This is a genomic window from Bradyrhizobium hereditatis, assembly GCF_020329435.1.
GTDB lineage: Bacteria > Pseudomonadota > Alphaproteobacteria > Rhizobiales > Xanthobacteraceae > Bradyrhizobium > Bradyrhizobium hereditatis.
Window position 1 is genome coordinate 57,672 of record NZ_JAGKJK010000019.1, and the last position, 57,671, is coordinate 115,342.

Below are 57,671 nucleotides of genomic sequence, written 5' to 3' on the forward strand. Positions count from 1 at the left end.
TTGCGACGCAAGTCAGCACGCCCTGCAATAACTCAGGACCAACGGTCTGCAGCATGTCGGGCTCGGCGATCGCGATGCCGAACGAGATGGTCGGGACCTTGCCCTGGCCGAGGCCGAACTCGTTCATCTTTTCCAGCAGCAATTTTGCGTCGGAGATCACCGTCGGTAGGAAGAACAGCAAGTCGGGCTTAGCGGAACGGATCTTCTGCACCAGCGGCGTCGCGTCCGCCAGCGGCGGTGTGAAGGTCTCGTCGACGATCAGTTGGAACTGGTTCTCCGCCAGCAGGCCTTCGCGCATCGACTTGGCCGAAGCAATGGAGGCGGCGGTGTTGTCGGTTAGGATCGCGACCGTCTTCGGCCGCTTGCCGGACGCGGATTCGGCAAGCTTGACGATCTGCGGCAAGGCTTGCCTGGCCTGCGAGCCGGCGGTCGCCGAGGTCTGAAAGACGTATTTGAAGCCACGGTCGGTGATCAGGTCGGAATAGGAGAGGGTGAGGACGGGCAGATTCGCCCGTTCCGTCACTTCGGTGACTGCGAGCGTGAAGGAAGAGAGATAGGCGCCGCTCGCCGCGACCAGATCCGTCTCCTGCGCCACCATGCGCTGCGCGGCGTTCTTGGCCTTTTCGGTGCTGTCGCCGGAGTCGAGCACGACGAGCTTCATCTTGGTGCCGCCGAGCGCCTTGATGCCGCCCTGCGCGTTGATGTGATCAATCGCCATCTCCGCGCCGTGGCGCATCACCGCTCCGGGACGCGCATACATCCCGGAGATCGGCACCAGCAGGCCGACCTTCACCTCCGAAGGCTGCTGCGCGCGGACGGCGGATGCGATCAGCACGCTGGAAGCACCGGCGAGCAACGTTCGCCGGGTCACTTTGGTCGCGGTATTACCACTCATGACGATCCTCCTCCCTCGTTGGTGATTGAGCCTTCTGTCAGGATTTCTTCGGCCAGAACGGCGCGGCTTGTGCCAGCTCGGGCGGATAGACGGTAACCGGCACGCCATTCTGCCACTGCACGATGACGACGCCGGCACCGACGCGGCGGCCCTTCTCGTCAAATTTGAGCTGGCCGCCCGGATAGTATTTTGAGGGGCCTGCATCCATGGTGCGGAAGGCCTGCGCTACGGCCTGGCGGTCGGCCTTGCCGGCCTTCTCCAGCGCGTCCCTCATCAACCACATATCGCCATAGGTGGAGACGACGTTCTGCGTCGCCCAGGGTTCCTTGTACCTGGACTTCAGCTCCGAGATCAGCTCTTCCTGACCCTTCGAGCCCCAGTTGGCGACGATGGTCATGATGCCCTGCACGGCCTCCGTGCTCACGCTTTGCAGCATGTCGGGCTCGGCGATCGTGATGCTGAAGGAGACAGTCGGAATTTTACCCTGGCCGAGGCCGAACTCGTTGATCTTCTCCAGCCCGAGCTTGGCATCCGATACTGCGTTGGGCATGAAGAGCAGGAGGTCGGGACGCGCGGAGCGGACTTTCTGGATCAATGGGGTGGCGTCCGACAGCGGCGGCGTCCAGATCTCTTCCACGACAAGCTGCAGGCCTTCCTGCGCGAACAGCTTTTCCTTCAGTGCCTTTGCGGTCGCGATTGAGGTTGCCGTGTTGTCCATAAGCATCGCGACCGTCTTCGGCCGCTTGCCGGATGCGGATTCGGCAAGCTTCATCAGGGTCGGCAATCCGAGTTCGGATTGCCGGCTGGCGGGCGCAGCGGTCTGGAAGATGTATTTGAAGCCGCGTTCGGTCAGCAGGTCCGAATAGGACAGCGTGAGGACGGGCAATTCGGCCCGCTCGGTTACTTCGGTCACCGCAAGGGTAAAGGACGAAAGATAGGCGCCGGTTGCGGCGACGAGGTCCGTCTCCTGCGCGACCATCCGCTGCGCCGCATTCTTGGCCTTCTCGGTGGTATCACCGCAGTCGATCACCACCAGCTTCATCTTGGCGCCGCCGAGGGCCTTGATGCCGCCCTGCTTGTTGATGTGGTCGATGCCCATCTCGGCGCCCATCTTCATCACCTGGCCAGGTCGGGTGTAGATGCCGGATAGCGGAACGATCAGGCCAACCTTTACCTCGGCCGGTTGCCGCGCGTGCGCCAACCTTGAGAGTCCGACGGCCGCAGCTCCGGAAAGCACCGTGCGGCGCGTCAATCCTCTGGTAGTCTTGTTCATCTTGTTGTTCTCCCTACTTTCTTGTCACATGCCCAGATAAGCCTTGCGCACCCGGTCGTCGGCACGCAGTGCTTCGTTGCTGCCTTCGAGCACGACCCGTCCGGCTTCGAGGACATAGCCGTGATCGGCGGATTCCAATGCTTCCGCCACGCGTTGCTCGACCAGCAGCATGGTCAGCCCGGACTGCCTGCGGATATCGATCAGTCGGTCGAAAATGAAATCTGCGGTCGAGGGCGCGAGGCCCATCGATGGCTCATCCAGCATCAGAAGCTTGGGTGAGGAGGCGAGGCCGCGGCCGATCGCCAGCATCTGCTGCTGACCGCCCGACAGCGTGCCCGCGAACTGGGCTCGGCGCTCGGCAAGAACCGGCAGCCATTCGAAGATGCGCTCGATGTTCTGCTTCCAGTCGCGCCGGCCGCTTTCGGTCAAAGCGCCCATTTCCAGGTTTTCCATTACCGTGAGCGACGGAAAGACCTGACGGCCTTCGGGCACATGGGCGATGCCGAGATGAGGGCGCTGGGCCGGCGGCACCGCCAGCAGGTCGGCATCGCCGAACATGATCCGGCCGCCATTCGGCTGCAGGATGCCGGAAATAGTCTTGAACAGCGTCGTCTTGCCGGCGCCGTTCGGGCCGACGATTGCAACGAACTGGCCTGCGTCGACCCGGATCGACACGTCGTTAAGAACGGGCTTGGCCGAATAGCCTGCGCTCAATCCTTCAATGCGGAGCATGGGCCACCCATTTCTTGCCGAGATAGGCCTCGATCACGCGATTGTCGCGCGTGACGGCTTCCGGCTCGCCCTCGGTGATGACGGCGCCATGGTCGAGGACGACGAAGCGGTCGACCAGACGGACCATCGCCTGCATCGTGTGTTCGATGATTGCGATCGTGATGCCGTCGCGAGCGAGTTGCTGGATGACGGCGACGACTTCGTCCGCTTCGCCATGGCCAAGGCCGGCCAGCGTCTCATCGAGCAGCAAAATTCGCGGCTGGCCAGCAAGCGCACGGGCGAGCTCCATCAGCCGCAACTCCTTGGTCGAGAGCTCACCGGCGACTTGATCGGCGGCGTGCGACAGGCCGACTCGTGCGACGGCGTCGGCCGCGAGTCTTCTCGCTTCGTCCTCGGTCTTGGCGCGCACATAGGCGCCGACAACGACGTTGTCGAGAATCGACATCCGTAGAAACGGCCGCATGACCTGGAAGGTTCGGCCGATCCCGGCCTCGCAGATCGTGTGCGGCCGCTCGCCAGACATATCGCGGCCGTCGATCAGCACTTCACCCTGATTAGGACGCAGAAACCCGTTGAGAAGGTTGAACAGTGTGGTCTTGCCAGCACCGTTCGGGCCAATGATGCCGAGGATCTCGTTTTTGTGCAGCTTGAAGCTGACGTTCTGCACCGCCTTCAAGCCACCGAACGATCGCGAGAGATCGCTTACCTCGAGCACGACTTCGGAGGTGGCAGCGTGCTTTCGAGCCGTAGGCAAGGGTGTCACAGTGGCTGCCGGCCGTGATACGTCCGGCGCCTCCGTCGTCTTTGCCGTAGACCTAGCAAATCGCTTGCGCAGGAGATCGCGTAGCTTCCAGAACAGCCCTTCCGGTGCGAGCAGAATCACACAGATGATGGCGAAGCCGAAGATGACGCCCTGGATACCCGGGAAGCGGTCGCCGGCTTCCGCGTGCAGGATCTCGGCCAGCGGGATCAGGATCACCGATCCGATCACGGGTCCCCAGACCGTGCCGACGCCGCCGAACATCGCAACCGTCAGGGCCTGCGCCGATACCAGCATGCCGAACACGGATTGCGGGGTCACGACCAGCAGCACCTGCGCGTAGAATGCGCCGATCGCGGCGGCGATGGCCCCGCTCAGTGTGATGGCGCGCAGCTTCCAGGCCAGCGTATTGATGCCGGCAGCTTCGGCCGCAGCTTCGTTCTGCTTTATCGCAAGCAGCGCCATGCCGAAGCGGGATTGCTCGATGATCCTGGTCAGCACGATCGTGGCCAGCATGATGGCCAGCGCCAGCAGCGTGTAAACTCTGGGATCGCTGAACTGCATGTAGTAGATCGGCGCGTCGCGCTTCATCGGCAGCGTGACTTCCTGGAAGCCGAGCCACTCGAACACGTAGAGGATGGCGAGCGGATAAGCGAGCATGGCCAGCGCGAAATAGTGGCCTTGCAGGCGGAACGTCGGAAAGCCGATCAGAAGGCCGGCAATGCCGCCAAGCATCGCGGCGATCGGGATCAGTACCCACGGCGAGAGGCCGAAATAGATCTGGCCGAGCGCGGTCGTATAGGCGCCGATGCCGAAGAACGCGGCGTGACCGAACGAGATCAGGCCGGTGTAGCCGCTGAGCAGGTTCCACGACAGGCCGAACACCGCCCACACCGGCACGAGCGTCAGCATCAGCTGATAATAGGAGTTGGTGACGCCGATCGAAACCAGCGCGTAGGCGATAGTGAAGATGATGGCGGGCAGCAGCGAACGCATGGTCATGTCCTCTCGACCATGCGCCCGAAGAAGCCTTGCGGACGGAAGAAGATGATGAGGAGGAAGACCACGAAGATCGCGGCGTTCTGCAACTGCGTCGGCAGGATCAGCGTTGACATCTGCTGGACGAGGCCGATCGTCATGCCTCCCCAGAACGCGCCGATAATGCTGCCCATGCCGCCGAGCACGACGCCGGCATACATCACGATCACATATTCGAGCCCGACGAACGGATGGAACGGATAGTTCGTTGCAAGCAGCCCGCCGGCGATGGCGGTGATGCCGGAGCCGAGCGCAAATGCGACGCGATGCGCGCGGTCGACGTCGATGCCCATATAGGTGGCGGCGGTCGGATTGTCGGCGGCGGCGCGCAGCGATTTTCCGATCCGCGAACGCGTAATCAAGAGACTAAGCAGCGTCATGATCACCAGCGACACGATGGCATCGATGCCACGCGCCTTGTTGAGGAATACGCTGATGTCCTGGGACAGCGCGAGTTCCCAGGCCGAGCTGGAGAGCGGCGTGCGAATGGAGGCCAGCACCGATCCGAAGATGAGGAGCCCGCCGTTTTGCAGGATCAGCGCGATGCCGAGCGTGAGGATGAGCTGGGCATAGTGGCCTTCGCCTTCGAGCGAGGCGGTGCGCGTGCCCGACACGTGCGAGATCAAGGTCAGGTGGACGAAATAGCCGAAGATCGCTAGCATGGGACCTGCGAGCAGGATGGCAACGAACGGTCCGACCGCGTTGCCGAATAGCGCCTGAATGCCAGCCGCGGTGAAGAGATAGAAGGCGGTATACATGCCGAGCATCATGAAATCGCCATGGGCGAAGTTGATGACGCGCATCACGCCGAAAATCAGGCCAAGGCCGACGCACATCAGGCCGTAGACAGCGCCGATTAGCAGGCCGGCGGCGAGCGCTTGCAGAAAGGCCTCCATCAGCGGCCGCTCCCGGTCATTGCAATGCTGGTTTGCTGATTCACGATTCCCTCGACGTTCCTACGATGCTGTTCGAAAAATTTGTCCCTGCGGCGCCAGCCGGCATGAAGCGGCGATCAAGCTGGCATCGGCAAGTTGCTCGCAGCCATCGATAGTCTGTTCGAGCCTGCGCGTACGATCCTCGCCGATCACGCGGCCAGCGGCGATCCGAAAGCGGCTGCGAATTTGCTCCGGCGTCGCAGGGACCACGTCGGGCAGGCTGTGCCGGATCGTTTTGCCGTCGCGCAGGTGCACGGTGACTTCAGCGCCTTGTCGGGCAGGGAAGGCAGCACTGAAGCCGTCGTCGTTCTGCAGGTCGGTGACGTCGACCAGATGGAGAATCTTGGGGTCGTCGAGCGAAGCGTAGTTCTCTTCGGCGATCTCGCCGCGCGCGAGCGTGGCCGCCACGCTGAACGGGATGCTCATCTTGGCTTGCAGTGCGTTCCGGTACGGCCCGATGGCATCGCAGCCGGGATAACGAACCGCCGCCTGGGGTGCGCGAATGACGACGCGCTCAATGGCGTCCGTTCCTGCAAGCTCCGTCCAGACGCGCAGCGCGGCTTGCGATGCGGTCTGCGCGAAATTGCAGGCGGGCGCCGGCTTGTTGTAGACGGCCATGATCTCGGCCTCGCCGCCGGGGAACAACTGGATGTCGTCAGGCGCGGCTTGCCGCCTGCAAGCCGCGAATAGGCCGGCCTCGCCTTCGAGGATCGTCTCCGAAGCGAGGGCGCCAGTCGAAGCCAGCGCGATCGCCCGCAACGCATTGGATGCAGCGAAGCCCGGATGAAAATACATTTCCGAGCCGCCGCCATGCGGCCATTCGTTCAGGCCGCTCGACGTGTTGGCGGCGATCGCCATCGCGCTGCTCGCGGCTTGCTCGGACAGGCCGAGTGCGAAGCTGCCGGCGAGCGCGGCGCCGAGCGGCGCCACTATGCCGGTCGGCCGGTATAGGCGGGCGAGGTCGGAGTTGAATAAGGCACGGCCGATCCGTGCGCCGGTCTCGTAGCCGATGACGGCAGCGGTCAGGAACGTGGTGCCGTGCAAGGCCGCTTGTTCGGACAGCGCCAGCAGGGCCGGCCAGATCACGACGCCATGGTGCGCGATGCTGGCCGCATGCATGTCTTCACGCACCAGTCCGTGGCCCATCACGGCATTGGCGAAGGCCGCGTCCGCTGCGGATGCGAGCTGCGACGTTCCGATGATGGTTGCGCCGGTTTCAGCCGGATGAGCCGCGGCGATGGCCTGCCGGCTCCAGGGATGTCCGCCGGCCTCGAAGGCGCAGGAGAGGAAATCGATCAGGCAGAGTTTTGCTTTCGCGACGACGTCCGGACCGAAATCCGAAAGCTCGACGGCGAGCGCCGACTGCGCCATGCGCCGCGCCAGCGGTTCGGTCTCCGATCCGGTCGCGCCTGATGCCATCGCCCGCGCCACTCCGTAAACCAACGGTCAGCCGCGCATCTGTACGCCGGCCCATTCCTCCACGACCTTGGCGATCGACGTGAAATCGGATGCAGCACCGAACTTGGCCTGGGTGATCGCCAGCATCTGCCGCACCGACGCACCGCACACCATCGGCACGCCCATCGCTTCGGCCTCGTCGATGCAGAGCCGCACGTCCTTGTAGGAAAGGCCGGTGGCGAATCCGAAATCGAACGTGCCGGGCAATACCGCACGCGGAAACTTGTCTTCAGATGCGCTGTTGCGGCCGCTGCTGGCATTGATGATGTCGATCAGGACTTTTGCGTTGACGCCTCCCTTGACGCCCATCGCTACCGCTTCCGACGTAATGACCAGCGCCGCAGCTGCCATCAGATTGTTGGCGAGCTTGGCCGTCTGCGCCACGCCCGGCTGGTCACCGGTATAAAACAGCTTGCCGAAATTCTTCAGGATCGGCTGCACCGTGTCATAGATCGCTTGCGGGCATGACACCATCACGGCGAGCGTGCCGTTCACGGCGCCGTTGATGCCGCCGCTGACGGGAGCATCGACCAGTGTCATGCCCTTGGTCTTCAGGCCTTCCGCCACCAGCTTGGCCGCGCCCGGGCCGGTGGTTGACAGGTCCACCACGATACGCGCCTTGTTGCCGCTGTTGATGCCGTCGGCACCGAGCGCAACAGCCTTGACGATGTCAGGCGTCGGCAGGCTGGCGAGCACGATCTCCGCGAGGGAAGCGACATCGGCGGGCGATTTGGCCTGTTGCGCACCGCGCTTGAGCAGCGGCTGCATCGCCTCGCTCTGGGTATCGTAGATGACGAGCGAATAGCCGGCGTCCATCAACCGCCCCGCCATAGGTCCGCCCATGCGGCCCGTGCCGATTACGCCGAGCGTCTCTCCCGCCATCGTCTGCTCCCTGTCGCGCGCGTCTCGGAGGCGAGCGCGCTGTTATTGTTGAAGTGCCGTCGGGCGCGGTTCCGCGCCCGGTTTCCATATCTGTTCAGATTGTCAGTCAATCTGTCAAGCTGAACATTTTGAGGTCGACAGTTGGCCGCAGGTCGGCTTAAGGTCCGAGAAAACGAGGAAAGCGTTTAAGGTGCCGCAAAGCGAAGTTTCGAGTGTCAGCCGCTCGCTGGCTGATCTGGTTGCCGCCACCTCATGGGCGGATGTCACCGCGCAACAGCACGAGGCCAAGCGCTCTTTGCTCAATTTTTTCGCCACCGCCCTGGGCTCGGCCCATGATCCGGCGGTCAGCGTCGCCTTGCGAACACTGTTGCCGTTCAGCGCCGCCGCGACCTCAGCCATTATCGGTCGCACCGAGCGGCTCGACGCGATGGGAGCAGCGTTCGTCAACGCCATTTCGGCCAACCTGCTCGATTTCGACGACACCCATCCGGAAACGATCATCCATCCGGCGGCGCCGGTCGCGGCGCCCGTGCTCGCGCTGGCGGAAGCGCGCAAGTTTCGGGGGCGCGACGTCCTGACGGCGTTCATCCTCGGGGTGGAAGTCGAATGCCGCATCGGCAACGCGGTCTCGCCGCGCCATTATGCGCGGGGCTGGCACATCACCTCGACTTGCGGGATTTTCGGCGCGGCGGCGGCCTGCGCCAAACTGCTCGGCTTGTCAGCGGAAGGCATTGCCGATGCGATCGGCATTGCAGCGAGCCAATCGGCCGGCAATGTCGAGAACCTTCCGACCGCTGCCAAGAATGTGAGCGTCGGCAACGCGGCACGAAACGGCCTGTTCGCCGCACTGCTTGCCCAGCAGGGATATGAAGCCGCACCGCGGGCGATCGAGGGGCCGCTCGGCTGGGCACGCGCCATGGGCGATGATCCCGATCTTGAACGCTTGCTCGGCGGGCTTGGCCGGACCTGGGAGATTTCGAAAAACACCTACAAGCCATATCCTGCGGGCATCGTGTTGCATGCCGTCCTCGACGCCTGCTTCGGGCTGCGCGAAACGCTCGGAGAACAAATCGAGGCGATCGATTCGGTGAGCGTGCAGGGGTCTGCATTATTGCTTGCCCGAGGCGACCGGCCGGTCAGAAACGAGCGCGATGCGCGCGTCAGCATCCATCATTGCGTCGCCTGCGCCCTGCTGGTCGGCGCGGCCGGCGTTGCGGAATTCCAGCGCGACGCCGTCTTCAGGCCCGACATCGCAGGATTTCGCGAGAAGGTGCGGGCCGAACTCGACAGCGCCATGCCTGACGGTGCCGCGCGCGTCAGCATCCGGCTCGCATCGGGTCAGACCCTGACCAAAACCGTGATGTCGCCACGCGGCAGCCTTGCTGATCCGTTGGGAGATCGTGATATCGAAGCCAAACTGCGCGAAGGCTCGCGCACCGGCGGCAGCGACTGGGATGCGGAACGGATCATCGAAGCGGTCTGGCAGATCGACACCTGCGACGAGATCGGCACTCTGATGCAGGGCGCGCGCACGCCGGCGGCCAGGAATCATTCACCCGACAGAAATGCTCTACAAACCTGAAAGGACGATCCATGAGCAAAAGCGAACTGTTCGAAAAAGGTCTCAAGGTCCGCAAGGAAGTTCTCGGCGAGGACTACGTCAACAAGTCAATCGCGGGCGCCGACGAGTTCACCCGCACCATGGCCGAATGGTCAACCGAGTTTTGCTGGGGCGCGCTGTGGACCCGGCCCGGAATGGACAAGCGCACCCGCAGCATCGTCAACCTGGCAATGCTCGGCGCGCTGAACCGGCCGCATGAACTGAAGCTTCACGTCAAGGGCGCGCTGAAGAACGGGCTTACCAAGGACGAGATCAAGGAAATCCTGCTCCAGGTGGCGGTCTATTGCGGCGTGCCTGCCGGTATCGACGCCTTCCGCAACGCGCGCGAGGCGTTCAGCGAGGTCGAGGCGAAATGATCAACCATTCGATCATCAGGAGATCGCATGGCTGAGCAGGAGTACGAACTCTTCGCCATCCGCTATGCGACCCGCGATGCGCGGCGCAGCGATCATTTCATCGGCGGCGACCCACATGATGGACCGATGCCGATGGACTATTTCATGTGGGTGGCGAGGGGAGGAGGACGCACCTTTGCCATCGATACCGGGTTCAACGCGGAGGTGGCGGCGAAGCGAAAGCGGACGTTCCTGCGCTGCCCGGTGGAGACGCTCAAGGCGTTCGGCATCGATGCCAACGCGGTCGAGGATGTCATCCTCACGCACCTGCATTACGATCATGCAGGGAATTTCGACCGGTTCCCGAAAGCGCGCTTTCATCTGCAGGAGCGGGAGCTGGCCTATGCCACCGGCCGCTTCATGCGCTATCCGAGGCTGTCGCATTCGTTCGAGGTCGAGGACGTCTGCGGGATCGTGCGGCTCAACTACGCGCGCCGGGTCCTGTTCTATAATGGCGATGCCGAGCTCGCTCCCGGTCTTTCGATCCATGCGGCGGGAGGTCATTCTGCCGGACTTCAGTTCGTTCGCGTCAGGACGCGCCGTGGCTTTGTCGTGCTGGCCTCCGACGTCAGCCATTTCTACGAGAACATGGCGAGCGAGCGGCCGTTCACCACCGCTCTGCACATCGGTGAAATGCTGGAGGGTTTCGAAAAGTTGCTCGCGCTTGCACCGGATGAACGCCATATCGTTCCCGGGCACGACCCGCTGGTGATGGAGATTTATCCGGCGCCGACTCCCGAACTGGAAGGCATTGCGGTACGCCTCGATGTGCTGCCATCAGGGGACGCGCCCGCTCGAGCGGATTATCTGCCGGGGCATTAGCCCACGTCGAGGTGGGCTGACGTAGGTGGATGTGTTCCAGAGCGGCGTATGCGCGGTTCATTTTTCTGCCGCGGCCTTGAGGATCGGCATCAGCCGTGCGGATTCGCTTTTGACGAGATCGGCGAGCGCCTTTGGCCCGCGGCGGCTTTGCTCCACGCTTTCGGCGCCGAGATCAGCCAACCGCTTTTGTACGGCTTCCTCGTTCAGCCCTTTGTTGAGGGCGTCCGCAAGCTTGTCGACCACTGCTTGCGGCGTGCCGCTCGGTACGAACACTCCGTAGAACGGGGCAATATCGAATTGAGGCAAGCCTTGTTCGTGGGACGTTGGTACGTCCGGCAGCAGCGGGCTGCGCTTTTGGGCAGCGACCGCCAGCGCCTTGACGTTGCCTGCCTGCACCTGGCTTAACGTTCCGAGCACGGGATCGCATTCATAGTCGACTTGCCCCGCTAGCATGGCATTCAACACCGGGGCTGTGCCGGTAAATGGAATCATGGTTGGCTTGATGCCGATTGCCGAATGGAGCAGCAGACAGCCGATATAGGACACTGAGCCAAGCCCGGCGTGCCCGACATTGAGCTTGTCCGGATTGGATTTCGCGTAGGCGACAAACTCCTTGAGATTGTTGGCCGGAAAATCCTTCCGGACGACCAGCAGTTCGGGATATTCGGCAGTCAGTCCGATAGGCTCAAAATCCTTTTGTGGATCGTAGCCCAGATTTGGATAAAAGGCCGGTGCCAGCGCATTGGTGCCGAGATGGCCAGACAAAATCGTGTATCCGTTGGCCGGCGCGCGAGCCGCGCGAAGCGCACCCACTGTGCCACCGGCGCCCACGACATTCTCCACCACAAATTTCTGACCGAGATGACGGGAGAAAATGTCAACGACGATCCGTCCGGTGATGTCGGCCGGGCCGCCGGCGGCGAAAGGAACAATGACCGTAACCGTTCGCACAGGATAGTCCTGAGCCTGCGCGCTGCTTATTCCCGCCATAGCCACAAGCGCAGCTGCGATAAATTGCCTTGCCAATCTCGCCTCCCTGCCGTTGTTTTCGGCAACCATATGCTGGTTTCGGGAGTAGGCAAGGTGATTGGGCGTCTACATGGAGTATCGGGCGCTGATTCCTGATTGTACAAAGCCCGCTTGGCGTTTGCAGCTATCCCGAACCCGCAAACGTCAAACTGTCTCAGTATAGACGCCGCTGATCTGTGCGTCCGCCAGCATTGTGAACGATCTGTCAGGAGCGCATCGATGGCTCTTTGGCCGCGGTGAATCGCGCACGAACGGCGGCCTTTGGCCGACTACTGAGGCGCAACATGTCGGGCTAGGTTGCCTTCCGGTAAGAAACAGGGCTTCTATGATAGCGGGTGAGCGGCCCGCGAAACTGTTGAGGAGTCATAGCGCCCCCTTATTTGGTCCGCCTGCCTCATCCTTCAGAAATGTGCCAAATCCTCCATGGATGAGCCCCTTCCTTCTTGCTAATGGAGCGGAATGGCTCTATCGAGCTGCCTTTTTTGGTCGAAGTCGGGCGCGTTCTTGGCCAAGGCAACGGCCGTGGCGAGGCAGGCTATGGCGATAGCAATCCGCAGGCGTTCAGTGTCTCCCGACCGAGCTCGGCTCCACGCTAGTGTGGCGAATTGTGGGCCCGGATTTGGGTCGATCGCAACCTGGGGAAGCCAAGGCAGAGCCCGCGCCTTGAGGGGCGATCGAGGAAGACTGAGCATGCGGGCCTGCCGACTACGGGATGAACTATCTACGAGAGGAGGCGGTGCAACGTGCCGGGCCAAGCGGTTGCAATAGTAATTCACGATGGGGTCCAAGCACTGGATGTGGCCGGGCCCCAGGACGTGTTTACCGAAGCGAACTGTTACCTCGATGCCGCTGACCGATATGAGACCGTCCTTGTCGCCGCTGACCGCCATCCTGTGCGCGCCTCAAATGGAATGCGATTGCTGGGCGACGTGAGTGTCGATGACGCGAGTGGAGGCTTCGATGTCATCCTCGTCGCAGGCGGCCCGGCATTGCCCGAGACGGCGCCAGATCCGCGTTTGGTTGAATGGGTCCGAGCAGCGCCGTGGCACTCAAGCATTTATGGCTCGATCTGCACTGGAGCGTTCGTCCTCGGTTATGCTGGTCTACTCGATGAGCGGCGTGTCACGACCCATTGGCAGAATGCACAGACCCTAGCGGCGAAATTTCCCAAGGCGAGGGTCGAGCCGGATTTGATCTACGTCCGTGATGGGCGTCTCATCACTTCCGCGGGCGTGACGGCGGGGATCGATCTCGCCCTGGCATTGGTCGGGCAGCGGCATGGTGCGGAAGTTGCGCTCAAGGTCGCCAAACGACTAGTCGTGGTCGCGCAGCGTCAAGGCGGACAGTCGCAGTTCAGCCCATATCTAAGTGCGCCTGCCGATCCGGCCTCTCCGATTGCGCGAGTTCAGGACCACGTGATGGCCAACATTAGAGGCCGTCACACGCTCGGATCGCTCGCGGCAGCAGCCAGAATGAGCCCCAGGAATTTCGCACGGCATTTCGTCCAGGAAGCCGGGATCACGCCGCATGAATTCATCGAACGGGCCCGCGTCGATGCAGCGCGCATGATGCTGGAGGGAAGCGATCGTCCGTTGAAGTCGGTCGCGTACGACTGTGGCTTCGGCTCGGCGGACCGAATGCGGATCGTGTTTCACGCTCGTCTGGGCGTGACGCCGGCCCAGTATCGCGCGAGTTTCCGAAGGGCGGAATCAGTCTAGAATCAGGGCGAGCCCGGCTGCGCGGCACACCTTCTACAACGCGGCCGATGCACGCAAACATTATCCAAGCACCTCCGCTTACGAATGCTTCTTGAGCGGCTGCAAGCTCCAGTTGGCACGAAACGACGTGCCTCTGTCCAGATACGCAGGATCGTCTTCATTGCACAGGGCCGTGGCCCAGAGCGAGATACGCGGGAGGCTTCGCGTCCATGAAGCGCTTTGGAGAAACGATCCGTGCGTCCGCCCTTACCCCCGTTCACCCAAGCAACTGCGATCGAGAAGGTCCGGCTCGCTGAAGATGCCTGGAACGGACGCGATCCGGAAAAGGTTGCGCTCGCATACACACCCGACAGCCAATGGCGCAACCGCGCCGAGTTCATCAACGGCCGCACCAAAATCGAAGCGCTTCTGGTCCGCAAATGGTCGCGCGAGCTCGACTATCGGCTGGTGAAGGAGCTGTGGACCTTCGCGGAAAATCGCATCGCCGTACGCTTTGCCTACAAGTCTCATGATGACAGCGGAACCTGGTTTCGCGCCTACGGCAATGAGAACTGGGAATTTGACGCAGATGGGCTGATGCGCCGTCGCATCGCCAGCATCAATGAACACCCCAACAAGGAAAACGACCGAAGGCTTCTGTGGCCCCTTGGCCGCAGGCCCGACGATTATCGGGGGCTCTCCGAGCTCGGCTTCTGATCAAGAACACGTCAACCCACCGATTCACAACAAAAGGAAGCAAATCGATGAGCGACACTCGACCTCCTATGACACACGCGACCGGCGCGCCCGTGGCGGATAATCTGAACATCATGACTGCGGGCCCGCGCGGACCGGCACTACTCCAGGATATCTGGCTGATCGAGAAGATGGCTCACTTCGATCGCGAAGTGATCCCGGAGCGCCGCATGCACGCCAAGGGCTGGGGCGCCTACGGCACCTTTACGGTGACACGCGACATCACCCGCTACACCAAGGCGAAGATCTTCTCTGCGATCGGCAAGCAGACGCCGATGTTTGCACGTTTCTCGACGGTCGCCGGCGAGCGTGGAGCCGCCGACGCGGAGCGTGACATTCGTGGGTTTGCTCTGAAGTTCTATACCGAGGAAGGCAACTGGGACCTCGTCGGCAATAACACTCCGGTGTTCTTCTTCCGGGATCCGCTGCGTTTTCCGGACCTCAACCACGCGATCAAGCGCGATCCGCGCACCGGTCTGCGCTCGGCTGACAGCAACTGGGACTTCTGGTCGCTGCTCCCCGAGGCGCTGCACCAGGTGACGATCGTCATGTCCGAGCGGGGCATCCCGAAGAGCTTCCGCCATATGCATGGCTTCGGGAGCCACACCTTCTCGATGATAAACGCCGCCAATGAGCGGGTCTGGGTCAAGTTTCACTTCCGAACACAGCAGGGCATCGAAAATCTGAGCGACCAGGAAGCGGCCGCGCTAGTCGCGAACGATCGCGAGACGCATGGCCGTGACCTGCTCGAAGCCATCGAGCGTGGCGATTTCCCGCGCTGGACGCTGTTCATTCAGGTGATGACCGATGAGCAGGCCAAGTCCCACAAGCACAATCCCTTCGATCTCACCAAGGTGTGGCCGAAGGCAGACTACCCGCTGATCGAGGTCGGAGTGATGGAACTGAACCGCTATCCCGACAATTATTTTGCCGAGGTCGAGCAAGCTTCGTTCTCACCGGCACACATCGTTCCCGGCATCGGCTTCTCGCCCGACAAGATGCTGCAGGCACGCCTGTTCTCCTATGGCGACGCGGCGCGCTACCGGCTGGGGGTCAACCACCACCTCATTCCCGTCAACGCGCCAAAGTGCCCGTTCCATAGCTATCATCGCGACGGCGCAATGCGCATGGACGGCAATCTTGGGGACACACCGAGTTACTGGCCCAACAGCAAGGGGGCGTGGATCGATCGCGACCCGCAGCTCGCCGAGCCGGCGCTCGAGTGGTCGGGCGCAGCGGCGCGTTGGGATCACCGCATCGACGACGACCACTATGAGCAGCCCGGCAACCTCTTCCGCAAGATGACGCCGGCGCAGCAGCAGCTTCTCTTCGAAAACACCGCTCGCGCAATGGGCGACGCACGCCACGAAGTGAAGCAGCGCCACATCGCGAACTGTGCCAAGGCCGATCCCGCTTACGGCGCCGGTGTCGCGAAGGCGCTAGGACTGACCTTCACAGCGGAGGCTGCCGAGTAATCGGCAGCACCAACAACTCCACCATAAACCGCAAGGCCTTCGCGTGACCGCTTCCGCCACGCCGAAGGCTTGCCTGTCACGGAGACAAAATTTCCATGTCACAGATCATTGCCGGCATTCGTGTGCCTGACAGCAATATCGCGCGCGCAGCTACTCAGCTCGTTCGCGACACAGAGGACGACCTGCTCTACAACCATAGCCGCCGCGTGTTCTTCTGGGGAGCGCTGACCGGCGAGCGGCGCGGTCTGAAGTACGATCCGGAGCTCCTATACCTGGGCGCCATGTTTCACGACATGGGGCTGACGGAGCGCTATTCGAGCCCCGATCTGCGCTTCGAGGTCGACGGCGCCAACGCAGCGCGCGATTTCATGAAGAGCTACGGCGTGCCTGAGCGCGACGTCGAGGACGTCTGGACAGCCATCGCGCTTCACACCACGCCCGGCATTCCCGAGCACATGCGGCCGACGATCGCACTGGTGACGGCGGGAGTGGAGATGGACGTGCTCGGCATCGCCTATCATGACTTCACGCGGGAGCAGCGGCAGCAGGTCTGTGACCATCATCCACGCGAGGCGAATTTCAAGGAAGGCATCATCGACCATTTCGCCAGCGGCATCATCAAGAAGCCGGAGACGACCTTCGGCAACGTCAAGGCGGATGTGCTGGCGCTAAGGGATCCGGAGCATTTCGTGCGCGGCAATTTCTGCTCGATCATCCTAGGCTCGGCCTGGCCGAGCTAGGCCTGGGATTGGCTCGGCTGCCGCGGCCGCGCTCGCCTTGCCTGAACAGCCGGCACTATCCTTCCGGGGCAGCTCGACAAGATGTCCGGACGACTTTTCGCCATTGACATTATGGATCGAATGCTCCACAAATATGGAGCGATCGATCCATATTCTGGAAGTTCTATGGCAAGGCCGAGGGAATTTGACGAAGCGAAAGTGCTGGAGGCGGCGGGAGCGGTTTTCTGGGCCAAAGGCTTTGAAGCCACGAGCACACGTGATCTCACCGAATGTACCGGTCTGACACATAGCAGCATCTACGCGGCGTTCGGTGATAAGCGCGGAATTTTTATGCGGGCCCTGCAGCACTATCTAGATAGCATCCTGCTGGAACGGATCGTCCGTCTCGAAACCACGAGATCTCCTGGGCAGGCAATAGTCGGCTTCTTCGAGGAGATCGTTGATCGATCATTGGCTGATGCACAGCACCGTGGCTGCATGCTGGTCAACGCCTCCCTCGAGGTGACGGAAGATAATGCTGAGCTTCAGAGCTACGTGGCTACGGAAACATCGAAGATCGAGCAGTTCTTCTTCCGTTGCGTCGTTGCCGGGCAGGAGAAGGGAGAGATTGACTCGGAGTTGAACGCCGAGAACCATGCGCGCCATTTGCTGTCGGTACTGCTTGGTCTGCGGGTTCTCGCCCGCATTCGCCCTGACAAGGATCTGCTGGTTGGTCTCGTCGGACCGGCGTTGGCCGCGCTCGGGCTTACGTGGCGCGCAAGAGGTCGGGGGCGCTCATGATTGACTACTACTACTGGCCTACGCCGAATGGTCACAAAGTAACGATGTTCCTGGAAGAGGCTGGTCTTGATTATCGAATTTGTCGACATCAGCGCAGGCGATCAGTTCAAGCCGGAGTTTCTGGCGATCTCGCCAAACAATCGGATGCCGGCGATGATCGACATGGCGCCTGCTGATGGTGGCGAGGCGATCAGTGTTTTCGAATCAGGCGCAATCCTCATCTACCTCGCGGAAAAGACCGGTCACTTTCTGCCTAAGGATGTCCGTGCGCGCAAAATGGTCCTGGAATGGTTGTTCTGGCAGGTTGGCGGCCTGGGGCCGATGGCCGGGCAAAACCATCATTTCGGTCTGTACGCGCTAGAAAAGATTCCCTATGCGATCTCCCGCTATGTAGACGAAACAAACCGCCTCTATGCCGTGCTCAATCGTCAATTGGCGAACAATCCGTTCGTGGCGGGAGCGGACTACTCTATTGCGGATATGGCTGCCTATCCATGGATCGTGCCCTGGAAGCGCCAGCAGCAAAATCTCGATGACTTCCGCCATCTGCGTCGCTGGTTCGACGCGGTCGCCGCGCGCCCGGGCACCGTCCGCGCGTATGCGAAGGGCGAGCCTTACAGCAGCCGGCCAACGGTGACTCAGGCCGGAAAATCAATCCTGTTCGGTCAGACAGCAAAGGTCGTTACCGGCTAGCAGTTTCCGGTCAACATCCCAGCAAGCGCACGAGGTAGTTTTTGGATGACTGCCGCGAGCCTGCTCGGCTGTTTCAAATTTTCAGGACACACAGAGGCTTGCAAGGACCATGTTGAACAGACGCACGTTTGTCTTCGGAGCGCCGATCGCACTTGCTGGATGCGTGACTCAGGAGGGACCAAAGTTTGGAACGTCTGAAAATTGGCAGGGTTCGCATTACGCATCAATGTATGGTGCGATTGCTACAGAGCCATTTCCTATTGAGGCGGTGGACCTAACCAGGGTAGAGCCGAAATTCTACCGCCGCGAGGTCGCTTATACTACGAGCGAACAACCGGGAACGATCGTTGTCGATCCACATCAACGCTACGCCTATCTGGTCATGAAGGGTGGACGTGCGATACGCTACGGCGTCGGCGTTGGCAAACAGGAAGCTTTCAACTTTCAGGGCTCAGCCATCATCGCGCGCAAGGCTGAGTGGCCGCGCTGGGTGCCGACACCGGAGATGATCAAGCGGGAGCCCAAACGCTACGGACCATATGCTGGAGGAGTGAACGGCGGTTCTGGAAATCCGCTAGGGGCGCGCGCGCTTTACCTCTATGCGGACGGGCGGGACACCTATTACCGGCTGCACGGTACGGTCGAGCCTTGGACGATCGGCACTATGGTCTCATCTGGCTGCGTGCGTTTTATGAACCAGGACATTATTGATCTCTATGGGCGGGTCCCAATTGGGACGAGGGTCGTCGTGCTTCCCGTGCGCGGTGCCAGCACAGCATAGCAAGCTGTCTAGCGGTTGATTGCATTCGCTGTAATTGGTTCCATGTAATTCTGATCCCAATTCTAAGAATGCTCAGGAGCGGAGAGTACCGGGGGATGTCACCACTAGACGACGTTTCGATTGTCGAAAACTTTCTGGCGAGAGGTGTGGCAACAGCCACTTGCGCGGGAAGCGACTTGCCAACATTCTCTGGAGAGATAATCAGGGTGATTACGGCAACGGTGTTCGGCCTAGCTGACTAGTCTTCCAACCGTGCCGCTGTCACTGCATGGTTCGATAAACAGCCGGACACCCATCTGCTCGTTACGATCGAGGCTGATTTCGGATGGTGAGCGGACAAGAAACGGGAGGCGTCACTCCTGACCGCGCAGCACAGCAGCTACCCAGTCGATGAATACGCGCACGCATGGACGGGTGGCATCCATCTTCTTCTCTATCGGAACGCGAACATATCGCCGAGTTGTCAAATACGAGAACGCGCCGACCGGCCCCTCTATTTTGATGAGAGCGAACCGCGCGTAGCCTATGTGACGCGCGGACAGCAAGCTTGCTTTACCGGCCTTCTCTACGTGACTAGAATGTACTTATTAGCTCAAATCGAAACATTGTCAGCACACCCTAACGCACACGCCTGCGACACACTTCTCGCCGCATACGCCAACGGCGTTTCCAACAGCCTTGCAGCACACTCTTCGGGAGGCTCAGGGAAACGTTCTAAGACCGCGGTCTCGTGGAAGTCGTCGCGACCATCGTTGTGTACAACATGGTTTCATGCTTTCTCGTCGCGCTCAATGTCTCGCATGGCAAGGCGCCGCCGCTGCGACTACGTAGGACACGGACCTGCGGGCTGCCGGCCGGCCTCACCTCGTCGCTCTGATCGCAGCTCGGTTTGTGCTCCTATGGCTTCGTTATCGAAGTCGCCGGCCAGCGCCTTTTGCAGCGTGCCGAAGTCCAAGCTGTCACGTCATCTGAATAGCACTTGCACGGTGCCCTCCAGACGACAAGAGCCGTTGAGAAAGCTGTTTGGTACCGAAAATTAGCGCCTCGATTGCGTGATTCGAGCGAGCGCGGCTCGGCTTGACCAACTCCTGTAGGATGAGACCGTCGATTCCAGCCAGAATAAATCGCGCGAGGGTCGTATATCCCTGAGGCGATAGTTCCGGCTTTCCTGACTTGCTTGCGAGTTGGTCTCGGTAGAGGCGCAGATATGCCTCGTACTGTTGGTCAGCCAACCACTGGGCTCCTTCTCGCAGCGCATAAAGCGTCAGCTCGTATTGGACAATTTGTCGCATGCGCGACTGCGTGATCGAGCGCCAACTGCCAACCTATTGAAATTCCTGGAGGGCTTTTCGACCCTTTTTTTCAAATGAGCGTTGAAATCGTTGAGTAATCAAACTGATTTTGATTCCGCCATTCGAATGTCGGATCCGTCGCGGCCGAAATACGACTTAAAGCGCTGAGTTCGCTGGGAACAAAGCTCCGCCGGACGCAAATCCTTGGCGCGCGTTTGGAAGCTGCAGCGTACGGTCACCGTGGCTGCCCCACTCCAACCGCAGGCTCTCCAGCGTATGCACATTTAGGCCGCATCTCGAATTCTGTCCTGTTCCTCACCTGAGGCACTTGGCTTCAGTTGAAATCGGCTGGTCGCAACTCGGCTTGCCCCGCGGCCGAGCCAGCCTCGCAGCGCGGCATCTTCAGTGAGAGACTTGCCGAGAGCGGAAAACACGGCGGAGCGATAGTTTGCTGCTGGCCGCGAAGGTGATCCTCAAGCAATTGGTGCCGAGTAACCTAGCCGGCGTTTACGCCTGGAATTGAATGGTTCATCAGGAGCTTCGCGTCGAATTCCGAGACCCCAGCAGCCGTTGCAATGGTTCGAAACGTTTGACGAAGATCGTTACCCTACTTGGAGAGAGTTTCTCGATTCTCCTTTGTTTCGGCTAGATGCCCTGACTCGCTGTCGCCGGGAAAGACCCATTTCTGCGACTGCAATGGGTACATTTGCCTGCCGAAGCGGATTGCCCGAATGAGACACAGAATCATTTCGCGGGAGAGCGGGATGTCGAAAGCTCGCTTCCTGCCGCCCTTCGGCTTTTCGATGTGCAGCGTTCGGCGGCGAAAATCGATGTGACTGGGCCTTACGTGCTGTAACGCAGTAGTCCGCGAACCAGAGAGAAGCGTGAGCAAATGGAATTCACGACGGACCGGGTTCTCAAGGACAGCCAACTCTCTGAACCATTCCCTCAAGTCGCTGATGCCCATGCCGGTATCCCGGCGCTTTTCCTCATTCCAGTCGACAGCGTCTGCCGGATTGTCGCGCGGCAGCGATCTATTGGTCTTACGAGCATGATTGTAGATTGCACGCAGCGTTCGCATGCTGCCATTCGCGATATAGGGACCGTTCTCCTTAGTAAGATCGTCGTGCTTCTTCGCAACGCGGGAGGGATCCATCCCGAGTTCATATAATGGAGTATCAAGCCACTCGGAAAAGAGACGTTCTACATGGTCGCGATAGCCACTTATTGTTTTCTCACTGCGCCCCTTTCGGACCAGGTGGGCTTCTAGATATCGCTGCCATGCCTGCCTAAGGGTAATAGCCGCAACTGCTGTATTCGTTTCGTTCCCGACCTGACCAGAGCTAGCATCTCCCTCTTGCTTTGCCGCCTTCGGGTGCTGCCCCTTGCTGATCTGGGCCAAATATTCCTTCGCAATCGCGCGCGCTGCTCGGGTCGTCAACTCGCGCGTGTTGCCGATCAATATTCTGATGGACGACGCCCGTTTTCCTCCCTGTCGAAGATCACCTTGGATGGTGAAGGTTCTTTTCCTCTTTCCAACAACGACGAAGAAGCCCTTCAACTCGGTGTCACGAGCCAGATACCAGCCTTCATTTGGGCTAGGTAACTGAGCGATGGTTTTGTCGGTGAGGGGAATGCGAATGTCGTTCATAGGAGGCAGCAGTGTACTAAAACGGTTTTCAAACGGTTTTGGCGAACCGGGATGTTTGGATGTTTGGGTTCGACGCACTGCGAAGCTATGCGACAAACCCCTATAAACAAAGGACTTCTCAAGCATCGTCGTAGCACGTCGCGTATTCAGAAATTGTAGCGGAGCGCCGGTTTTGAACTCTTAATCAGCGGGTCCCAGGTTCGAGCCCTGGTGCGCCCACCATCGCGAAATCAAGCACTTATGGCAGGTTGTTACAGTCCCGTTCCGACAACCTGAGTCAGCGGCTGTTACGAGAATTGTTTGCCCTCATTCGCTTGAAGCGATGCATCCTCGATGCGTTCGCGGAAGCGCTTGGCGGCTGATTGGGTACGCGAACAATGACAATAACATCGGGGAGTCGAGTCGCCCTAGATGCCGACACATCGCCTCCGTCCGACATCCCTGATGATCGCATTCACGCCATCGTTGATTCCACATTACGATGCAACGGAAACCTGGTCACCATGCGCCACGACGCAATGGGGCAGTCGATCGTTTGAGAGTCCGCCATTGGAGATGACGTTGGGTGATGAGGTAGCGCGGGTGGGATCGAGGCCGCGTAGCTGATCCTAGGTCGACCAAGCTGCGCGGCGCGTATCGGAGTTTTCATGACTTTCAGGAGCCATTGGGCAGCCGGCCGTGATACGGGGTATCGCGGCAGTGACCCCACGGCCCGCGCCAGTAACCCGGAGGGCAGCCATTCCAGCGGTAAGCGTTACGATATGGCCCATAATAGCCGTCCGGGTATGGTCCGTACCCAAGCCGGTGGCAAGCGCCGCCCGGTCCACGATACTTGCCGGGCCCGCATCCGTCGGCTGCTGCCGCAGGCTGCGTCAACATAAGCGATGAGCCCAATGCCAATACAGCGAGCCCGCCGAGCAGGAAAGTCGATTTGAGCATTTTAATCTCCTTTGGTTTCGTCCGACATCCAGATTGCATCGGCCTGGATGACATCGCCGAAGCGAGCGGGATCGGACGGCCGCCAAATATGCTCGTGGTCTGAGGAGCACAAATAGGACTTCAATATGCAGCTATCGGTGAGGGATATAGCAGGCCGAAATCGGTTCGGCGCAAGCCATGTGGCAGAGCGCGCTTCTCTTATCAAGGCGCGCACTGCTTTCCTGAGCAGGATTCATCGCAGATACCCACCGATAGCCTGTAGCGATAGCCAGATAGCAAGTCCGCATTTGTCTTTCGCTTGTCGATGTCGTTCCTGCGTTGCGCATCCGCTATCAAGCGACCCAGCCAAGGAGGGTAAGATAGTCGGCGGCGCTGGAGAGCAACTCTATTTGAGACCCCCATAGGTTGTGATACTCATTCGCCTTGTCGGCGCGAAGCCGACGCAGCCCGGACCAGAGGAAGTCAATCGACAGCGATGGTCTAGTTCTGGGCGATCGTCGCGGAAAACGCGCCTGAGGACGGATGCAATACCGCCACCTCTATTATTTCGTGAGGATTGTTGAAGCCGGCAGCTTTTCACAGGCGGCGCGGACTATTCATGTAGCGCAGCCTGCTCTCAGCCAGCAGATATCCGAATTGGAGGCCTCGCTGGGCGTTCCGCTTCTGCAAAGAAGCGCGCGTGGTATCAAGCCGACGGCCGCCGGACAGCGGTTCTACGAGGAAGCGTCATCGATCCTGCGGAGGTATGAAAATCTCCCCGGTCTCGTTCGGTCAAGCGCAGGTGAGGTCCAGGGGCTGGTGAGCTTGGGGATGCCGGCGTCGCTTTCCACCACCCTGGTCGGACCATTCATCGAAGTAACCAGGGCCGCTCATCCGAAAATCACATTGAAATTCATTGACGGCAACAGCGCGCTCCTGCGGGAGGAGATCGAGAAGCGAGGCCTGGATCTGGCTTTGGTGTTCGAGGATGAGTTTTTTCCGGTGGTCCACCGACAGCCGCTGTTTCGGCAAAACCACTATCTCATCAGTGGCAAACGTTCGCCCCCCATTATCGGGCCGAGTGTCTCCCTTGAGGAAGTTTCAAAAATTCCGCTGGTGCTTCCCGGACACTTGAGTGCGCGTCGGATCGCGATCAACCGAACCTTTGCCGAAGCGGGCCTCTCGCTGAACGTGGCTGCGGAGGCAGTAACGGTGGCGAGCGAGCTCTCTGCTGTTCGGTCCGGAGCTGCCAGCACGATTATGAACCTCGGCGACATGTCCGGCTTCTCGCTCGACGATTTCGCCGAACCTGTATTGATCGAGCCAACGTTCTATTTAACCTGTTGTCTCATCTGGTCAAACGAATTTGCGCTCACGCTTGCTGCTGAGGCCGTGAAGAAATTGCTGATCGAGTTCTTGAAAGAGCATATCGAGAAGACAAAGCGGCCAGGCGCCCTGTGGCTGGATTGATTTTGTCTCAGTGGCTTGGCAGTCGCGTCTCTTGAAGCAAATACCGATTGAATATGCGGGCATAGCCGCGCCGATAGCGACGCCGCGTTCGTTCGAAGGACGATGGTGGAGCAAATGCCGTGATCACGTCGCCGAAAGACTAACAGCTTCGTGAAGCAGACGCTTTGGCGCTTCGCCGCGCATATCGGGACTTCTCGTCCGCGCGGCGCGAGCGAAACGAACTTTATAACCACCTGATTTTCTTGTGAAAAGACAATCGACGCGGTGCGTTAGAAGGCGTGCGACAGGGCTCGCGAAGCCAACCCATAGTCCGCGCCGATACCCTCATATTGAAGCTGTATTTGATTACGCCCGTTGCCTGCATCATTTGTCCAGCCCGTTCACGGGCAGGCCAAGTCGGGTTGCCCTCGTTGTTTTAAGGGCAGTGCGATGCCAAACCTCATCTACCGTGTTGTCTCGACCTGCGGCGCGCTCGGATATGGCTATCCGCGCGAGTCGTTGCAGGCCGCTTTGAGGGGACGCGTCGATGCCATCATCTGCGATGGCGGCTCGATGGATGCAGGGCCTTATTATCTCGGCACCGGAGGCCACTATTTCGAGCGAGAGGCGATAAAGCCCGATTACCTGCACATGGTCCAGGCCGGCAAGAAGATTGGCTGTCCGGTCATTCTCGGTAGCAGCGGCATGGCTGGCGGCAATCGCAATCTCGATCGCATGATCGAGATCGCGCGCGAGGTCTTCGAGGAACTCGCCATCCATGATGCAAAGGTCGCGGTCATCCGCTCTGAACTCGATCCCGAGATCGTTATCCGTCAGTACCGCAAGGGCGCGCTGCGCCCGACCGGGTTGGGCCCTAGTTCAGCGAACAGACGCTGCGCAAGAGCGTGCTTGTCGGCCAGATGGGCGTTCATCCGCTGATCACGGCGCTCAAGAGCGGTGCAAGGTTCATCATCGCCGGCCGTGCTTGCGACAGCGCGCTATTTGCCGCCGACATGATTCGCCGCGGCGTTCCCCCCGGTCTTGCCTACCACGCCGGCCATATCCTGGAATCCGGGGCACTGGCCTGCGATCCCGGTTCGCCTTCGGATTGCCTTGTGGGCGAAATCTATGATGACGGCACCGCGATATTTGTCCCGCCAAACCCCGCGCGGCGCTGCACGGCGCATTCGCTTGCCGCCCATTCGCTCTACCAGCAGAGCCACCCGCAGTTGCAGTTTTACCCTGAAGGCGTGCTTGCGACCGAGCAGACGCAATACTTCTCTCGCGACAGCCGCAGCGCCGGCATCCGCAACAGTCGCTTCATCCGGGCAGGAAAGCCATGGCCCTGGAGCGTCAAGCTCGAAGCATCGGTGCGGCTCGGCGCACGTAAGGTGTCGCTGATCTATATCGATCCGGCCGATCTTTCGAAAATCCCGGCGGGTGCTCTGGTATATGGCCGCAACGGTGTGCAGGTCGCGCCGGTCGTCGCCCCGCAGCGCGAGGTCGGGATCATCGTTGAGGCCGCCGCCGGCACAGCGGAAGCGGCGAACCAGCTCGCGAAGCTCATCGCTCACCGCTTGGCTCATCACGGGTTTCCCGGCCGCAAGGCGGCAGCGGGTAACATTGCCTATCCACTGTCGCCGGAGTTCGTCAGTTTCAGGCGTGAGGACGGGTTGTTTGGGGCGCTCGTGCCTGGTGGCACGCGGGATCCTGCCTTCATCGAGAACTACTCGAAGATCAAGGCTGCCGTGATCAAATCGATTTCGCAGGAAATATCGACGCTGGTCGATGCTGATTTCTCTATCACCGAAGCGGATGGCTCCAACCCGGCGGTTCTGCTGCGAACTGTTGATCGCGATCGGGCGAGGCTCGCCAACCGGCACCAGCAGGAAATCGATGGCATAATCCAGGTGGCTGTTCCGAAAGCCGGATCGAGGCTGAACCTCGATGCGCCAGATGCCTATGCCTGGTCACTCTATCACCTTGTTGAAGACGAGGAGGTGATCAGGAACCAGACGTTCCCCATCACCTACTACCGGGCCAATGGCCCGGACTGGATCGAGGAGGGCAGCGATCGCCCCCGCTATTTCGATATTGGCGAGGTGGGCTATCGCGGCGATCTCGATGAGCGGACGCTCTCACTGATCGCTGATCATCCACCTTGCGAGGAGGCGATCGGTTCGCATCGCCTGCGCGACATAGCTGCTGTGATCAGGAGCAAGGATGCCGGCGTCAACCGCATCACTTTTGATGTCATTTTCACGTCCGGAGAGAACTACGAAGCTGCTCTGTATTCCAACGCCTTCAGCAAGGACAGTATCGCAAAAATCCTGAGCATTACGCCCGATCGCGTGATCGGCACGTTCTTTGTTGATGCCTGCAACGCCATCAAGATCTCCATTGACCGTCCAAACATCTCGGCGTCGCTGGACGAACGGGATGTGTTCGGTACCCAACAACAAGCCGCGCTCGAGTGCATGGACGTTCCGATCTACGCGGCGGCGCTTGCGCAGGTATCGTCGCTCTAAGTCCCATATACCAATCTGTAAGAATTACCGAAATGCACGAGCACGCCATGTCAAACCGAATAGCCATCAGAACCCGGAGCGAAGCACTCGCTTCCCACATCCTGCCGGTGTCGGGAACCATGATCGGCGTCGGCGTGACGTTGATCGGATTGGTCAAACTGGCAGAAGCGAAATACGGACCATCGCATGTCGATGAGTACGCTGCGATTGCGGCAGTCACTTTTCTTTTAAGCGCGCTGACTTCCTACCTGTCCATTCGCTGTTCGAACCAGATCAAGTTGAGCGTTCGAATCGAGCAGTGTGCCGACTTGATCTTTCTTTGCGGTCTGGTCGGCATCACCCTCGTTGCAACTTTGTTTGCATATGAGGTGATCTGAGGCGGCACCAAGGCCTGCCCGACAGCCGCGCCGATAGCCGCACGACCGACGGCCTGCGGGCCGACTGGGAATCATCCACTCACCGGCAGCAATGCCATTACCAATGGGGCTCCATATGATCATCGCATTCAAAGCCATGACGGGCGTTTCGCGCCTGAGGCGCTATATCGGCGCACTTCTGTGTATCGCCGCATCAGCATGTTCAATTGGCGAGGCCAGCGCCCAAACGCCATTCTATGACGCATCGGCGCGGGAGATCGCCGGCCCGCCAGGCACACTGATCCGCTCTGAGCCGATGGAGTTTGCCCCGGCAGGCGCGCAAGCCTATCGGGTCCTTTATCGTTCGATCGGCATGCATGGCGAGCCGATCGCCGTGTCCGGCGTGATCGTCGTTCCGCCGGGACCTGTGCCCAAGGGCGGCCGGCCCATCGTGGCCTGGGCGCACCCGACCACCGGTGTCGTGCCGCATTGCGCGCCGTCGCTGGCGATTTTCGTCTTTCAGCAGATGGCGGGCTTGCGCCAATTGATCGAGCAGGGCGCCGTGGTCGCTGCCACCGATTACCCGGGCTTGGGAACACCGGGTCCCCATCCCTATCTGGTTGGCGACAGCGAGGCGCGCGCGGTTATCGACTCCGTGCGCGTGGCGCGCAATATGCCGGGTGCCGGCGGAGGCAACAGTTTTGCCGTGTGGGGCCATTCTCAGGGCGGTCAAGCCTCGCTCTATACCGGCTTGATCGCCAAGACCTACGCGCCGGAGCTTAACTTAGCCGGAGTTGCCGCGGCTGCGCCCGCGACTTCGCTGGTGACGCTGATGGGCGACGACTTCAAGACCTCCGGCGGCAAGAACCTGACCGCCATGACCTTGTGGTCCTGGTCGCGCGTCTACGGTGCGCCCATCGAGAAGGTCGTGCTGCCGGAAGCCATGCCGACGGTCGATCGCCTGGCTGACGAATGCATCGAATCGATCTTCGATATCCTGGCGCGACGCCGCACCGAGAAGCCGCTGGAGCAGCATTTCCTGTCAGTGCCGAACATCGCCGTCACCGAGCCGTGGCGCTCGCTGGCGATGCGCAATACGCCGAGTCCGTTGTCGTCAGGAATTCCGTTGTTCCTCTCGCAGGGCACGACCGACGATATCGTCCGTCCCGATGTAACGCGCGCCTACATGGAGCGGCAATGCAGGGCCGGCAGCAAGGTGACCATGATGTGGGTGCAGGGCGTTGGGCACGGTTTCGTCGCCCGCGACAGCGCCGACGCGGCGGTGACCTGGATGATGGATCGCTTCGCTGGCAAGCCGGCTCCCAGCGATTGCGGCAAGGCTGCGCAAGCCTCAGCTCAATAGGTAAACCATGTCACGCCTGGTCATCGATCTGCTTCGACCCTATCGCGGCTGGCTGGCGATCGTGTTCATCGCCATGCTGGTCGAGATCGCCATGAGCCTTGCCGCACCTTGGCCGTTGAAGCTCGTCATCGATGATGCGCTGGGTAACCACCATTTGCCGCGATGGCTTGATTGGGCGCATGAGTATGCCGGGTTCGGCAAGCATACGCTCGGAGTTGCGCTGTTTGCAGGCGTAGCAACGCTCGTGATCGCGGCAGTCGGCGCGATCGCAAGCTATGTCGACAATTACTATACGACAAGCATCGGCCAATGGGTCGCGAACGATCTGCGCCTTCGCATCTACGAGCACCTGCACCGGCTTTCGCTACGCTACTATGATCACGCCAACATCGGCGCACTGGTCTCGACCATCACCAGCGACGTCGGCACGATCCAGGATTTCGCTTCGTCATCTACGCTCGATATCATTGTCGATCTCCTCACCATCCTGTTCATGGTGGGGCTGATGTTCTGGCTCGACTGGGACTTCACCCTCATCGCGGTCGCGTTTGCCCCGGTCCTCCTGCTGTTTGTCTTTCATTTCAAGAAGGCGGTGAAGGAAGCCACGCGGGCGGTGCGAAAGCGGCAAAGTGACGTGCTCTCGATTGTGCAGCGCGGGTTGGAGGCTATGCGGGTGACCAAGGCGTTCGGACGACACGATCTCGAACTCGCGCATCTGGAAGCAGCCAGCCGGGCCACCGTCGCCGCAGCGTTGCGGGCGCGAAAGACCAAATCGCTGATGTCGCCTGTCGTGAGCATCGTGGTCGCGTTCTGCACCGCAATCGTGCTCTGGGACGGGACCTCGCTGATTGTCGCGGGCACCATGACCGCGGGCGCGCTGACGGTTTACCTCGCCTACCTGAAGAATTTCTTCAAGCCGGTGAAGGATCTTGCCGGCATGACGAGCACCATCGCGCAGACCGCGGTGGCACTGGAGCGCATCCAGACAATTCTTTCTGCCGATGAGGTGATCATGGAGCGTGCCGGTGCGATCGACCCCGGTCCTGTCCAAGGAGCCGTCACCTTCGATCGCGTCACCTTCGGCTACGACCAGAATGCCCCGGTGCTGCACGAGGTATCGTTTGAGATCGAGCCGGGGCAGACCGTCGGCATCGTCGGCCCAACCGGCTCGGGCAAATCGACTGTGCTCAGCCTGCTGCCGCGCTTCTACGATCCGGTCCTTGGCCGCGTGCTGATCGATGGCATCGATATTGCTGACTACAAGATCTCGGCGCTCCGGGCCCAGATCGGCTTTGTGTTGCAGGATGCCGTGCTCTTCCACGGCACGATCCGGGAAAACATCGCTTATGGCCGGCCCGAGGCGACGGAGCAGGAGATTGTCGCGGCCGCCCGGATCGCGAATGCCGATGAGTTCATCAGCCGCATGCCACTCGGTTACGACACGATCGTCGGCGAGCACGGCAGCACGCTTTCGGGCGGCCAGCGCCAGCGGGTTGCGATCGCGCGCGCGGTCATCCGTAACAGCCCGATCCTGGTGCTGGACGAACCGACGGCTGCGCTTGATGCGGAATCCGAGCACCTTGTGGTCGAGGCGCTGCGGCGTCTGATGAGGGGTCGCACGGTGATAATGATCGCGCATCGTCTCGGCACGCTCGTCGAAGCCGACAAGATCATCGTGCTCAAAGACGGCGTCGTGGCGGAGGAGGGGTCTCATGCCGAGCTGATCGCCCGTGACGGCGTGTTCGCCGACTTGCATCGTATCCAGCAGGGAACGGGTATGGCCCGCGTGCCAGACGCCGCATGAATGGGGAATCAACGCCATGTCACACCGATTGATCATCCTGCCCGACGATACCTGCGATGCCATCATCGATCCCATCAACAGAGCGCGGCATACACTGAACGTCCGGATGTTTCTGTTCACCGACCGATCGCTGCTCAACGCAGTGATCTCTGCCCGGCGTCGCGGCGTCCACGTTCGCGTGATGCTCAATCCGGCAAGGCGCGACGGCACCAGCGACAACCAGGTCGCACGGGAAACCCTGCTTGCGGCTGGCGTCAGCGTGCGTGATAGCAGCTCCGCATTTGCGGTTACCCATCAAAAGTCGATGGTGATCGACGACGAGGTCGGATTCATCGAGTCGCTCAATTGGGAAACGCGCGATTTTACCCAGACCCGTGATTACGCGGTCGAAACCACCAATAAGTCGGAGATCGCCGAGATGGTGCGGTGCTTCGATTCGGATTGGCATGAGCAGCCCTTCCTGCCGGCACGCGGCTCCAATCTGATCTGGTGCCCCAACAATGGTCGTCAGCGCATTGCGGATTTCATCGACGGCGCGAAGCAAACACTATGGCTGCAGAATGAACGTTTTCAGGATATCGTGATCATCGAACGCCTGGTCCGCGCGGCCAAGCGCGGGGTACGCGTTCGCATCATGTCGCGCGCCCTGCACAAGCTCAAAAGGAAGAAACTGTTCGAGGGTGTCAGCGGGCTGCGCATCGTGCACGATGTCGGAGCCAAGGTCCGAATGCTCAAGGATCTGAAGCTGCATGGCAAGATCATGATCGCCGATAGCCAGCGCGCCATTGTCGGATCGATCAATCTCAGTCCTGGGAGCTTCGATGACAGGCGCGAACTTGCGATCGAAACTTGTTCCGAACAAGTAGTGAAGCGACTGGTCCAAACCGCTGAGCACGACTGGAAACGTTCGCGCAAGCTGCCTCTATCCGACGCGGCCGTTCTGGCGGATCTGGAGGGGCACGGCGTCAAGGACATCGGCCGGCTGGCGTTGGCGTGTCAAAAAGGTGCGGACGAGCAGCATGCTTGATGTGGCCGAACTCAGCTCTTGGCGATCCATTCGGCGCCTGGCATATCCGTCTGGCGCACGCGGCGCTCGATAAAGTCGACGAGAAAGTCGCACACCGCCTCGCCTGCGATGGTAAGCGGAAAATCAGCGGAATAGACGATTGAACAAGTAAGATAGATCGCTGGTTCGATCAGGGCTGGTCTTGCAAAAGCATCAGGCCCGAAGTTAGACAGGTCGCCCACGGGCAGGATCGTGCAACCGACCTCGTTTCGAGCCGCCCACATTTCGCTAACAAGGGAGTCGGCTTCCAAAACGATATTCGGCTTAAGTTTCGCTTCAGCGAATACTCGCTCGATCAAGACACGGCGACCGTTGGTGGCGCCTGGCAGCACAAGCGGCAGTTCGGCAACCCGCTCGAGAGAGATGAAATTGTCCCGATCTGCGACCGGCTTGCACGAGACGAGAAAAAGCTTCTGTCTGAAAAGCGGCTTGCGCGTCAGCGCGGTGGTGAATGCGTCTTCATAAAGTATCGCAATATCAACGGACGTCGACGCGATTTTGCTTTCGAGGGTGAGGCTATCGCCATCAGACAGCCGGATGATCACCTTCGGGAAAGCTGCGCGGCCTTCTTCCAAAAAGCCCACCAGCCGTGGAGCCAGTGAGGATACAAACCCCAGGTTGACCGTTCCTTCCGGCTCTCCGGTGCTCGAACGAACGATCCCCGGCAGCCGGTCAAGCTGATGCAGGATCGCCGACGCTTCCTTGTAAAGCATTTGTCCCGATGCAGTCGGCCGTATACCTCTCGCGCCGCGTTGGAGAAGCGTGACGCCTAGCCGCTCCTCCAGGTCGGCAATCTGCTGGCTCAAGGCAGGCTGTGCAACGTGGACGATCGTTGCCGCGCGAGAAAAGCTGCCGGCTTCAACAATTTTGACGAAGTATCGGAGCTGGCGGAATTGCATATTGTCCTTATCCCGGCCCTCCAGGACATCTTCCATCGTGCCGCCGCTTTGGGCAAGCCGGGACGCGCCTGACGTAGCCGAGAAAGGCAGGGTGCGTGACGAACAAAACACATTGATGTGAACTGAAGCAGGTATACCAGGGGGGGCGCATGATAGTCGGCCATTTGCGCGTATTTCCTGCCGGGAGGCCTGTCGCAAACGCAGCCATAGGGCGCGGCGATACCTGCATATTGAAGCGGTATTTGTTTTCGATCCTCGTCTGCCGCATTTGTCTCTCGCGTTCGTGGCCAAGGTAACACGATCGCCCGAAGCCCCAGTTTCAAACATCGAGAACCGGCCGACTGTCGTGGCATCGCGACCCGATGTCGCGTGTCCATTGAAAGGAACCTAGCCATGAAGACCATGAGGACGAATTTCGCTCGCGGCGTGTCCATCCTTGCTTCGCTCAAGCCGAAGTATGCCGCCATTGCGACCGCAAGCATGCTCGGCGTTGTCCTGAGCGTTTCCGATGCCAGCGCCTTCACCTGTGTGAGGGGCGTCTATCGCGCTGCTTGTGCAAGCCCGTACGGCGCGGTTGGCATCGGGCCCAACGGGGCGGTGGCCGTCGGACGATATGGCAACGTCTATGCCTATCGCCGCGGCTCCGGATGCTTCTGGCGTAACGGCCAGCGCATCTGTCTCTGAACGAGTAGCCATTCGCACCGAAATTGCTGGCCGCGTACGCACCAGTTGCGCCGCGGCCAAAGGAGAACAGAGATGACCAACAAGATTGCAGTGAGAATGCGCCGGCTCGCTTCGTGTGCCGTGCCACTCGTGCTCGTTTCGAGCTTCGCAACCGCGCCCGCTCGCGCGCAAGACACGACCGCCCCGGCTCAGATCCAGAGCCACGCGCAGACTCAAGCGTCATTTTCCGAAGCGCAGATCGAGCAGCTCGTCGCACCAATTGCGCTCTATCCGGATCCGCTGCTGATGCAGATCCTCATGGCATCGACCTACCCGTTGGAGGTGATCGAGGCGGCGCGCTGGTCGCACGACAATTCCGGCGTCAAGGGGACGGCGCTTCAGGATGCGATGCAATCGCAATCGTGGGACCCGAGCGTCAAGGCCCTTACCGCCGTGCCGCAGACACTCGAAATGATGAACGACAAGCTCGACTGGACGCAGCAGCTCGGCGATGCGTTTCTCGCGCAGCAGCAGGACGTGCTCGATGCCGTGCAAAAGCTTCGTGCCGAAGCGCAAGCGGCCGGAAATTTGCAATCAACGCCGCAGCAGGTGGTCACGACAGCGCCGACGCCGACTGACGTCGTCGCCTCCGGCGCGCCGCGGCCGATCGTGATCGAGCCCGTCAATCCCAATGTCTATTACTTTCCGGTCTACAATCCGGCGGTGGTGTATGGCGGGTGGGACTATCCGGCTTATCCGCCCTTCTATTGGTCGCCCCCCGGGTTCGTCGCAAGCAACGTCGTGTCGTTTACGGCAGGCATTGCAGTCGGCGCGGCGATCTGGGGCGGCTGCGACTGGTGGAATCACAACGTGATCATCAACGTCAACCGCTATAACATCTTCAATCACGCCAACATCGACATTACCGACAATACCTGGATTCACAATCCGGCGCATCGTCATGATGTTCCTTATCCCAACGCCAGCGTAGCGCAGCGTTTCGGCCGCGCCAACGAGGCGGCCGCTCGCGATGCTTTCCGCAACCGCGCTGATGCCCATCATGGCGACTTCTTCGGGAATCGTGCCAATCCCCAGCACGACGGTGTGCTCGGGAATCGCGCCGACATCCAGCGGCCGGACGCGTTTCGCCGGACAGAAGGTGATGCGGACGATGCCGCCAGGAGAAGTGCGCCGGCTCTCCCGGAGAGGCCTGAAGGCGAGTTCAGACAGAACGGCGACGAGCGGCGGGCAGATCGTGCGATGCCGGAGCGTCGAGATCTCGAGCCGCCACGGGACGAGGCCAGGTGGGAAGCCATGCGCTCGCGCGCGCAGGTCTTCCGGCCCTGGGGGACGCGCCATGTCTGGCGATGAGTTTCACCCCCGTGGTGGTGAAAAGCACCGCCGCTGAACAAGCCAGTATCGATCGACCAAGCTGATCTCTTCAAAGGATTGAGGTAACGTGTCATGATTTTACATTCGACAACATGTATTGAGAAACGCCGCGTTGCCTTCGGGCGATCGGCGCGCGCAGGTCTCGCGGCGCTGGCGCTTATAGGTCTCTGCTCGTCCGCATTCGCGGCGGACAAGCCGCCCTTGGCTCCCGATACGGTCTCACCGTTCACCACGGATTCGCGGATTTCGGCCACAATCGAGTTCAGCTTGCGGGCGCTGGCGTCCGACATCGAGGAAGACATTCCGCGACGGCTCGCGTCGATCGACGAGCGCGTGAGCTGCGTGCATCGTCGGGTGCTCTTTTTCCAGATCAACGCCAATTGCGACATCTACGGCTTTGTGGAGCGATCGGGGGCGGTCTCGGTCTACGGGCGGGGTGACCGCGTCTATGGTTCGGTGCCGATCTATGGTGCGCTCGAAGGGCAAGGTGCCAATCGCTTCACCGCGCGCATCCACGGCGAGACTGAAGCCAGCGCCACGATCGAAGCCGAAGCGCGTCCGCAATTGACACGCGACTGGTCGCTCGACCTGAACTTCAGCGACGGTTTTCGCTGGAGCGAGCCTCCCGTTCTGCATGTCCTCGGCCGGGAGATTCCGCTCGCGAACTATGCCGAGCCGCGAATTCGAAGCCAGCTCGCCCATGTCCGAGAGCGAGCGCTTGCCGCGGCTCGGCGGCTCGATCTGCACGACAAGGCCGCGAGGGCCTGGCGGGATGCTTTCGAGCCTGTCGAGCTTTCGGACAATCCGCAAGTCTGGCTGCAGCTGACGCCGCAAAAAGCGGCGTTTGCTGGCGTCCGTGCCGATTCCAGAGTGCTGCGCGGCTCGCTCGAGCTTTCCGGCTCTGCCGAAACCTTCGTCGGGCAACAGCCGCCCGCAGTGACCGCCACCGCGCTGCCGCCGCTCGGCCACGACGTCAGTGAGCCCGGTACCTTCGAGGTCATTCTTCCGGTACGGATCGGTTATGACGTGCTCAAGGACAAGATCACCCAGGCCGTCACCGCAGTGGCACCCGTAGCGGGAATGTCCATCCAGGACGTCGAGGTCTATCCGTCATCGGGCAAGCTGGTCGTCGGTCTGCGCGTCGCCAAGGCGACCAACACGGATGCGAATGCCGGTCAATGGACATATCTCACCGCCGCGCTACAGGTGGATGCCGACGGTCATGCCGTCCGTCTCTCTGACCTTGCCGCGGCAACGAGTGACGAGGGCATCGCGGCCGTGATCGATCCCCTCATAGCGCAGTTGCGCGACAAGATGAGCGTCGACTATGAGATTGCCTATGAGAACCTACTCAACGCCGCGAACGCAAAGCTCACCCGGCCGTTGAAAGATGGTTTCCGGATGGAGGGACAGCTCTCGTCGGCCAAGCTCGAGAAGGTGTACTTGCCCGCTGATGGCATTGTCATCGCGCTTCGCGCGAGTGGCGAGCTGAAGATCCTGTATGGAATGTGAACCTATGCAACGGGACATGCGGTGTTCGCCTCTAGGCGAACACCGCTTCGATTGCGCCAATCAAGCTCCGGTTCTCCGACAACATTCAATGGAGGGCTTCGGCGACCCACCTGGAGCGGTTTCTGTTTCGGTTTGCTCAACGCGAAGGATCCGGTGCGGCGACATCGTGCTTTGGCCCGACGCAACAACATTGGACTCTCGGCGATCGGCCTCGATCACCTCGCTGGTGAGGCCGGATGAGTTGCGTTGCCGACGATCGGAAGTTTATCGATGGCTACCTGCCATCATTGTTCGAGCGGTGAGGTTAAAATGCCATTCCTGCAGAGACAGAGTGTCACGTTTCATTTTGAGAGGACGGAAGGTCGCGGGCAGCCGGTCGTGCTGATCCATGGCTGGTGCTGTGATCGCACTTTTCTTTCACCGCAAGCAGACTATTTTTCCAAGCTCGGTCACCAGATCATTTCTCCCGATCTGCGTGGACATGGCTTGAGCGACAAGCCGCGGCAGCCCTATCCCATCAAGGTGTTCGCCGATGACGTCGCCTGGATGTGCGGCGAGCTGAACTTGTCGAAGCCGATTCTGGTGGGGCACAGCATGGGTGGAATCGTCGCCTTCGATATCGCGGCGCGCTATCCGAATCTGCCGGCCGCTATCGTGATGCTGGACTCGGCCATCGTCTTGCCAGCTGCTGCGCGGCAGAACATCCCACTGTTTATCGAAAAGCTCCAGCGTTCAGACTACGTGAACACCTTGCGCCACTTCATCGAGTCCGTCTTGTTCTTGCCAAGCGACGACCGCGTCCGCAAGGCTGGCATCCTGGATCTCATGTCCGGTGCGCCGCAGCATGTGATGACCGCAGCCTATCAGGGACTGGCCGACTACGACGCGGTTGAAGCGCGGGGTCGCATCACGGTCCCATCTCTCTATATCGCCGCGAATGAACCCTCTCCGAGATCGGACATGCCGCGTCTGAAAGACATCATTCCGCAGCTCAACGCCGGGCAGACCGTCGGATCTGGCCATTTCTGCCAGCTCGAGGTCCCAGAACAGATCAATGCGATGATCGGGCGCTTCGTGAGGCTCGCGCTGGTCCCAAATCTCTGAGGTCCAACGGTGTGGCTCGCGAAGAGTTCGGCGGATTACATCGGGGACAAAAATAAGCGAGAAGCCGCACTGGGGCACCCGCAAGATCCGCGAGCTGCTGGTGCGCCGGCTCGATGGCGACGTCAGGGTTCCCGCGCCAAAAGCAGCATTCACGCGGTGCTCGACTGCCACGGCCTGGTCAAGCGCAGCGGCGGGCCGCGCCACCGCGCACGGCACGCTGCTGTCGCAGGGGACGCTTCCCAATGATCTGTGGTGCGCCGACTTCAAGGGCGAGTTCAAGCTCGGGAATGGCGGGTACTGTTACCCGCTGACCGTCAGCGATCTTGACTGGACTCAACGCGCGAAGACTCTGCCATTACTGCCTTCGAGCGGCTGTTCCGCGAACGCGGTCTGCCGCTTGCCATCCGATCCGACAATGGCGTGCCGTTGTCCCAATGCCTTGTTCAACCTCTCAAAGCTGTTGGTGTAGTGGCTTCGGCTTGGCATTGCGATCGAACGTATCAAGCTGGGCTATCCGCAACAGAACGGCCGTCATGAGTGCATGCATCTCACGCTCAAAAAGGAGACGTTGTCATCTTGCGGTCGCCCTTGCCTGCATCGCAAGAAAATCAGTATCTCCGTCGTGCTGACCGCGGCCCTTACGAGCCTGCGCCTATCCCGAACCCTATCCAACAAGAACGCTGCTCCTCTCGCGTGTCTCAAGGATACCGTGGGTAAGCAAACTTGCGCCCGCTCTCGTCCACGCCAGTTGTCGGGTGTCGCATTGATCACGAAGGTTCGCAGCTTGCTATCAAGATTCTCAAAACTGCGCCTTCATCTAACGAATTGCTGTCGTAATTGAGTCGCCGCGGTGCGCTTGAGTTACGCAATTTACAGCACGAGAGACAAGAAACAAACGTCAGGGTACCTTGCAAATCGGGATCGGCCGTGACGGGGGCGCCGGATGATCCCTCTTGTACTGAGCGAGGATCGGCTCGATTGTTTGTCGTGGCCAAAACTTCGGAGCGCCGATTTCTTTCAGGCAAGATGCGTTCCAATATGGTCCGGTGTGCGATGGTGAACGACCGATCGCTACCGCTTGCGCGACCGCGACAATGTCGGCTGCGCCAGGATAGATATATAGGGTCGTCGCATCGTCCTTCACCATCGCGAGAATTTGCCGGGCGTCCGATGTCGACCAGCTGGTGCAGCCATTACTGCGACCGCCAGCGTACTCCACCAGCGTTCCAAGCGGAACGTAACCGTCGTCGTTTGCGTAGGGGCTGCGCGGGTCTTTACGAAGGCACACTCCCCTCAATGAGACGGCCGCATGCCCGCCGATCTCGCGTTGCCTGGCATTTGCGGTCTCACCTTCGCCGTCAAACTGAACAAACGAACGTGTCAAAACCGCGGATCGCCTCGCTGAGACGCGGTAGTAGCCTTTGAAAGACGTTTTCATTTCGCTCGTTACATATGCTCCGCCGGCTGTCAGGTTGGTATCCATCGCGTTGCTGAAGTTCTTCGCACACCGTCTTCCGTTCGCGAAATCCGCGATGCCTTTCAAGTTGCGACCGCCGCCGTGACCCGCCGAAACTGCGCGAAACGATCGGTCTGATTCACATATAACGTAAAACCGGCGACCCAATTCGCCATCGTTCAAAGTGTTGGGACGCGTCGCGTCCATGGCGAAGTAGCAGGGATTTCGCACCGCTCCTTCGCTCACCTTTCGCAGGTAAAGCGCGCGTGCCCTCTGCAACACCGGTAGTGCGATCTTGCTCTCGCCTTCGCCGACATGCGCCTGGAGCCAAGCTGGAATGTCCGATGGTTGCTCAGCGGCAAATGTTCGCGCCGACGCCAACGTCGCGATGGCGGTGACAGAAAGGCAGAAGAGAAAGAGGTTACTCGGAAGGATAGATCTCGATGGCATCGGATCCAATTCTCCTATCGAAGTATCTTGCCGTTGCGATAGCGATAGACAGCGGTCGCGGAGGTTTGACTTTGATATGACCGTGATCGCCATGGTCTTCAAATGAAATGCCGCTGTCGATCGCTGTGACCAAATCCGCCTCTTTCTGCACCGCAAGTACCGTTCGTCCAGTCTTGCTGCGGTAGAGACGAGCCGGCGCTTTAGTGGCAAAGGTTTCGATCTTTTCCTGCTTGAGGAGATCGATGGCATTGACAATTGGTTCGGAATGATCGGAGACGAACAAGCGCCAAGCCGTCTTTTCGCTGGCCACGGCAGTGCAGTTGAGGGCAAACGTCGTGAAAAGGGCAACGACAGTGCCGGTTTGAACATTGGTCATCGGATCTTTCCTTCAGAACAGCGTTCGCACCCCGAACAAGGCGCGTTCGGTCAGGGAATGTCAGGCGCGATGGCCATCCGAATTGTCGAGACATTGTGCTTCATCATATCGACGTAGGTGGCGGCCGGCCCGTCGGATCGGGACAAAGCATCGGAGTAGAGCTCTCCACCAACCTTCGACCTTGTTTCCTCGGCAATACGCTGCACGAGACGGGGATCGGTGATGTTCTCCACGAAGACCGCGGCGACATTATCGCGCTTGATTTGTCGGATGAGACTGGCGATGCCGGACGCTGACGTCTCGGTGTCTGTTGAGACGCCTTCTGGCGCGAGGAATGTCAAACCGTATTCGTGAGCGAAGTAGCCGAATGCCTCATGCGCTGTGATGACAACGCGCTTGTGTGGCGGGATGGTTGCGATAGTCGCTCTGATCTCGTCATCGAGCGCGCTGAGAGTCGCATCATAGGCTTTGGCATTCGTCTCATAGGCGTTGCAGCCAGGCGGATCGATCGAGCAGAACGCGTCTGCGATATTCTTGACGTAGACCCGGGCATTCGGAACCGCTTGCCACGCATGGGGATCGTAGTCGCCGTGATGATGGTGATGGCCAGACTGCCCGTGGTTGCGCGCTTGCTCCGTGCTCTTGAGCGGCCGGATTCCTTTGGTAAGCTCGACAACAGGCGCCTTTGTTCGGCTCGCTTCGATAAGGCGTCTCAAGAAGCCTTCGAACTGAAGGCCGTTGACGAGCACGATATCGGCGGCGGCAATAGTTCGGACGTCTGCGGGCCTGGGTTCGTAAACATGAGGATCGCCGTTTGCCCCGACAAGCGACCTGAGATCGATACGGTCTCCGCCGACTTGGCGTGCAAAGTCACCAATAATCGAGAAGCTGGCGACCACATTGAGCTTCTTGGCCGACGCGGCGCCAGCAGCAAGCGGTGATAGCGAGATGACTCCCGCAAGCACGACCGTTCTTAACTTGGTGGGCATGAGCTGTCGTATTCTCGTTGTTCCAGTTGTTCGATGGGAGGTGGCGCCGGACGGTTCTTGGCGAGGTCAAGCGCCGCAGTTGCCACCGAACCCTGGGGCTTTCCGATGATCGTTGCATTCGAGCCGCAGTTGAACGAACCGGGACAAAAGTGAACGCATTGACCACGCAGCCCAGATTGCGAAGGTCGTAACGAGGCATCCTCGGAAAAAGGGGCGCGGATTGACCGAACGCGGTGCCTAGTCTCCCTGATGATCACGTCCATGCGATGCTCGCTCAGCCTGAATTGTTTGCAACCTGGTCGCGAAATGGGGCTGGGCGCAATCATCCTAGATCTCTGTGAAATCCAGGATCGTATGTTCTCCGGACCAGACCTTGTCTGCGTCGTAGATTCGCTCGCGGCGCTTGGACGTGAAGTCGATCCCAAAGATGACCTCGCCCATGGCCGTCTTTCCGCTACCGAGGAATCCGGACGGAACAGAGATGGGGAGCAGGGCGTCCTCCCCCGTTTGGGACTTGGTCATGAACGATCCTGGGTGTAATGTTGTAACAGCACGATACTTGTTATACTGTTACACCGTCAAGGTGAGATGGAATGCATCGCAATCCAGATCCGCGCGGAACTTGCGCGCACGAAGAGACGCATGGTCACCCCATCGATGGCGACGCAGTTGAGTCTCGCGCCCGCTCGTATGCACTATCGAAAGGGGTGCCGTTCACGCCGATGCGCCAAAGCGTGCTTGCCTTGCTTGCGGCGTCCGGCAAGCCGATGAGCGCCTACGAGATCGCAGAGAAAGTGAGCGATACGCGAAAGCTCAAAGCCGTGCAGGTCTACCGTGCGCTCGAATTCCTGCAGGAGGCAGGGTGCGTCCATCGGCTGGCGTCCCGCTCGGCCTATTTCGCCTGCGATCATCTGCACGGAGAAGGTGAAACGGTCGTCTTCATGGTTTGCGCGCAATGTGGCGCGGTTCAGGAGGCGGCCTCCGAACTGGTGGCGCGCGGCTTGCGGGGCGCAGCAAAAACAACCGGCTTCAGGCCCCGGCATCCGATGATCGAGGTGGAGGGCGAGTGCGCGGAATGCGCGGGTACGCCTGAACGCTAACCCCCATGGCTTGCGGCACGATCGGTCAATCTTGCGGGTAAGGCGTCAGGAGTTATTCGATCGATCCGCGGGACGAGCGCGCAAGCGCGAGGCCGCCAAGTACGGACGCGAGCGCCAGCATCAACATGGCCCGCCACCAGATGCTCCACCTGATTTCGCTTGCCGGCATCTCAACCCAATGCCACCGGGGCAATGATGACAGGTCACGCACGGTCATGGCGCGGCTCTCCAGGATTCTGGGAGAGAAATACTGCCGCCATCTTTTGTGAAAAGCCTCTGTCTGATCCTTGAAGGCGAGGAAACGGCGTGAATCGGTGCCGGCGATAGAGGTCAGCGCTTCGTTGATGAGCATCGCAGGCGATAACAAACTCAGCCTATCGACAAGTTTTTGCTGTTGCAGCAGTTGCTGATCAAAACGTTTCAAAAGCGGCTCGATCTGTTCGTCGACTTTTTGTTTGGCCAAAAAAAATCCACGCATGCGCGAAGGCACTTCGATACGTTCGTCTTTCACCAGTAGTGCTTCCGGATCGGAGGCATAGCGATAATCCGCACTGTAGAGATCCTCGTATTCGCGCAATGATTCGGCGGTTGCGACACGCGTGCGGCTGGCCAATTCGGTGCGGGAGGGGGCCGGGCTAACCAATCCCACGGCAAGGTTCATTGTCACCGGCAAGATGAGCACAAAAATCGTCCAGAGTGCCACCATGATCAACGCATTGGTCGAAGATGAGCGGCCAAAGGTGTTGACCAAGGCCGCGACCGCGAACCAGAACAAGCCATACGCCGCCACCAGCGCCGACCACGACAACATCAGGACCAGTTGCTCCGCGCTGCGGGCTTCGGGACGGATCAAAAGCAGGACCACGAGCGGCACGGGAATAACGATCGCGAGCAGCGCAAGCACGCGCACGACGACTTTCCCAATCATCAACGTCGCGACGGAAAGCGGTTGCGAACAAAGCATGCGCAAGGTGCCATGTTCGCGCTCTGCCGACAGTAGGTTATACCCGAGCGTCGTAACCAGCAGAGGCAATACGAATACGATAACGAAAGCGAGATCGAAGTGCCCGCTGAGCAGATTCCAGGGATTTTCGATTTCAGTGTCGTACATGAACTGAACTTTGCTCAAATAGGTGATGCGGTAATAATTGGGCATCATGTCCGACTGACCGATCGCCAGCGCCGCGAGCGGTGCGTTGGGCATTGTGGCGTAACGCCCGGACAAGGTGCCGGCCATGGCAGCGGGGTTCGCGGGATTGGCGAACGGTATCAGCGCGGTTTGACCGGCGAGAACGGATTGGAGCGTGCCGCTATTTGCCGTTTGGGTCTCCCGTTCGTGTTTGAGGACTTGAGCGACCATGCGCTCCCGGAGCGTTGCTTGCGCCAGTCCCACAAATAGTCCGTAACCCACCATGAGAGCCAGAACGCAACACACCAACAGCAGCGTGCGATCGCGGACAAGGATGCGGGCCTCGTGCAGTACGACCAGCGACAAGGTGGAGAGCGGACGAGGTTGCATTGTCTTCATTCGACTGCCTAGCGCATCAGCGGACGGGTGAGCGCATACTGCGCGAGCGCGACGGAGAGGCAAAACATCACGGCAAGCAACACAAGGCTCGCCCAATGATGCGCCAAGGCAAACGACACAGGCGGAAGTTGGTACTTGAATTGCGGCACGCTTGCCCACAGCTCGGGGCCAGCCTTGTGAAATGCGCATTACCCAAGCGATCGGCGTGTTCGATCAAGTCCTCGCTGACAATGTTCTGAATCTTCCGCCGTTGGGCTTCGGCCGCGGTCGAGAAGTCGCGATGTTGGGAAAAGTCCGTTCCCGCCAGGCCCATGGAGAAGCCGCGGAGTGCAACAACGGGGGCAACAACGCCGACCCACCCTTGCGCGCGCTGTTGACGCTCGAATGTGTCCCAAAGCCTACCGAAGTTTTCATCAAGTGCGCCGTAACCCGCCTCGTCATCAACTTTCAGCGCCGCGCCCCACTTGCTGAGCGGAACCGATGGATCCCACTGCGTTCGCGCACCGAAATGGGCAGACCAGGCCTTGCGGCCAGCATCCGCGATGTCGTGCGTGAGTTGAGCGTCAAAGTCGAGCCGGGACGGCGTGGGATAGAGCAAATTCGTCGCTTCGGAGGCGGTGCGCGGAGCAATCAGCGTTGCTGCGACCCAGAAGCCCAGGAGCAAGACCAGGGCAGCCCGCGATGAACGCGCGAGGGCTGATACCGCCAGGGTGAGAAACACGAAAAAGCCGAGATAGAGGCCGTATCCCGCCGCGAGCCACGTGATCCGATAGACCACGTCCACGCGCTCTCCAGCGGGTAGGCGAGCAACGATGAGTACTGCAAACGCAAGGCCGACTGGAGCAATCAGAATGCCAACGCAGCTCGCAAGTGCTGCCGCTTTGCCGAAAAGAAGGCTCCGCGCAGGCGCGCCCAGGCTGAGCAACTGGCGCAACGTTCCGCGTTCGCGCTCATCGCTCGCAGAGTTGAAGCCGATGACGATAATGAGCAGGGGAAGCAAAACCTGAAGAAGCCAGGCTGGCGACAATTCGCCGAACCGCTGCAAGCCGGTTGCATCCTGGGCCGGCCTGAACTTGACCTCGCTCTGGCGATGCGCCTGTAGCCAGACGGTCGAGCCAACAAACGGCCCAATGCCGGGATCGAAGACGGCAAGCGACGGTTCAGGCTTGAAGACGTGCATGCCCTGTTCCGCCGCATCGTGCGGGTGCCGATAGCCTTGGTGAAGCCAGGCGTTATAGTCGAGGGCCTGGCCTGCCGACCGTTCGCTATTCAGCTGAACCTGCCGATTCCATCCGGCCGCCAGAGCCACCAGCATGAGCATGACGACCAGCCCTCCGGCCCAGAGCAGACGCCCGTCGCGGGTCAGCTCGCGAAGATCTTTGGCGGCGATGATCGCGAACACGTCAACTCCTCATGTGCTTGAGGTACAGCGCTTCAAGATCGGCATGGCTGACCTCCTCGCTCCTGAGCTCTTCCACCAGCCGCCCTTGCTTCATGATGCCGATGCGGGTCCCGGTCTGCTTCGCGTGGAAGAGATCGTGCGTTGTCGTCAAGACGGTCACGCCGTCGTTGCTGGCCTTGACCAGAAGCTCTGAGAACTCGTTGGCCGCGGACGGGTCAAGTCCTGAGGTGGGCTCGTCGAGCAAGAGAGCTTTGGCATTCTTGGCCAGCGCGATGGCAATTCCCACCTTCTGACGCATGCCTTTCGAGTAGGTCGCGACCCTGTTATCGGCTGCTTGACGCGGGAGACCTGCCGCCTCGAGCAGTTCAAGCAACCGCTGCCGCGGCAAATGCTCTCCGATTGCGAGTGAAGAGAAGAATGCCAGGTTTTCCAGGCCAGAGAGCACGCCATAGAGCGTGACCTGTTCGGGGATATATGCAAGGAGCCGCTTCGTCTCCAGCGGCTGACGCACGACGTCGAGCTTGCCGATTTGCAGGCTGCCGGATGTCGGCTGGAGAAAATTCAGGAACAGATTGACCAGCGTCGTCTTGCCCGCGCCGTTCGCTCCCAAGAGGCAATAGATCTCGCCAGGCAGGACGCTGAGCGAGACGTTATCCAGAGCACGCTTGGCGCCAAACTGCTTCGTCACTTCAATCGCATCGAGCATGGATCTCGTGCACCTCCACTGGCTATGTCGTGCGGCACGCCAGCGATAGAGAGTAGTGAATTCGACTGTTCACGCTCTGCGGTCGCATGACGAAGCCTCGTTGGTTGCCTTGACGTATGTAACGTTATAACATTACATGGCCCTTGTGAAGCCTTGACGTGAGTACGAGGCGGTTCTCGGGGGCAAGCGTGCGTTACTGGTTGTGTTCGGTTTCTCTATCAACCCTTTTGATAGCGGCAGGCGTGCTGCCTTTTGGCTTGGCTGAAGCGCAAGCTCAGACGCCTTCGTCGTCACCCAACCAGCCGGCGAGCTCGTTGCCGCCTATAACGGTTGACGCGCCGCAGCGGCGACCAACGGCGAGAGTGCCGACGCTGTCGAATTCGCAGAGAGGCCGTGTCTCCCGGACAAACAGAAATCCGCGACCCTCAACCATCGCCGAGGCTTCATCGCAGTCGCAAGGGCAGCAGCAGACGCCGGCGACGCCGCTCAACACCAATGTCGTTGCGCTCAGTGCGAGCCGGCTGGGGCTGACCCCGCGGGAGATTCCCGCAACCGTCGAGGTCGTCGGAGCGGAAACAATCCGGGAGCGGGGCTACCACACCACGATCGACACGGTGAACGGCGCAACCGGCGTGACCGCCAGCGACGCGCCGAACGACGTGTCGTTCTCCATGCGCGGTTTCCAGGGCGACCAGGTCAACGTGACCTACAATGGCGTCAATATCGGCCCGACGGGCTTCACGGCGCTGACCATGGAGACGTTCAACCTCGATCGGGTCGAATTTCTCAAGGGGCCATCTTCACTGATGTCAGGGCAGGGCGCGGTCGGCGGCGCCATCAACTACGTTACCAAGGCACCTTACACCGGACCGATCAGGAATGAAGCGTTCGTCGGTTTCGACTCGTTCGGCAGTGTTCGCACCGGCGTTGGCTCAGGAGGAAGCACCAACATCCAGGGCCTCGACTACCGGTTCGACATCAGCCGATCGGTGCAGAACGGCTTCATTGATGACACCGACACAAAGAATCTGCACGTATCTGGACAACTGGATTATCGCCTCACGAACGCGTTCAAGGTTTTCGTCGCGACCGAATACAAGGACTACAATGCGCGGGTCTATGAAGGCACGCCGCTCGTCCCGGTCGCTTTTAGCGGTCCTTTCGCGACCACGGGCATCGTGTCCGGAACGAAAGTCTCCGATTATAACGGCACCAACCTCGGTGCCGTCACAATCGACAGCCGGACGCTAACGACGAACTACAACGTGCTCGACAATCACAAGACCATCAAGGAGTCATGGATACGCGGGGGCTTCGAGTGGGATCTAACGAGCAACGTCACTCTGAGAAGTCAGGTCTATAACTACAATGCCAGCCGCGACTGGCACAACAATGAGGTCAGCGCCTTTAACAGCGCCACCAATCTGGTTGATCGTGAAAGGTTCTTTGTCCACCACAATCAAAACATGGTGGGCAACAACACGGACGTAACATGGAATACTGACGTTTTCGGCATGGAAAATCGCATGGTTGCGGCGCTTGAATCTTATCACCTCGATTTCACGAGGCCAGCAGCGGCGAACTTTCCATCCGATCAGGTGACGTTGCTCGATCCCATCCGCGGCTACTATGGACTGCTGACGACGCAGCGGCAGACGGCGACGATCGATAGCGTCGCGATCAACCTCGAAGACCGGTTGAAAATCACGCAGAACTTCGCGTTGATCGGCGGTCTGCGCTACAATCCCTTCCAGCTCGATCGGACGTCAACCGACGTCAACGGCGTGAGCGGGGCTGGTTTCCCATACACCACAAGCTGGCAGCTCGTGACGGGCCGTATCGGCTACACATGGGAAGCGATTCCGGGGATGACGTTCTACAGCCAATATGCGACGGCCAGCGACCTGGCGGCAGGAAGCATCTTCCTGCTGAACCCGACGCAGCAATTGACCCTGACTTCGGCTCGCAGCTACGAAACCGGCGTCAAGAACCTGCTGTGGAACGGCCGCGCTGAATGGACCTTCTCGGCCTTCGATATCGAACGCAGCAATGTGTACTCGGCACAGGCTGGTCGAACTCTCAATATTGCCGGTAAGGTCAAGTCGCAAGGTGTGGAATTTGCTGCGGCGGCGCGGCCGACCCCAGAACTCAAGCTCTGGGGCAACGTCGCGTATGTCCATACACGCTATGCCGACTACGAGTTCACCGGTGGATCGTTCTCCGGCAATACGCCGCCGAACATACCCGCGGTCGTGGTCAACGGAGGTGCTTCCTACCGGTTTGCTAACCCGGGTTGGCTTCCCGTCGAGTTGGGTGTTTCGGTGCGTCATGTCGGCGACCGATATAGCACCGATGCCAATACGGTTAAGCTTCTCGCCTATACGACGGCGGATGCCTTCGCCTTTATCGACATTCCGAAGTCACCGACATTCCCGACCTTCGACAGCACGCGCGTCACCTTCCGGGTGCGTAACTTCACCGATGCGAAGTACGCGGCATGGAGCTCTCCATTCTATCCAGATCAGATCCTCCTGGGGGCACCGCGGACCTATGAGGTCGCGGCGTCCTTCAAATTCTGATGGTAGTTCGCCCGTTGCGGGTCCTGGTCCTTATCCATCGCTGGCTGAGCGTCCCGCTGTGCCTGCTGTTCGCGATGTGGTTTGCATCTGGTATCGTGATGCACTTTGTGCCATTTCCAGCGCTCACCGAAGCTGAGCGCTTCGGAGGATTGTCGGTCTTCGACGTTTCCAAGGTGAGGCACAGTCCAGCCGAGGCTGTCGCGGCGAGCACGCTCAAAGGCGTCACGCGGGTGCGTCTGTGGCAGCGCACTGACGGTCCCGTGTACCTGGTGTCCACCGCCTCCGGCATGAAAGCCCTGCATGCTGACGATTTGCGCGCGGCCGATGTCCGCTCCGAGCAAGTGGCAGTCGCAATCGCGTCCGAGCATGCGCGCTTGCGCGGCTTGAATCCTGCTGCGGCGACTTTCGTGGAACTGGCGGAGTATGATCAATGGACGGTCCCGAACGGCCTCGACCGACACCGACCTCTCTATCGCATTGCTCTGAATGATGTTGCGGGAACCGAGCTGTACGTCTCGTCACGCACCGGCGAGATCGTGAGAGATACGACGCGCAGTGAACGCGCATGGAACTACGTTGGAAGCGTCGCGCATTGGATCTATCCGACCGCGCTGCGCAAAGACAGGATGGCCTGGAACGTCACAGTCTGGTGGTTGTCCCTTGCCGCCGTCATCGCGGCATTGTCGGGCCTCATGGTAGGCCTGTTTCGTCTCAGGCGCGTGCGAGACCGTGTCGTATCACCCTTCCGAAAGTGGCATGCTTGGCATCACCGGCTTGGATTGGCGTGCGCTGCGTTCCTGATGACGTGGATTGTTAGCGGATGGCTATCGATGGACCATGGCCGTCTTTTTTCCACCGGCGCGCTTACCAGATCGGAAGCGGACCGGATCGCCGGGACGCCGGCATGGGTCGAACTGACCGCGACAGTGCCCGCATCGCTTTCACCGGCTACCCGTGAAATCGAGTGGTTCGCTTTCGGCGGCCGCATCCATCAACGTAATCGGACGGGAGTTGACGCGCAGCATATTTCCGTCGTCGTGCCAGCGTCTACTGCACCTGCTTTCCCGTTCCTGCAAGCCGATCGGGTCAATGCCGTCATCTCGAATGCTGTCGGTAGCTGCTCGAGCACTTCGGCGGTCGCGCCAGATGACTACTACTTCCTTGCATCTGAAGTTGCGCCGGCTCCCGTATATCGGTCTATATGCGGGGACGTTTGGTACCAAATCGATGGTGCTAGCGGCGCCAACCTGGAAAAGCTGGATGCGCAGCGTCGAACCTATCGCTGGCTCTACCGCGCGCTGCATACTTTCGATTTTCCTGCCTTGATGGCGCGCCGCAGCCTGCGGAGCGCGATGATTGTTGTTCTATGCGCGTTTGGAGCAGTGTTCAGCATCACCGGAATCGTGATCGCCTGGCGGCGACTGAGACTTGAATTTCGCTGACCGCATTCGAATTGGCCCTCCTGCCCATGCGCTGCAAAGGCAGCGACCACAATCAATCGTGATGGGCGCCCGAGACCTGTTGCGTGGCCAAATGTAACGTTATAACATTACGTATTAGGGACTTTGGTTGCGTGGCAATGAAGATAAATCAACCGATTCCGGTGACGATCCTCACGGGCTTCCTGGGCTCGGGGAAATCCACGCTGCTCAATGAACTCTTGGCGAGCGAGGCCTTTGCGGACACCGCCGTCATCATCAACGAGTTTGGCGATATATCCATCGATCATGACCTTGTTCGCTTGAACAAGCGCGAGCTGATGGTGACAACGACAGGCTGTCTCTGCTGCACAGCTGCCAGCGACATCAGATCTTCCCTGTTCGAACTTTACGACGCTATGGAGAGCAAGGCTGTCCCGTCGTTCAAGCGCGTGATCGTGGAGACGACCGGCCTTGCCGATCCCGCTCCGATCATCAATCAGATCACACCGGGCGGCCTTCCGGCGGTCGGCTATCGGGACCATGTCGTGGCACGATGCTTTCGACTGTCCGGCGTCGTCTGCGCAATCGACGTGACCATGATCGAAGAGACAATGGAGCGGCACTTCGAATGCATGAAGCAGTTGGCGTTTGCGGACAGTGTCGTGCTGACCAAGACGGATCTTGGCGCGGAAGCTCCCGCGGCTCCCGGTCTCTCCGGCCTGCTGCCGAAGATCCGGCAGATCAACGCTGCCGCGGCCATCGTGGACCGTCACGGGAGCGACTTCGATTTCGCCGCGGTCTTTGCTCCGCGTCGCTACGTTCCCTCCGAACAGGGAGGCGATGTCGAGGGGTGGTTGGCCTTAGAGGTGGCGTTGGCCCAGCAAGGGCAAACCCAAAACGGCGCCGCAGGCGCGAGCCGCCATGCGGCGGCTGGCATCAAGAGTCTGGCACTGCTCGAAAGCCGGCCCGTATCGCCGCGAAATCTCGCCACATTCATTGAACTGCTCAAGGCCGTAGGCGGTCCGCAATTGCTGCGTCTGAAGGGGCTTGTTGGGCTGGAGGACGATCCGGAGCGGCCTCTTGTCGTGCACGGGGTTCAGCATGCGATTCAACAGTACCGGCTTCCGGCCTGGCCCTCGGACGATCGTCGCACGCGAATGGTCGTCATCACTCACGGCCTTGACGAAGCGGTCGTCAAGAATCTGTTCACGGCGATAACAGGCATTTCAGCGCGCGCAAAGGCGCAATTGGTGCTGACGGTCGCGGGTCTGAGCGTTCTCGGCTTTGCGCTTGTCGCAGGGCTAATGCTGCTGCTTCACGAGCGCCACTGCCCAGTTTGAACCCCCGCCTGTGATGCAGAACGCAACGAGACCTCAACGCTGAAAGGGCCAAGCATGAACAATGTGATTTCACAAACACCGGTCACCGTCCTCACCGGGTACCTGGGCGCAGGGAAGACGACTTTGCTGAACCGTATCCTGACCGAGACCCACGGTAAGCGTTATGCGGTGATTGTGAACGAGTTTGGCGAGGTCGGAATTGACAACGATCTGATCGTCAATGCGGACGAAGAAATATTCGAAATGAACAACGGGTGCATCTGCTGCACGGTGAGAGGTGATCTCATCAGGATTCTCGAAGGACTCATGAAGCGGCGCGGCAAGTTTGACGGGATCATCGTGGAGACCACCGGGCTTGCCGATCCGGCGCCCGTAGCGCAAACCTTTCTTGTAGATGACGACGTTCGTCGCAACACGAAACTTGATGCCATCGTCACGGTCATCGACGCAAAGCACCTCCTCGGAGAGATCGACCAGGCGCACGAAGCGCAAGAGCAGATCGCATTCGCCGACGTTGTCTTGCTCAACAAGACCGATCTGGTCTCGGAGGCGGACCTTAAGCTCGTCGAGGCAAGGATTCGTTCAATTAATCCTTATACGATGATCCATCGCACCGAACGTTGCGCGCTTGATCTCGAAAAAGTCCTGGATCGGAATGCGTTCGATCTCAACAGGGTTCTTGAGTTCGAGCCTAGCTTTCTCAGTGAAGCTCACGACCATGAGCACGACAGTCACGTAAAGAGCCTGTCATTGACGACGCAGGCACCTCTCATTCCTGAGAAATTTTTGCCCTGGATGCAGGAGACCGTTCGTCAGTTCGGGACCGATATTCTGCGGCTGAAGGGGATCATCCAGTTCCAGGACGATCCTGATCGCTTTGTTATTCAGGGAGTGCACATGTTGCTCGAAGGAGACCATCAACGCCCCTGGAAACCCGATGAGCCCAGAACAAGCCGTCTGGTCTTCATCGGGCGCGACTTGCCGGAGGACGTCTTGAAGGCAGGCTTTGAGCAGTGTCAGGGCTCAAGTTACTGATTGAAGGCACGGTGATGCGCCAAGCTGCAGCACGGCAGCGGAGTTTTTCCGTTGCCATGCTGAGGCTGACAGCCCTCGACAAATCCATTCGGACGCCAAAAGCATGTCAAAGATTGCCTTACCTATGGGGCGGCGGGTCCAAAGAACCGGCTATCCTCGGGCAGTTCAGGAATTAAAGCTGCAAACGCAGAAGCTGTTGGGCTTGTCGGATGACGTGACTGTCTCGGTTAGCGAGTTGACCTGTCGAGAGCCAGGATGTCCTGATGTGGAAACCCTCGTCGCGATCTTAAGAGACGGGGAAAAACCAATAATTGCAAGAATCCACAAATCGATTCCCGACGTCACTCTCGATGAACTGAAAGAAGCGTTTGATCTGGGGCTTCGTACCTAAGCGCGCTTTCACGGACATTTCACAGGCTCGGGCAATTGCTGCAGGGCGCATTGTTGATCCGGGAGGACCCGCTCGCATCGGGGCTCCGACCGATTTGAGCAACGAAGCACGTCGCTCGAAGCGCTTGGCTCTTGGGTTCGACGCACTGCGAAGCTATGCGACAAAGCCCTATAAACCAAGGACTTCTCAAGCATCGTCGTAGCACGTCGCGTATTCAGAAATTGTAGCGGAGCGCCGGTTTTGAACTCTTAATCAGCGGGTCCCAGGTTCGAGCCCTGGTGCGCCCAGCAAGCCTTTCAGGCACCTGCGACACTGCGTATCAGAATGGGCTATTCGGTTTGATGACCGTACGTCCAAAGATCCCGTCCACTGATCGATGGTGAAATCCAGAACAGCCTGGGGTTTAGCCGTCCGGTGCGCACACAGATCTAGGCATTGCCAAAATACCCCAACTCAGTGCGATCTGTTGATGCTCAGCGAGCGTGCGCTGGCGATATCTGAGCTTGATGGCGGCATGCGCTGGCCACGCTAAGGTTGCGGCGAAGAGCAGCGAAAAGAAATTCAGTGGTTGACCAACGCCTTCTCGCATCCAAAACTTCGGCAGAGATTTGCGAAGACGGTGCTTCGTGATTCGACGCGGTCGACGGTGTGGAGCGACTGTCGTCAAACCGTAATACTGCATCATTAGCGTCCGCCGCGCCATTGGGGTGGCGATGCGGTCCGGCGGGGATTCTTTCGATCGTCAGCCAGCACATCGTCCGGCTCTGTGGGCTGGCGTTGCCGCCCTGGTCTGAAGAGAAGGGCGGCACAGATGCGTGACTGCGCCGATCATGATTGCGTATGAGCGGAGACCGCGTGACGGCGTTGCCGGTGTCGGGGCCCTGCAAATTTGGATTGCTGCCCTTGTGATAGCGGCCTCGACGCTAATCGCGTCTCTGCACCCGGTTCAGGCCGAGGCCCCGGTGGACGACGCCGAACTTTCATTTGACATCCCGGCGCAGTCGCTGGAAACGGCGCTCGAAGCGTTCGGAGAGCGAAGCCGCCTGCAAATTCTCTACGAGACAGCGTTGACGGCGGGCCGTCGTTCCAGCGAAGTCAAAGGCGCTTTCACGCGCAGCGCCGCTTTGCGCCAGCTCCTGTCGGGTACCGGACTTGAATTCGCCTACACCGGGGAGCAGGCATTTACATTGATGCCGATCCGGGCGGCACTACGCCCAAATCCGAAGATTGCGGACTACAATCGATTCCTCGGTGGCGTTCAGGCCGGTGTGCTGGCGGCCCTCTGTCGAAATCCCGAAACGCGGCCCGGCGCGTATCGTCTTGCCATGCAGTTCTGGATCGGCGAGGCGGGCCGGATCGAGGGCCCCCGCTTACTCAGTTCGACGGGCTTGAACCGGCGCGATGCCGCAGTCACAGAGACGCTCAAGCGTGTCACGTTCGGGCAGCCGCCGCCGCCCGATATGCCGCAGCCGATCACGATGGTCTTGAGTGCCCATTCAACGGACGCGCGGGATGAGTGCGGGGACATGCGGCCATGACGGTGTGTCCCTTCGCCCATTCAATCGTCACCGCACCATGAGCGGCAACGGCGACGAAACCAGTTGGGTGGCGCTCCGGCAATTGCTTGTCGAGCGTTACGACCATTTTCGGCAACGGTTGACCCGTCGGCTCGGATCTGCCGACGCTGCGCAGGAAACGCTGCACGAGCTCTATTTGCGCATGGATCGCCCGGACAGCGCCGGCGCGCTGCAGAACCCGAACACCTACATCGTTGCCAGCGCGGTCAATCTGGCGCGCGACCGCTGGCGCACGGAGCGTCGCCGCGCCGAACGCGTCGATGTCGATGCCTTCTACGCGCTGATCGACGAAAATCCCGGCCCGGATCGGGTCGTCGAGGGTCGCCTGGCGGTCGAAGCGCTCAGACGCGCGGTCGCCGAACTCACGCCGCGGCAGCGCGAAATCCTGATCGCGGTGCGCTATGAGAAGCTGACCCAGGACGAGATCGCCAAACGCCTCGGCATCTCCTCGCGCTTCGTGCGAATGGAGCTACGACATGCGCTTGAACATTGTGAAGCCCGCCTTGCGAAAGATTTTTGACAAATCAGTTCCGCTTCCGCGGCCTCATGTCGTCCATAAGGAAAAGGATATCGTCATCACCCAGTCATCGGACCATGCCCCAGCCTGACGAGCGCGACCCGGACAGAATAAACCGCGAGGCGTTGGAATGGCTATCGCGTATCAGCCTGGGCGAGGCCGCGCAGGAGGATCTCGCGGCGCTTCGGCGCTGGCGCGACACCAGCCCAGCGCATGCCGCGGCGCTCAGGCGCGCTGGCGACCTGTGGCGCGCGCTTGAAGCGCCGGTAACCGAGCTCGTGAAGAATGATGCGAGCCGCCGGAACGCTAACTTTCGCCCGAACCGCCGCGCGTTTCTCGCCGGCAGCACGGCCGCCGCTGCGGCTGCCATTGGCGTGATGATCGTCCGGCCACCTCTCGACCTTTGGCCATCATTCGCTGAATTGAGTGCCGATTACCGCACCGGAACCGGCGAACAGCGGCAAGTAACTTTGTCGGATGCGGTATCCGTTGAGTTGAATACCCGTACCAGCATTGCTGTGCGAAGCGGCGAGCAGGATCCTGGTATCGAGCTGATATCCGGCGAAACCGCCATTGCTGTCTCGCGTGCTGAGTCGAAGCCCTTCGTTGTCCTTGCAGCCGGGGGACGCACAAGCACCCATCGAGGAAGCTTCAACATCCGCCGGCACGAGACAGGCGTCGATATCGCCTGCATTGATGGTGAGGTGTCCGTCGAATATCACCAGGGCGCCACGCTCCGGGCCGGCCAGCGCATTGCCTACAGTCGCGATGGCTTGAGCGGCGTCGTTGGCGCAGACGTGGCAGCCGTCACTGCCTGGCGCGAAGGCATGTTGATTTTCCGCAACACACCGCTCTCAAGCGTCATCGACGAGGTCAATCGCTATCGCTCAGGCAGGATCGTTCTGATCGATCCTTCCTTGGGGCAGCGCCTTGTCACGGCTCGCTTCGAGATCAAACGACTGGACACCGTGATGGGCCAGATCAACCAGGTCTTCAAAGTACCAGTGAAGACGTTCCCCGGCGGCCTTGTTCTAGTCGGTTAGGCGTCGCTCCTGGTCGGCTTGGTCTCGAACCCGGGCTCCCGAGCTGGTCCGAAAAGAATTCAAAAAATGCTTCCGCTTTTGCCGGGGTCATCTCGTCCAGGGATTGGGGGATGGCTTTGTGTCGGGTGAGAACCTCACCTGTCCGGTCGTTCTCCCGCGGATCATCCGCGCCGCACCAGACTTCCTGAAAGACCGCACATGACAAATCGCGCCTCATTCGCAACCCTTTCGGCTCACCATTCGGCGCAGTTGCCGCGGGCGCGGCGGCGCTTCGACCGTGGGGCCTTGCTCGCTAGTGCGAGCCTGTTGGCGCTGCATCTGGTGAATTCTGAAGCCATGGCGCGCTCATTGGGCGGGTCGCAACAGGCGCCTTCGGCTGCGGCGATCGCGGCCCAGACGGGCTCACAGGAAGCGGCACGGGCAGCACAGAACTCCCTGAAGCGCGCGACGATGGCGATTCAGGCGCTGCAGGCCAGTCAGCGAGCGGCCCGCGATGCGGCGCGGACGGCGTTGCAGACCACGCCAAGCGGCATACCCCACGGCCTTCGGCCGGGCGGACTGCAGGTGGTCACCGGCGCGACGGCGGGCTCGGAGCTGTGGCAAGGCGCGAACCTTCCGACCCAATTCAACGAGGGTGACCGTGCCAAGGTGACAATCGGGCAAACACAGCAAAAGGCGATTCTGACATGGCAGACCTTCAGCATCAGTGAGAAGACGGACCTGCGTTTCGATCAAAACGGTAATCGAGACTGGGTTGCACTCAATCGGGTGCTTGATAACACCGCTCCCAGCAAGATCCTCGGCAGCATCAAGGCAGACGGCTCGGTCTACATCATCAATCAAAGCGGCATCATCTTCGGCGGTACCTCGCAGGTGAATGTCGGTTCACTGATTGCATCCACGGCGAAGATCTCCAACGAGCAATTCCGCAATGGAATCTATTCGGCGCAAGCCGGCTCCACGTGGACACCAACCTTCAGCGATGCGGCAGAGTTGCTTGGAAATGGCAGGGGCGGCGGTGTCATCAAGGTCGAGGCCGGCGCGCAGATCGAGACGAATGCGCCGCCGTCCGTGACTTCCGGCGGCGGCTTCGTGCTTCTGATGGGCGGAGAGGTCGTCAATGCGGGCACGATTACGACACATAATGGCCAGACCCAGCTCGCCGCCGGCGACGACTTCGTGCTGCGGCGTGGCTACAGCACCGAAGCGAACCTCTCCTCGACCACGCGCGGAAACGAGATCGCGCCACTGTTCGATTCCGCAAGCGTTGCGGGGCTTGTCCGCAACCACGGCATTATCTTCAGCCCGCAGGGCGATATCACGATGGCCGGCCGGACCATCAGGCAGGACGGAGTCCTCGTCGCCTCGACCTCGGTCAATACGCGCGGAACGATTCACCTGCTGAACTCGGCAGCCGACACGCTCGGAAGCGTCACGCTCTGCGCCGACAGCGTCACAGTCATCATTCCCGAGCTCGAGAGTAATGAGACTGCGCTGAACTCGCAGCGCGACGCGCTGATCGCGACCTCTGCCACCGCCAATCAACAGCGCAGCCAGTCGGCGACTGGTGTGTTCAACAATCTCTCGCTGCTCGCAGATCGGCTCGATCAGTTGCGCATCGAGATAGTCACGGGCGGCGAGGTCGTGTTCGAGGGCGGCGCGACACCGGACGCCGGTTCGCTGACCATTGCGCAAGGCGGGCAGGTCGCGGTGTCCGCAGGACGTCGCATCTCCACCGAAAGCGGTGCGACCGTCGACGCTTCCGGTGTACGCGATGTCGTGCTCGCGATGTCGGCCAACAATCTGATGCTGAACATCCAGGGCAACGAGCTGCGCGATTCCCCGCAGAACCGCGACAGCAATTCCTTGAAGAATGCGAATGTCTGGGTCGATATCCGCGATCTGATCTTCGTGCCGGCCGGCACCGGCGGTTACGATGCTATCAGGTACTACACGCCGGGCGGGCTGCTCGAGGTCGGCGGCTATCTCGCTAACACCAAGCACACGATCGGCGAATGGACTGCGGTCGGTGGCAAGATCACGCTCTCAGCATCGGAAGTGATTGCGCAGAAAGGCTCGATCTTCGACATATCAGGCGGTTCGGTCCGTTACGAGGGTGGCTATATCCGGACCACGAATTTTCTCGGACCGGATGGGCGGACGTACAACGTCAACAACGCCCGCGGCGACATGACATTCTACGGTCTGGGTCAAGGCTATGTCCGCAACCACGAGCGCTGGGCGGCCACCGAGGTCTGGACCAGTCTGCTTACCAGAGGCCGTGAAACTGTGCGATGGGAAGCCGGCTACACGGTCGGTCGTGACGCGGGGAATCTCATTCTTTCGACACCGACCGCTCTTTTCGAGGCCGACATTCTCGCGGACGTCGTCCAGGGCTCGCGCCAAACCAACGCGCGGCCAGATGGCATCACCGACGGCTACCAGGTTGCGCAAAACACTGTTGCCAAGGCCGGCACGCTGGCGCTTGGCAGATATGCGGCCAATGGTCTGGTCGGTGCCTACGCCACCGATGTGGTTATCGCCGATTTGACGGGCCTGTCGCCTTCCGCGATCCGTACAAACACGGCCTGGTTCGATGCCGGGCATCTGAACGCACAGGGGCTGGGTGGTATCGATCTCGCAACCACAGGCAAGATCACGATTGATGCCCCCCTGTCGGTCGCTGACGGCGGCTCGGTCTCACTGGCAGCGCCGGTCGTCGACATCAAGGCCGATGTCACGGCCCACAGCGGCCGGATCACGGCGACGAACATCCTGACGGCCTGGCCGACATCTCAGGTGCTCACATCAGCCGGTACTTCGACCGTCACGCTCGGCGCTGGCGTTGTGCTCGATGCGAGCGGATACTGGGTGAATGCCGTCAACGACCTCGCGGGCTACGGGAAGCAGGCGTTCATCAACGGCGGCGATGTTCGCTTGATCTCCTCGGGAGACGTGGTCGTCAAGGACGGTAGCTTGATCGATGTCTCCTCGGGCGCCGC

Annotated in this window: 47 protein-coding genes and 4 pseudogenes (2 of these 51 cut by a window edge); 32 read left to right on the forward strand and 19 right to left on the reverse strand. The window is 60.2% G+C overall.

From position 1 onward, the window contains the following. From J6524_RS31485 to J6524_RS38075, 8 genes and pseudogenes are all read right to left on the reverse strand, one after another. On the reverse strand, positions 1-895 hold the 5' portion of the coding sequence (locus J6524_RS31485) for an ABC transporter substrate-binding protein (protein ID WP_225677783.1). 341 nt of this gene lie to the left of the window's left edge; the window shows 895 of its 1,236 coding nt (coding positions 1-895); the start codon lies at positions 893-895; its stop codon lies off the left edge, out of view. Positions 896-932: 37 nt separating this feature from the next. Further along, positions 933-2,168 (reverse strand): ABC transporter substrate-binding protein, encoded by a 1,236-nt coding sequence (locus J6524_RS31490; RefSeq protein WP_225677784.1) that lies wholly within the window; start codon positions 2,166-2,168, stop codon positions 933-935. 24 nt (positions 2,169-2,192) lie between these two features. Further along, entirely contained in the window at positions 2,193-2,900 is a 708-nt protein-coding gene (locus J6524_RS31495; protein ID WP_225677785.1) for an ABC transporter ATP-binding protein, read from the reverse strand. Continuing rightward, positions 2,887-4,662 (reverse strand): branched-chain amino acid ABC transporter ATP-binding protein/permease, encoded by a 1,776-nt coding sequence (locus tag J6524_RS31500; RefSeq protein ID WP_225677786.1) that lies wholly within the window; start codon positions 4,660-4,662, stop codon positions 2,887-2,889. The genes J6524_RS31495 and J6524_RS31500 overlap by 14 nt, the downstream gene beginning before the upstream one ends. After that, positions 4,659-5,594: a branched-chain amino acid ABC transporter permease gene (locus J6524_RS31505; protein WP_225677787.1), complete on the reverse strand. Its 936-nt coding sequence runs from the start codon at positions 5,592-5,594 to the stop codon at positions 4,659-4,661. The genes J6524_RS31500 and J6524_RS31505 overlap by 4 nt, the downstream gene beginning before the upstream one ends. 60 nt (positions 5,595-5,654) lie before the next feature. Then, positions 5,655-7,052, reverse strand: coding sequence for an MmgE/PrpD family protein (locus J6524_RS31510; protein ID WP_225677788.1), 1,398 nt, complete (start codon positions 7,050-7,052; stop codon positions 5,655-5,657). A 27-nt stretch (positions 7,053-7,079) separates the two neighbouring features. Then, a complete protein-coding gene (locus tag J6524_RS38070) occupies positions 7,080-7,532 on the reverse strand; it encodes an NAD-binding protein (RefSeq protein ID WP_376712104.1) in 453 nt (150 codons plus the stop codon). Continuing rightward, a pseudogene (locus tag J6524_RS38075) lies at positions 7,506-7,985 on the reverse strand (NAD(P)-dependent oxidoreductase); the annotation flags it as partial. The pseudogene J6524_RS38075 and the gene J6524_RS38070, both read right to left, overlap by 27 nt. A gap of 178 nt (positions 7,986-8,163) precedes the next feature. Between J6524_RS38075 and J6524_RS31520 the strand changes: the two are divergent. The 3 genes from J6524_RS31520 to J6524_RS31530 are packed head-to-tail and all read left to right on the forward strand — an operon-like array spanning position 8,164 to position 10,811. After that, positions 8,164-9,555 carry an MmgE/PrpD family protein gene (locus J6524_RS31520; RefSeq protein ID WP_225677790.1) on the forward strand — a complete coding sequence of 464 codons (1,392 nt, stop codon included), beginning with the start codon at positions 8,164-8,166 and terminating at the stop codon, positions 9,553-9,555. Between the two features lie 11 nt (positions 9,556-9,566). Then, a complete protein-coding gene (locus tag J6524_RS31525) occupies positions 9,567-9,950 on the forward strand; it encodes a carboxymuconolactone decarboxylase family protein (protein WP_225677791.1) in 384 nt (127 codons plus the stop codon). A 27-nt stretch (positions 9,951-9,977) separates the two neighbouring features. Then, positions 9,978-10,811, forward strand: coding sequence for an N-acyl homoserine lactonase family protein (locus J6524_RS31530; protein WP_225677792.1), 834 nt, complete (start codon positions 9,978-9,980; stop codon positions 10,809-10,811). A 57-nt stretch (positions 10,812-10,868) separates the two neighbouring features. Here the strand turns inward: J6524_RS31530 and J6524_RS31535 are convergent, their stop codons facing one another. Beyond that, entirely contained in the window at positions 10,869-11,870 is a 1,002-nt protein-coding gene (locus J6524_RS31535) for a Bug family tripartite tricarboxylate transporter substrate binding protein (protein WP_225677793.1), read from the reverse strand. Between the two features lie 713 nt (positions 11,871-12,583). Between J6524_RS31535 and J6524_RS31540 the strand changes: the two genes are divergently transcribed. The 7 genes and pseudogenes from J6524_RS31540 to J6524_RS31570 all read left to right on the forward strand — a co-directional run bounded on the left by J6524_RS31540 (position 12,584) and on the right by J6524_RS31570 (position 18,762). Next, complete coding sequence (locus J6524_RS31540) at positions 12,584-13,558, forward strand: GlxA family transcriptional regulator (protein ID WP_225677794.1); 975 nt, start codon at positions 12,584-12,586, stop codon at positions 13,556-13,558. Positions 13,559-13,792: 234 nt separating this feature from the next. Continuing rightward, positions 13,793-14,254, forward strand: coding sequence for a nuclear transport factor 2 family protein (locus J6524_RS31545; RefSeq protein ID WP_225677795.1), 462 nt, complete (start codon positions 13,793-13,795; stop codon positions 14,252-14,254). Positions 14,255-14,301: 47 nt separating this feature from the next. Continuing rightward, positions 14,302-15,768, forward strand: coding sequence for a catalase (locus J6524_RS31550; protein WP_225677796.1), 1,467 nt, complete (start codon positions 14,302-14,304; stop codon positions 15,766-15,768). Between the two features lie 95 nt (positions 15,769-15,863). Then, positions 15,864-16,508 (forward strand): HD domain-containing protein, encoded by a 645-nt coding sequence (locus J6524_RS31555; protein WP_225677797.1) that lies wholly within the window; start codon positions 15,864-15,866, stop codon positions 16,506-16,508. 165 nt (positions 16,509-16,673) lie between these two features. Further along, positions 16,674-17,288 carry a TetR/AcrR family transcriptional regulator gene (locus J6524_RS31560; protein WP_225677798.1) on the forward strand — a complete coding sequence of 205 codons (615 nt, stop codon included), beginning with the start codon at positions 16,674-16,676 and terminating at the stop codon, positions 17,286-17,288. Continuing rightward, positions 17,285-17,981, forward strand: a pseudogene (locus J6524_RS31565) (glutathione binding-like protein). The gene J6524_RS31560 and the pseudogene J6524_RS31565 overlap by 4 nt, the downstream one beginning before the upstream one ends. Before the next feature lie 109 nt (positions 17,982-18,090). Further along, positions 18,091-18,762, forward strand: coding sequence for a L,D-transpeptidase (locus J6524_RS31570; protein ID WP_225677799.1), 672 nt, complete (start codon positions 18,091-18,093; stop codon positions 18,760-18,762). Between the two features lie 1,576 nt (positions 18,763-20,338). Here J6524_RS31570 and J6524_RS31575 read toward each other — a convergent pair. Then, positions 20,339-21,705, reverse strand: a pseudogene (locus J6524_RS31575) (tyrosine-type recombinase/integrase). A 654-nt stretch (positions 21,706-22,359) separates the two neighbouring features. Next, a complete protein-coding gene (locus J6524_RS31580; protein ID WP_225677800.1) occupies positions 22,360-22,644 on the reverse strand; it encodes a hypothetical protein in 285 nt (94 codons plus the stop codon). A 522-nt stretch (positions 22,645-23,166) separates the two neighbouring features. Between J6524_RS31580 and J6524_RS31585 the strand changes: the two genes are divergently transcribed. The 7 genes from J6524_RS31585 (at position 23,167) to J6524_RS31615 (ending at position 31,150) form a co-directional block, all read left to right on the forward strand. Continuing rightward, on the forward strand, positions 23,167-24,093 hold the full coding sequence (locus tag J6524_RS31585) for a LysR family transcriptional regulator (RefSeq protein ID WP_225677801.1): 927 nt from the start codon (positions 23,167-23,169) through the stop codon (positions 24,091-24,093). Between the two features lie 429 nt (positions 24,094-24,522). Then, on the forward strand, positions 24,523-25,011 hold the full coding sequence (locus tag J6524_RS31590) for a hypothetical protein (RefSeq protein WP_225677802.1): 489 nt from the start codon (positions 24,523-24,525) through the stop codon (positions 25,009-25,011). Continuing rightward, entirely contained in the window at positions 24,978-26,600 is a 1,623-nt protein-coding gene (locus J6524_RS31595; RefSeq protein WP_225677803.1) for a DUF4387 family protein, read from the forward strand. The genes J6524_RS31590 and J6524_RS31595 overlap by 34 nt, the downstream gene beginning before the upstream one ends. Positions 26,601-26,632: 32 nt before the next feature. Further along, positions 26,633-26,977 (forward strand): hypothetical protein, encoded by a 345-nt coding sequence (locus J6524_RS31600; protein WP_376712103.1) that lies wholly within the window; start codon positions 26,633-26,635, stop codon positions 26,975-26,977. A 115-nt stretch (positions 26,978-27,092) separates the two neighbouring features. Next, positions 27,093-28,319, forward strand: coding sequence for an alpha/beta fold hydrolase (locus J6524_RS31605; protein WP_225677804.1), 1,227 nt, complete (start codon positions 27,093-27,095; stop codon positions 28,317-28,319). Positions 28,320-28,326: 7 nt separating this feature from the next. Then, a complete protein-coding gene (locus J6524_RS31610) occupies positions 28,327-30,123 on the forward strand; it encodes an ABC transporter ATP-binding protein (protein WP_225677805.1) in 1,797 nt (598 codons plus the stop codon). A 16-nt stretch (positions 30,124-30,139) separates the two neighbouring features. Further along, entirely contained in the window at positions 30,140-31,150 is a 1,011-nt protein-coding gene (locus J6524_RS31615) for a phospholipase D-like domain-containing protein (RefSeq protein ID WP_225677806.1), read from the forward strand. Positions 31,151-31,161: 11 nt separating this feature from the next. Here J6524_RS31615 and J6524_RS31620 read toward each other — a convergent pair whose 3' ends face one another. Next, the gene (locus J6524_RS31620) at positions 31,162-32,124 is read right to left on the reverse strand and encodes a LysR substrate-binding domain-containing protein (RefSeq protein ID WP_225677807.1); all 963 of its coding nucleotides are present in this window, start codon (positions 32,122-32,124) and stop codon (positions 31,162-31,164) included. 357 nt (positions 32,125-32,481) lie between these two features. On the opposite strand from J6524_RS31620, the gene J6524_RS31625 reads away from it, so the two are divergent. The 5 genes and pseudogenes from J6524_RS31625 to J6524_RS31645 all read left to right on the forward strand — a co-directional run. Then, entirely contained in the window at positions 32,482-32,772 is a 291-nt protein-coding gene (locus J6524_RS31625; RefSeq protein WP_225677808.1) for a hypothetical protein, read from the forward strand. A gap of 72 nt (positions 32,773-32,844) precedes the next feature. Further along, positions 32,845-34,122, forward strand: a complete 1,278-nt coding sequence (locus tag J6524_RS31630) for a DUF3300 domain-containing protein (RefSeq protein WP_225677809.1) — start codon at positions 32,845-32,847, stop codon at positions 34,120-34,122. Positions 34,123-34,215: 93 nt separating this feature from the next. Continuing rightward, positions 34,216-35,655, forward strand: a complete 1,440-nt coding sequence (locus J6524_RS31635) for a DUF4403 family protein (RefSeq protein ID WP_225677810.1) — start codon at positions 34,216-34,218, stop codon at positions 35,653-35,655. Between the two features lie 309 nt (positions 35,656-35,964). After that, on the forward strand, positions 35,965-36,759 hold the full coding sequence (locus J6524_RS31640) for an alpha/beta fold hydrolase (RefSeq protein WP_225677811.1): 795 nt from the start codon (positions 35,965-35,967) through the stop codon (positions 36,757-36,759). Positions 36,760-36,817: 58 nt separating this feature from the next. Then, positions 36,818-37,363 (forward strand): annotated as a pseudogene (locus J6524_RS31645) (transposase family protein); the annotation flags it as partial. A 294-nt stretch (positions 37,364-37,657) separates the two neighbouring features. Here the strand turns inward: J6524_RS31645 and J6524_RS31650 are convergent. The 4 genes from J6524_RS31650 to J6524_RS31665 form a co-directional block, all read right to left on the reverse strand. After that, on the reverse strand, positions 37,658-38,665 hold the full coding sequence (locus J6524_RS31650; RefSeq protein ID WP_225677812.1) for a murein L,D-transpeptidase catalytic domain family protein: 1,008 nt from the start codon (positions 38,663-38,665) through the stop codon (positions 37,658-37,660). Beyond that, positions 38,637-39,041, reverse strand: a complete 405-nt coding sequence (locus tag J6524_RS31655) for a hypothetical protein (RefSeq protein ID WP_225677813.1) — start codon at positions 39,039-39,041, stop codon at positions 38,637-38,639. The genes J6524_RS31650 and J6524_RS31655 overlap by 29 nt, the downstream gene beginning before the upstream one ends. 50 nt (positions 39,042-39,091) lie before the next feature. Then, positions 39,092-40,030 carry a zinc ABC transporter substrate-binding protein AztC gene (gene aztC, locus J6524_RS31660; protein ID WP_225677814.1) on the reverse strand — a complete coding sequence of 313 codons (939 nt, stop codon included), beginning with the start codon at positions 40,028-40,030 and terminating at the stop codon, positions 39,092-39,094. A gap of 327 nt (positions 40,031-40,357) precedes the next feature. Continuing rightward, positions 40,358-40,552, reverse strand: coding sequence for a hypothetical protein (locus J6524_RS31665; protein WP_225677815.1), 195 nt, complete (start codon positions 40,550-40,552; stop codon positions 40,358-40,360). 71 nt (positions 40,553-40,623) lie between these two features. Between J6524_RS31665 and J6524_RS31670 the strand changes: the two genes are divergently transcribed. Further along, entirely contained in the window at positions 40,624-41,130 is a 507-nt protein-coding gene (locus tag J6524_RS31670; protein ID WP_225677816.1) for a Fur family transcriptional regulator, read from the forward strand. 52 nt (positions 41,131-41,182) lie between these two features. Here J6524_RS31670 and J6524_RS31675 read toward each other — a convergent pair whose 3' ends face one another. From J6524_RS31675 to J6524_RS31685, 3 genes are all read right to left on the reverse strand, one after another. Next, a complete protein-coding gene (locus J6524_RS31675) occupies positions 41,183-42,658 on the reverse strand; it encodes a DUF3526 domain-containing protein (RefSeq protein ID WP_225677817.1) in 1,476 nt (491 codons plus the stop codon). Between the two features lie 67 nt (positions 42,659-42,725). Further along, entirely contained in the window at positions 42,726-44,060 is a 1,335-nt protein-coding gene (locus tag J6524_RS31680) for an ABC transporter permease subunit (protein ID WP_225677818.1), read from the reverse strand. Position 44,061: 1 nt separating this feature from the next. Beyond that, positions 44,062-44,766, reverse strand: coding sequence for an ABC transporter ATP-binding protein (locus J6524_RS31685; RefSeq protein WP_225677819.1), 705 nt, complete (start codon positions 44,764-44,766; stop codon positions 44,062-44,064). A gap of 188 nt (positions 44,767-44,954) precedes the next feature. Between J6524_RS31685 and J6524_RS31690 the strand changes: the two genes are divergently transcribed. From J6524_RS31690 to J6524_RS31730, 9 genes are all read left to right on the forward strand, one after another. Then, positions 44,955-47,345: a TonB-dependent receptor domain-containing protein gene (locus J6524_RS31690; protein ID WP_225677820.1), complete on the forward strand. Its 2,391-nt coding sequence runs from the start codon at positions 44,955-44,957 to the stop codon at positions 47,343-47,345. After that, the gene (locus tag J6524_RS31695; RefSeq protein ID WP_225677821.1) at positions 47,345-48,787 is read left to right on the forward strand and encodes a PepSY domain-containing protein; all 1,443 of its coding nucleotides are present in this window, start codon (positions 47,345-47,347) and stop codon (positions 48,785-48,787) included. Before J6524_RS31690 ends, J6524_RS31695 begins: the two co-directional genes overlap by 1 nt. A gap of 137 nt (positions 48,788-48,924) precedes the next feature. Beyond that, positions 48,925-50,106, forward strand: coding sequence for a CobW family GTP-binding protein (locus tag J6524_RS31700; protein WP_225677822.1), 1,182 nt, complete (start codon positions 48,925-48,927; stop codon positions 50,104-50,106). A 54-nt stretch (positions 50,107-50,160) separates the two neighbouring features. Beyond that, positions 50,161-51,141: a CobW family GTP-binding protein gene (locus J6524_RS31705; protein ID WP_225677823.1), complete on the forward strand. Its 981-nt coding sequence runs from the start codon at positions 50,161-50,163 to the stop codon at positions 51,139-51,141. A gap of 103 nt (positions 51,142-51,244) precedes the next feature. Then, positions 51,245-51,532 carry a nitrate reductase gene (locus tag J6524_RS31710; RefSeq protein WP_225677824.1) on the forward strand — a complete coding sequence of 96 codons (288 nt, stop codon included), beginning with the start codon at positions 51,245-51,247 and terminating at the stop codon, positions 51,530-51,532. Between the two features lie 962 nt (positions 51,533-52,494). Then, positions 52,495-53,070, forward strand: coding sequence for an STN domain-containing protein (locus tag J6524_RS31715; RefSeq protein WP_225677825.1), 576 nt, complete (start codon positions 52,495-52,497; stop codon positions 53,068-53,070). Further along, on the forward strand, positions 53,045-53,629 hold the full coding sequence (locus J6524_RS31720) for an RNA polymerase sigma factor (protein ID WP_225677826.1): 585 nt from the start codon (positions 53,045-53,047) through the stop codon (positions 53,627-53,629). Before J6524_RS31715 ends, J6524_RS31720 begins: the two co-directional genes overlap by 26 nt. A gap of 74 nt (positions 53,630-53,703) precedes the next feature. After that, positions 53,704-54,669, forward strand: coding sequence for a FecR family protein (locus tag J6524_RS31725; RefSeq protein ID WP_225677827.1), 966 nt, complete (start codon positions 53,704-53,706; stop codon positions 54,667-54,669). A gap of 198 nt (positions 54,670-54,867) precedes the next feature. Continuing rightward, positions 54,868-57,671: the beginning of a filamentous hemagglutinin family protein gene (locus J6524_RS31730; protein WP_225677828.1), read on the forward strand. The gene runs 9,928 nt beyond the window's last position; 2,804 of the gene's 12,732 nt are visible here — the first part of the coding sequence; the start codon lies at positions 54,868-54,870; its stop codon lies beyond the right edge, outside the window.

Excerpts from the sequence above, each read along its gene's own strand:
- J6524_RS31490 (WP_225677784.1), bottom strand. The coding sequence starts at position 2,168 with ATGAACAAGACTACCAGAGGATTGACGCGCCGCACGGTGCTTTCCGGA.
- J6524_RS31495 (WP_225677785.1), bottom strand. The coding sequence starts at position 2,900 with ATGCTCCGCATTGAAGGATTGAGCGCAGGCTATTCGGCCAAGCCCGTT.
- J6524_RS31500 (WP_225677786.1), bottom strand. The coding sequence starts at position 4,662 with ATGACCATGCGTTCGCTGCTGCCCGCCATCATCTTCACTATCGCCTAC.
- J6524_RS31505 (WP_225677787.1), bottom strand. The coding sequence starts at position 5,594 with ATGGAGGCCTTTCTGCAAGCGCTCGCCGCCGGCCTGCTAATCGGCGCT.
- J6524_RS31510 (WP_225677788.1), bottom strand. The coding sequence starts at position 7,052 with ATGGCATCAGGCGCGACCGGATCGGAGACCGAACCGCTGGCGCGGCGC.
- J6524_RS31525 (WP_225677791.1), top strand. The coding sequence starts at position 9,567 with ATGAGCAAAAGCGAACTGTTCGAAAAAGGTCTCAAGGTCCGCAAGGAA.
- J6524_RS31530 (WP_225677792.1), top strand. The coding sequence starts at position 9,978 with ATGGCTGAGCAGGAGTACGAACTCTTCGCCATCCGCTATGCGACCCGC.
- J6524_RS31535 (WP_225677793.1), bottom strand. The coding sequence starts at position 11,870 with ATGGTTGCCGAAAACAACGGCAGGGAGGCGAGATTGGCAAGGCAATTT.
- J6524_RS31550 (WP_225677796.1), top strand. The coding sequence starts at position 14,302 with ATGAGCGACACTCGACCTCCTATGACACACGCGACCGGCGCGCCCGTG.
- J6524_RS31555 (WP_225677797.1), top strand. The coding sequence starts at position 15,864 with ATGTCACAGATCATTGCCGGCATTCGTGTGCCTGACAGCAATATCGCG.
- J6524_RS31560 (WP_225677798.1), top strand. The coding sequence starts at position 16,674 with ATGGCAAGGCCGAGGGAATTTGACGAAGCGAAAGTGCTGGAGGCGGCG.
- J6524_RS31570 (WP_225677799.1), top strand. The coding sequence starts at position 18,091 with ATGTTGAACAGACGCACGTTTGTCTTCGGAGCGCCGATCGCACTTGCT.
- J6524_RS31580 (WP_225677800.1), bottom strand. The coding sequence starts at position 22,644 with ATGCTCAAATCGACTTTCCTGCTCGGCGGGCTCGCTGTATTGGCATTG.
- J6524_RS31585 (WP_225677801.1), top strand. The coding sequence starts at position 23,167 with ATGCAATACCGCCACCTCTATTATTTCGTGAGGATTGTTGAAGCCGGC.
- J6524_RS31590 (WP_225677802.1), top strand. The coding sequence starts at position 24,523 with ATGCCAAACCTCATCTACCGTGTTGTCTCGACCTGCGGCGCGCTCGGA.
- J6524_RS31600 (WP_376712103.1), top strand. The coding sequence starts at position 26,633 with ATGCACGAGCACGCCATGTCAAACCGAATAGCCATCAGAACCCGGAGC.
- J6524_RS31605 (WP_225677804.1), top strand. The coding sequence starts at position 27,093 with ATGATCATCGCATTCAAAGCCATGACGGGCGTTTCGCGCCTGAGGCGC.
- J6524_RS31610 (WP_225677805.1), top strand. The coding sequence starts at position 28,327 with ATGTCACGCCTGGTCATCGATCTGCTTCGACCCTATCGCGGCTGGCTG.
- J6524_RS31615 (WP_225677806.1), top strand. The coding sequence starts at position 30,140 with ATGTCACACCGATTGATCATCCTGCCCGACGATACCTGCGATGCCATC.
- J6524_RS31620 (WP_225677807.1), bottom strand. The coding sequence starts at position 32,124 with ATGGAAGATGTCCTGGAGGGCCGGGATAAGGACAATATGCAATTCCGC.
- J6524_RS31625 (WP_225677808.1), top strand. The coding sequence starts at position 32,482 with ATGAAGACCATGAGGACGAATTTCGCTCGCGGCGTGTCCATCCTTGCT.
- J6524_RS31630 (WP_225677809.1), top strand. The coding sequence starts at position 32,845 with ATGACCAACAAGATTGCAGTGAGAATGCGCCGGCTCGCTTCGTGTGCC.
- J6524_RS31635 (WP_225677810.1), top strand. The coding sequence starts at position 34,216 with ATGATTTTACATTCGACAACATGTATTGAGAAACGCCGCGTTGCCTTC.
- J6524_RS31640 (WP_225677811.1), top strand. The coding sequence starts at position 35,965 with ATGCCATTCCTGCAGAGACAGAGTGTCACGTTTCATTTTGAGAGGACG.
- J6524_RS31650 (WP_225677812.1), bottom strand. The coding sequence starts at position 38,665 with ATGCCATCGAGATCTATCCTTCCGAGTAACCTCTTTCTCTTCTGCCTT.
- J6524_RS31655 (WP_225677813.1), bottom strand. The coding sequence starts at position 39,041 with ATGACCAATGTTCAAACCGGCACTGTCGTTGCCCTTTTCACGACGTTT.
- aztC (WP_225677814.1), bottom strand. The coding sequence starts at position 40,030 with ATGCCCACCAAGTTAAGAACGGTCGTGCTTGCGGGAGTCATCTCGCTA.
- J6524_RS31665 (WP_225677815.1), bottom strand. The coding sequence starts at position 40,552 with ATGACCAAGTCCCAAACGGGGGAGGACGCCCTGCTCCCCATCTCTGTT.
- J6524_RS31670 (WP_225677816.1), top strand. The coding sequence starts at position 40,624 with ATGCATCGCAATCCAGATCCGCGCGGAACTTGCGCGCACGAAGAGACG.
- J6524_RS31675 (WP_225677817.1), bottom strand. The coding sequence starts at position 42,658 with ATGAAGACAATGCAACCTCGTCCGCTCTCCACCTTGTCGCTGGTCGTA.
- J6524_RS31685 (WP_225677819.1), bottom strand. The coding sequence starts at position 44,766 with ATGCTCGATGCGATTGAAGTGACGAAGCAGTTTGGCGCCAAGCGTGCT.
- J6524_RS31695 (WP_225677821.1), top strand. The coding sequence starts at position 47,345 with ATGGTAGTTCGCCCGTTGCGGGTCCTGGTCCTTATCCATCGCTGGCTG.
- J6524_RS31700 (WP_225677822.1), top strand. The coding sequence starts at position 48,925 with ATGAAGATAAATCAACCGATTCCGGTGACGATCCTCACGGGCTTCCTG.
- J6524_RS31705 (WP_225677823.1), top strand. The coding sequence starts at position 50,161 with ATGAACAATGTGATTTCACAAACACCGGTCACCGTCCTCACCGGGTAC.
- J6524_RS31710 (WP_225677824.1), top strand. The coding sequence starts at position 51,245 with ATGTCAAAGATTGCCTTACCTATGGGGCGGCGGGTCCAAAGAACCGGC.
- J6524_RS31720 (WP_225677826.1), top strand. The coding sequence starts at position 53,045 with ATGAGTGCGGGGACATGCGGCCATGACGGTGTGTCCCTTCGCCCATTC.
- J6524_RS31725 (WP_225677827.1), top strand. The coding sequence starts at position 53,704 with ATGCCCCAGCCTGACGAGCGCGACCCGGACAGAATAAACCGCGAGGCG.